Origin of the sequence: Bradyrhizobium viridifuturi (assembly GCF_001238275.1) — a bacterium.
GTDB classification, from domain to species: Bacteria; Pseudomonadota; Alphaproteobacteria; order Rhizobiales; family Xanthobacteraceae; genus Bradyrhizobium; species Bradyrhizobium viridifuturi.
This window is the reverse complement of sequence record NZ_LGTB01000002.1, coordinates 224,946-280,862: the sequence shown is the minus strand read 5'-3', so window position 1 is coordinate 280,862 and position 55,917 is coordinate 224,946. Positions and strand designations below refer to the sequence as shown.

51 protein-coding genes and 4 pseudogenes (2 of these 55 running past the window's edge) are annotated in these 55,917 nt (G+C 64.4%); 33 read left to right on the top strand and 22 right to left on the bottom strand.

The genetic code is table 11. The features are described from left to right. The 4 genes from ALC15_RS03390 to ALC15_RS03375 all read left to right on the top strand — a co-directional run. Positions 1–85 carry the end of a BON domain-containing protein gene (locus ALC15_RS03390; protein WP_050626050.1) on the top strand. The gene continues 566 nt to the left of window position 1, outside the view, so only the last 85 of its 651 coding nucleotides appear in the window; the start codon falls outside the window, past its left edge; it ends in the stop codon at positions 83–85. A gap of 196 nt (positions 86–281) precedes the next feature. Next, positions 282–875 (top strand): nitroreductase family protein, encoded by a 594-nt coding sequence (locus ALC15_RS03385; RefSeq protein ID WP_094193640.1) that lies wholly within the window; start codon positions 282–284, stop codon positions 873–875. 577 nt (positions 876–1,452) lie between these two features. Beyond that, positions 1,453–1,914 carry a CBS domain-containing protein gene (locus tag ALC15_RS03380; RefSeq protein ID WP_050626048.1) on the top strand — a complete coding sequence of 154 codons (462 nt, stop codon included), beginning with the start codon at positions 1,453–1,455 and terminating at the stop codon, positions 1,912–1,914. A gap of 116 nt (positions 1,915–2,030) precedes the next feature. Next, positions 2,031–2,816 (top strand): 3'(2'),5'-bisphosphate nucleotidase CysQ family protein, encoded by a 786-nt coding sequence (locus ALC15_RS03375; RefSeq protein WP_050626113.1) that lies wholly within the window; start codon positions 2,031–2,033, stop codon positions 2,814–2,816. Between the two features lie 288 nt (positions 2,817–3,104). Here ALC15_RS03375 and ALC15_RS03370 read toward each other — a convergent pair whose 3' ends face one another. Further along, positions 3,105–4,241, bottom strand: coding sequence for an MFS transporter (locus ALC15_RS03370; RefSeq protein WP_200914638.1), 1,137 nt, complete (start codon positions 4,239–4,241; stop codon positions 3,105–3,107). A gap of 400 nt (positions 4,242–4,641) precedes the next feature. Between ALC15_RS03370 and ALC15_RS03360 the strand changes: the two genes are divergently transcribed. The 3 genes from ALC15_RS03360 to ALC15_RS03350 are packed head-to-tail and all read left to right on the top strand — an operon-like array spanning position 4,642 to position 7,225. Then, positions 4,642–4,827, top strand: coding sequence for a hypothetical protein (locus tag ALC15_RS03360; protein ID WP_050626045.1), 186 nt, complete (start codon positions 4,642–4,644; stop codon positions 4,825–4,827). Further along, entirely contained in the window at positions 4,824–5,840 is a 1,017-nt protein-coding gene (locus ALC15_RS03355; protein ID WP_050626044.1) for an LOG family protein, read from the top strand. The genes ALC15_RS03360 and ALC15_RS03355 overlap by 4 nt, the downstream gene beginning before the upstream one ends. After that, entirely contained in the window at positions 5,753–7,225 is a 1,473-nt protein-coding gene (locus ALC15_RS03350; RefSeq protein WP_347336269.1) for an MBL fold metallo-hydrolase, read from the top strand. The genes ALC15_RS03355 and ALC15_RS03350 overlap by 88 nt, the downstream gene beginning before the upstream one ends. 62 nt (positions 7,226–7,287) lie before the next feature. Here ALC15_RS03350 and ALC15_RS03345 read toward each other — a convergent pair whose 3' ends face one another. Then, complete coding sequence (locus ALC15_RS03345; RefSeq protein WP_050626112.1) at positions 7,288–8,007, bottom strand: CBS domain-containing protein; 720 nt, start codon at positions 8,005–8,007, stop codon at positions 7,288–7,290. 183 nt (positions 8,008–8,190) lie between these two features. Here ALC15_RS03345 and ALC15_RS44005 point away from each other — a divergent pair, with 183 nt between their 5' ends. The 4 genes from ALC15_RS44005 (at position 8,191) to ftsH (ending at position 11,251) form a co-directional block, all read left to right on the top strand. Next, on the top strand, positions 8,191–8,682 hold the full coding sequence (locus tag ALC15_RS44005) for a hypothetical protein (protein WP_157860858.1): 492 nt from the start codon (positions 8,191–8,193) through the stop codon (positions 8,680–8,682). Next, the gene (locus tag ALC15_RS03340) at positions 8,658–8,957 is read left to right on the top strand and encodes a hypothetical protein (protein WP_128089427.1); all 300 of its coding nucleotides are present in this window, start codon (positions 8,658–8,660) and stop codon (positions 8,955–8,957) included. The genes ALC15_RS44005 and ALC15_RS03340 overlap by 25 nt, the downstream gene beginning before the upstream one ends. Positions 8,958–9,030: 73 nt before the next feature. Further along, positions 9,031–9,378, top strand: coding sequence for a c-type cytochrome (locus ALC15_RS03335; RefSeq protein WP_094193638.1), 348 nt, complete (start codon positions 9,031–9,033; stop codon positions 9,376–9,378). A gap of 31 nt (positions 9,379–9,409) precedes the next feature. Continuing rightward, complete coding sequence (gene ftsH, locus ALC15_RS03330; RefSeq protein WP_050626040.1) at positions 9,410–11,251, top strand: ATP-dependent zinc metalloprotease FtsH; 1,842 nt, start codon at positions 9,410–9,412, stop codon at positions 11,249–11,251. Between the two features lie 85 nt (positions 11,252–11,336). Here ftsH and ALC15_RS03325 read toward each other — a convergent pair whose 3' ends face one another. Beyond that, positions 11,337–12,071: a CBS domain-containing protein gene (locus ALC15_RS03325; RefSeq protein ID WP_050626039.1), complete on the bottom strand. Its 735-nt coding sequence runs from the start codon at positions 12,069–12,071 to the stop codon at positions 11,337–11,339. Positions 12,072–12,557: 486 nt separating this feature from the next. Between ALC15_RS03325 and ALC15_RS03320 the strand changes: the two genes are divergently transcribed. The 3 genes from ALC15_RS03320 to ALC15_RS03310 all read left to right on the top strand — a co-directional run bounded on the left by ALC15_RS03320 (position 12,558) and on the right by ALC15_RS03310 (position 14,124). Then, entirely contained in the window at positions 12,558–13,379 is an 822-nt protein-coding gene (locus ALC15_RS03320; RefSeq protein ID WP_050626038.1) for a universal stress protein, read from the top strand. 255 nt (positions 13,380–13,634) lie between these two features. Next, complete coding sequence (locus ALC15_RS03315) at positions 13,635–13,847, top strand: YgaP family membrane protein (protein WP_050626111.1); 213 nt, start codon at positions 13,635–13,637, stop codon at positions 13,845–13,847. Between the two features lie 16 nt (positions 13,848–13,863). Next, positions 13,864–14,124 carry a hypothetical protein gene (locus ALC15_RS03310; RefSeq protein WP_050626037.1) on the top strand — a complete coding sequence of 87 codons (261 nt, stop codon included), beginning with the start codon at positions 13,864–13,866 and terminating at the stop codon, positions 14,122–14,124. An 18-nt stretch (positions 14,125–14,142) separates the two neighbouring features. Here the strand turns inward: ALC15_RS03310 and ALC15_RS43080 are convergent, their stop codons facing one another. Beyond that, positions 14,143–14,373, bottom strand: a complete 231-nt coding sequence (locus tag ALC15_RS43080) for a hypothetical protein (RefSeq protein ID WP_128089426.1) — start codon at positions 14,371–14,373, stop codon at positions 14,143–14,145. Positions 14,374–14,476: 103 nt separating this feature from the next. Continuing rightward, positions 14,477–17,086 (bottom strand): magnesium-translocating P-type ATPase, encoded by a 2,610-nt coding sequence (gene mgtA / locus ALC15_RS03305; RefSeq protein WP_050626036.1) that lies wholly within the window; start codon positions 17,084–17,086, stop codon positions 14,477–14,479. A gap of 372 nt (positions 17,087–17,458) precedes the next feature. Between mgtA and ALC15_RS03300 the strand changes: the two are divergent. Further along, positions 17,459–19,220: pseudogene (locus tag ALC15_RS03300) on the top strand (adenylate/guanylate cyclase domain-containing protein). A 21-nt stretch (positions 19,221–19,241) separates the two neighbouring features. Here ALC15_RS03300 and ALC15_RS03295 read toward each other — a convergent pair. The 3 genes from ALC15_RS03295 to ALC15_RS03285 form a co-directional block, all read right to left on the bottom strand. Beyond that, positions 19,242–20,852, bottom strand: coding sequence for a peptidoglycan L,D-endopeptidase MepK (locus tag ALC15_RS03295; RefSeq protein WP_050626035.1), 1,611 nt, complete (start codon positions 20,850–20,852; stop codon positions 19,242–19,244). Between the two features lie 265 nt (positions 20,853–21,117). Next, positions 21,118–23,397, bottom strand: coding sequence for a L,D-transpeptidase scaffold domain-containing protein (locus ALC15_RS03290; RefSeq protein WP_050626034.1), 2,280 nt, complete (start codon positions 23,395–23,397; stop codon positions 21,118–21,120). Positions 23,398–23,704: 307 nt separating this feature from the next. After that, positions 23,705–25,195 (bottom strand): sigma-54-dependent transcriptional regulator, encoded by a 1,491-nt coding sequence (locus tag ALC15_RS03285; protein ID WP_050626033.1) that lies wholly within the window; start codon positions 25,193–25,195, stop codon positions 23,705–23,707. 142 nt (positions 25,196–25,337) lie between these two features. Here ALC15_RS03285 and ALC15_RS03280 point away from each other — a divergent pair, with 142 nt between their 5' ends. The 9 genes and pseudogenes from ALC15_RS03280 (at position 25,338) to ALC15_RS03240 (ending at position 34,421) form a co-directional block, all read left to right on the top strand. Further along, the gene (locus ALC15_RS03280; protein WP_050626032.1) at positions 25,338–27,254 is read left to right on the top strand and encodes a M3 family oligoendopeptidase; all 1,917 of its coding nucleotides are present in this window, start codon (positions 25,338–25,340) and stop codon (positions 27,252–27,254) included. Between the two features lie 250 nt (positions 27,255–27,504). Beyond that, positions 27,505–27,657: an aa3-type cytochrome c oxidase subunit IV gene (locus tag ALC15_RS03275; protein ID WP_050626031.1), complete on the top strand. Its 153-nt coding sequence runs from the start codon at positions 27,505–27,507 to the stop codon at positions 27,655–27,657. A gap of 142 nt (positions 27,658–27,799) precedes the next feature. Then, positions 27,800–28,923: pseudogene (locus ALC15_RS03270) on the top strand (Re/Si-specific NAD(P)(+) transhydrogenase subunit alpha). Between the two features lie 11 nt (positions 28,924–28,934). After that, on the top strand, positions 28,935–29,252 hold the full coding sequence (locus tag ALC15_RS03265) for a proton-translocating transhydrogenase family protein (protein WP_016841609.1): 318 nt from the start codon (positions 28,935–28,937) through the stop codon (positions 29,250–29,252). Between the two features lie 44 nt (positions 29,253–29,296). Further along, positions 29,297–30,694 (top strand): NAD(P)(+) transhydrogenase (Re/Si-specific) subunit beta, encoded by a 1,398-nt coding sequence (locus ALC15_RS03260; RefSeq protein ID WP_021078550.1) that lies wholly within the window; start codon positions 29,297–29,299, stop codon positions 30,692–30,694. Between the two features lie 309 nt (positions 30,695–31,003). Beyond that, entirely contained in the window at positions 31,004–31,810 is an 807-nt protein-coding gene (locus ALC15_RS03255) for an alpha/beta hydrolase (RefSeq protein WP_050626110.1), read from the top strand. A gap of 53 nt (positions 31,811–31,863) precedes the next feature. Then, positions 31,864–32,961, top strand: a complete 1,098-nt coding sequence (locus tag ALC15_RS03250; protein ID WP_050626030.1) for a calcium:cation antiporter — start codon at positions 31,864–31,866, stop codon at positions 32,959–32,961. A gap of 39 nt (positions 32,962–33,000) precedes the next feature. Then, positions 33,001–33,285, top strand: coding sequence for a cupin domain-containing protein (locus tag ALC15_RS03245; RefSeq protein WP_028340624.1), 285 nt, complete (start codon positions 33,001–33,003; stop codon positions 33,283–33,285). Positions 33,286–33,536: 251 nt separating this feature from the next. Then, positions 33,537–34,421, top strand: a complete 885-nt coding sequence (locus ALC15_RS03240; protein ID WP_050626029.1) for a hypothetical protein — start codon at positions 33,537–33,539, stop codon at positions 34,419–34,421. 27 nt (positions 34,422–34,448) lie between these two features. On the opposite strand, the gene ALC15_RS03235 is transcribed toward ALC15_RS03240, so the two are convergent. Beyond that, the gene (locus ALC15_RS03235; RefSeq protein WP_244485901.1) at positions 34,449–35,027 is read right to left on the bottom strand and encodes a tetratricopeptide repeat protein; all 579 of its coding nucleotides are present in this window, start codon (positions 35,025–35,027) and stop codon (positions 34,449–34,451) included. 191 nt (positions 35,028–35,218) lie between these two features. Then, positions 35,219–35,515: a 30S ribosomal protein S21 gene (gene rpsU, locus ALC15_RS03230; protein WP_021078544.1), complete on the bottom strand. Its 297-nt coding sequence runs from the start codon at positions 35,513–35,515 to the stop codon at positions 35,219–35,221. 264 nt (positions 35,516–35,779) lie between these two features. On the opposite strand from rpsU, the gene aqpZ reads away from it, so the two are divergent. Then, positions 35,780–36,502, top strand: coding sequence for an aquaporin Z (gene aqpZ, locus ALC15_RS03225; protein ID WP_050626027.1), 723 nt, complete (start codon positions 35,780–35,782; stop codon positions 36,500–36,502). A gap of 78 nt (positions 36,503–36,580) precedes the next feature. Here aqpZ and ALC15_RS03220 read toward each other — a convergent pair whose 3' ends face one another. Beyond that, positions 36,581–37,687, bottom strand: coding sequence for a 5-(carboxyamino)imidazole ribonucleotide synthase (locus tag ALC15_RS03220; protein ID WP_050626026.1), 1,107 nt, complete (start codon positions 37,685–37,687; stop codon positions 36,581–36,583). Next, positions 37,684–38,172, bottom strand: a complete 489-nt coding sequence (gene purE / locus ALC15_RS03215; RefSeq protein ID WP_050626025.1) for a 5-(carboxyamino)imidazole ribonucleotide mutase — start codon at positions 38,170–38,172, stop codon at positions 37,684–37,686. Before purE ends, ALC15_RS03220 begins: the two co-directional genes overlap by 4 nt. Before the next feature lie 145 nt (positions 38,173–38,317). Here purE and ALC15_RS03210 point away from each other — a divergent pair, with 145 nt between their 5' ends. After that, positions 38,318–39,034 carry a GGDEF domain-containing protein gene (locus tag ALC15_RS03210; RefSeq protein WP_050626024.1) on the top strand — a complete coding sequence of 239 codons (717 nt, stop codon included), beginning with the start codon at positions 38,318–38,320 and terminating at the stop codon, positions 39,032–39,034. Between the two features lie 120 nt (positions 39,035–39,154). Here the strand turns inward: ALC15_RS03210 and ALC15_RS03205 are convergent, their stop codons facing one another. From ALC15_RS03205 to ALC15_RS03195, 3 genes are all read right to left on the bottom strand, one after another. After that, complete coding sequence (locus tag ALC15_RS03205; protein ID WP_050626023.1) at positions 39,155–39,406, bottom strand: hypothetical protein; 252 nt, start codon at positions 39,404–39,406, stop codon at positions 39,155–39,157. An 18-nt stretch (positions 39,407–39,424) separates the two neighbouring features. Continuing rightward, positions 39,425–39,646: a hypothetical protein gene (locus tag ALC15_RS03200; protein WP_050626022.1), complete on the bottom strand. Its 222-nt coding sequence runs from the start codon at positions 39,644–39,646 to the stop codon at positions 39,425–39,427. Between the two features lie 186 nt (positions 39,647–39,832). Further along, a complete protein-coding gene (locus ALC15_RS03195) occupies positions 39,833–40,039 on the bottom strand; it encodes a YdcH family protein (RefSeq protein WP_024583705.1) in 207 nt (68 codons plus the stop codon). A 240-nt stretch (positions 40,040–40,279) separates the two neighbouring features. Between ALC15_RS03195 and ALC15_RS41430 the strand changes: the two genes are divergently transcribed. Next, positions 40,280–40,465: a YdcH family protein gene (locus ALC15_RS41430; protein WP_050422666.1), complete on the top strand. Its 186-nt coding sequence runs from the start codon at positions 40,280–40,282 to the stop codon at positions 40,463–40,465. Positions 40,466–40,557: 92 nt separating this feature from the next. Here ALC15_RS41430 and ALC15_RS03185 read toward each other — a convergent pair whose 3' ends face one another. Next, a complete protein-coding gene (locus ALC15_RS03185) occupies positions 40,558–41,742 on the bottom strand; it encodes an NAD(P)/FAD-dependent oxidoreductase (protein WP_283806231.1) in 1,185 nt (394 codons plus the stop codon). A 192-nt stretch (positions 41,743–41,934) separates the two neighbouring features. Between ALC15_RS03185 and ALC15_RS03180 the strand changes: the two are divergent. From ALC15_RS03180 to ALC15_RS03170, 3 genes and pseudogenes are all read left to right on the top strand, one after another. Then, positions 41,935–44,620: pseudogene (locus tag ALC15_RS03180) on the top strand (sensor domain-containing protein). Between the two features lie 298 nt (positions 44,621–44,918). Further along, a complete protein-coding gene (locus ALC15_RS03175) occupies positions 44,919–46,493 on the top strand; it encodes an ABC-F family ATP-binding cassette domain-containing protein (RefSeq protein WP_050626020.1) in 1,575 nt (524 codons plus the stop codon). Between the two features lie 163 nt (positions 46,494–46,656). Next, positions 46,657–48,123 carry a glycerol-3-phosphate dehydrogenase gene (locus ALC15_RS03170; protein WP_050626019.1) on the top strand — a complete coding sequence of 489 codons (1,467 nt, stop codon included), beginning with the start codon at positions 46,657–46,659 and terminating at the stop codon, positions 48,121–48,123. Between the two features lie 7 nt (positions 48,124–48,130). Here ALC15_RS03170 and ALC15_RS03165 read toward each other — a convergent pair whose 3' ends face one another. The 4 genes from ALC15_RS03165 to ALC15_RS03155 form a co-directional block, all read right to left on the bottom strand. Further along, positions 48,131–48,961, bottom strand: a complete 831-nt coding sequence (locus ALC15_RS03165; protein WP_347336268.1) for a tetratricopeptide repeat protein — start codon at positions 48,959–48,961, stop codon at positions 48,131–48,133. Further along, positions 48,874–49,251 (bottom strand): tetratricopeptide repeat protein, encoded by a 378-nt coding sequence (locus ALC15_RS47495; protein ID WP_347336267.1) that lies wholly within the window; start codon positions 49,249–49,251, stop codon positions 48,874–48,876. The genes ALC15_RS03165 and ALC15_RS47495 overlap by 88 nt, the downstream gene beginning before the upstream one ends. A gap of 406 nt (positions 49,252–49,657) precedes the next feature. Beyond that, complete coding sequence (locus ALC15_RS03160) at positions 49,658–50,629, bottom strand: MBL fold metallo-hydrolase (protein ID WP_063781775.1); 972 nt, start codon at positions 50,627–50,629, stop codon at positions 49,658–49,660. Between the two features lie 54 nt (positions 50,630–50,683). Then, positions 50,684–51,127 (bottom strand): nuclear transport factor 2 family protein, encoded by a 444-nt coding sequence (locus ALC15_RS03155; RefSeq protein WP_050626108.1) that lies wholly within the window; start codon positions 51,125–51,127, stop codon positions 50,684–50,686. A 435-nt stretch (positions 51,128–51,562) separates the two neighbouring features. Between ALC15_RS03155 and ALC15_RS03150 the strand changes: the two genes are divergently transcribed. The 3 genes and pseudogenes from ALC15_RS03150 (at position 51,563) to ALC15_RS03140 (ending at position 54,388) form a co-directional block, all read left to right on the top strand. Continuing rightward, positions 51,563–52,663 carry an ABC transporter ATP-binding protein gene (locus ALC15_RS03150; protein ID WP_244485911.1) on the top strand — a complete coding sequence of 367 codons (1,101 nt, stop codon included), beginning with the start codon at positions 51,563–51,565 and terminating at the stop codon, positions 52,661–52,663. Next, a pseudogene (locus ALC15_RS03145) lies at positions 52,660–53,573 on the top strand (ABC transporter permease). The gene ALC15_RS03150 and the pseudogene ALC15_RS03145 overlap by 4 nt, the downstream one beginning before the upstream one ends. Next, positions 53,573–54,388, top strand: a complete 816-nt coding sequence (locus ALC15_RS03140; protein WP_050626016.1) for an ABC transporter permease — start codon at positions 53,573–53,575, stop codon at positions 54,386–54,388. Before ALC15_RS03145 ends, ALC15_RS03140 begins: the two are co-directional and overlap by 1 nt. Before the next feature lie 67 nt (positions 54,389–54,455). On the opposite strand, the gene ALC15_RS03135 is transcribed toward ALC15_RS03140, so the two are convergent. Both ALC15_RS03135 and ALC15_RS03130 read right to left on the bottom strand, forming a co-directional pair. Then, positions 54,456–55,307, bottom strand: coding sequence for a carbohydrate ABC transporter permease (locus ALC15_RS03135; protein WP_050626015.1), 852 nt, complete (start codon positions 55,305–55,307; stop codon positions 54,456–54,458). After that, on the bottom strand, positions 55,304–55,917 hold the 3' portion of the coding sequence (locus ALC15_RS03130) for a carbohydrate ABC transporter permease (RefSeq protein WP_050422655.1). It continues 256 nt past the right edge of the window; the window shows 614 of its 870 coding nt (coding positions 257–870); the start codon falls outside the window, past its right edge; it ends in the stop codon at positions 55,304–55,306. Before ALC15_RS03130 ends, ALC15_RS03135 begins: the two co-directional genes overlap by 4 nt.

Below are 55,917 nucleotides of genomic sequence, written 5' to 3'. Positions count from 1 at the left end.
CTGGCGCGACCGGAGCGCAGCCGAACACGCAGCTTGGTCTGCTCCGGGCGTAATGTCGGTCGACGATCTGATTGTCGTTCGCTGACTGCCAGGGGGACCAAGAGCATCGCGTCAATAATGAGCGATCTCCTCCTGCCGTGCGGGGAGCGTTACGGACCGCTTGATCCGTGCCAGCCTGGCTCGTGCGTCACGGCCGATTGATCCGCAGGGTTGCGGTGGGTCAAGGCGCGTGGCCGTTCCGTCGAGCCATCATGGCATGGTCGTCAGAAAGGAGAAGGATCATGCTGACCTATTCGAAGCTCGACACCCTGACTGCCATCTATCAACGGCGTGCCGTGAGAAGTTACATTTCCGACAAGATCGAGCGTGGCACGATCGAACAGCTGCTGCATGCTGCGGTGCAGGCGCCTACGGCGCTTCATGCCGAGCCTTGGGCGTTCGTCGTCATCCAGGACAAGACGCGCTTGCGACAATATTCGAGCCGCGCCAAGGCGATGTTGCTTGGCCAGCAAGAGGCCACATTGCATTTCCAGAAATCAGAGCCCCGCGCGTTGGCGATGCTGTCCGATCCGGAGTTCAACATCTTCTATGATGCGGGCACGCTTGTCGTCGTCTGCTGCAAGGCGAAAGGTCCGTTCGTCGAAGCCGATTGCTGGCTCGCGGCTGAGAACCTCATGCTTGCGGCCACGGCACAAGGTCTCGGCACCTGCTGCATTGGCTTCGCTATTGGCATCCTGAACACCCCTGAGGTCAAGGCAGAGCTGAGGATTCCGGACGGCGGCGCGGCCGTTGCCCCGATCATCCTCGGCGTGCCGAGAGAGGCGCCATCTGCTGGAACGCGCAAGCCGCCCACGATATTGAAGTGGGTGCCGTAGCCAATGCCGGGAGACCGTTAAGCAAGAGCGCCGCTGCTGGTCGCAGAAGCACTGCCGGCAAAAAAGTACCCCGGATGCAGGAGCTAGCCGGGGCAGTCGGGGAGTTCTGGAAGATCTGCGGCGATCTATTTCTCTGGGCCACCTGCGTCGTCGTCACCTCAGTTCGGCGACGGCAACTGGCCGCAGATCATCGTGTTCGACAGGGAGGTGGATTCTGGCTCCAGAGCGTGAACCGTCGATTCCGGAGGCGCGATGAGTGTGTAACCCGATAACCGTCACCGCGATGCCGGCAATTAGAGCGAGCGCGACAATCCTGTGATGGGTCGCGCGGTTCGCTACGTGAAAGGTGTGGCTCATGGTCCGCTCCTGCACACAAAGCGTGCCTCAGAACCGCGTGCTTGGAAATTCGGGATTGTTCCCTACGGACATTTGCGGAGCTGACAGTTTGCCGGATGGCTTCGGAGCGCAGGACGGAGGCAAGGAGATGTATGGCGCGATTGATCCAGGTCAGCCCGGCCTCATCGCCTTTAGCGCATACTTGCTACGATCGGGTACGTGAAGCTTCACGGAGTATGCCATGTTGGCTTTGGAAGTCATGCGCACGTCGTTCGCGACGATCAAGCCGGGCGCGCCATTGCTCGACGCCGTTCGATTATTGCTGGAAACTGGCCAGCGCGGCTTGCCTGTGCTCGATGGCTCAGGCGCGCTGATCGGTGTTATCTCCGAGGGCGACTTCCTTCACCGTCGCGAACTCGGCGTACATTGGCCGGAGGGCTTCTGGTTCGAATGGCTGCTGAGCAGGGAGGAGGGACGGCTGGTCCGCGAGCGGACCCGGGCCCTGAGCGTCGACGCCGTGATGAGTCGCAAACCCGTTTGCGTCGGCGAACGCGCGACTGTGGACGAGATCGTTGCCGAAATGGACAAGCATCAGATATCCCAGGTCATCGTGCTCCGGGATACGCGGGTCGTTGGCATCGTTGGCCGCGTGCAGCTGATCACGGCACTTGAGCGAATACTCGCGCGATCCGAAGGCGACTGATGCGGAAGCTGCGGCGGGTAATTGTGCAGCGTGCGAGCGATCAGAGCGGGCTTCCGGCCGAGGGCGGCGACGACGAGAAGCAGCCGCGGCTTGACGCCCGCGCCGCAGTCGCGTTGATGGAACCTCTCACGGAACTGGTGATCCGCGCGGGTGCGCGTATCCTGGCGGTGGATCGGGCGGCCGCGCATGTGCAGGTCAAGCAGGATCGATCGCCGGTCACCGAGGCGGATCTTGCCGCGAACAGCATTCTGATCGACGGCCTGTCCCGGCTCGTTCCCAATGCGTTGGTGATCTCCGAGGAGTGCCCGCAAACGGTCGATCCCAGCCGTCATCAGAGTTTCTTTCTTGTCGATCCGCTTGATGGAACCAAGGAGTTCATTGCAGGACGCAAGGAGTATACGGTGAACGTCGCGCTGGTGACCGGGGGCGTCCCTCTGCTCGGCGTCATCGGCGCACCGGCGCTAGGCATGCTCTGGCGTGGAATTGTCGGGCGAGGCGCCGAACGATTGACGCTGCGCGACGGCCTCAGGCAAGCCCCGCAAGCAATCCGGAGCCGGCGTCATCCGCCCGGCAAGCCCAGCTTGGTGGCAGTAAGCCGATCACACAGCGACGAGAGAACGGCCGCGATGATCCGAGCGCGAGGCGATATAGTCCGGCGTCGGGTCGGATCGGCACTCAAGTTTGCCTGGGTCGCCGAGGGCAGGATAGATGCCTATCCAAGGCTGTCGCCGACCAGGGAATGGGATGTCGCCGCCGGCCATGCCATCGTAACCGCGGCAGGGGGTGCGGTCACGGACTCGAGCGGCGAGCCAATCAAGTTCGGGCAGATGCAAACAGGGTTTGTCGTTCCCGAATTCGTCGCTTGGGGTGATCCGGCCCCCATCCGCCGGAATCGTTCCTGAGCCGCACCCGACCCGAGGGATGCGCCAAGCCCGCGAAACATCCCAGGCCGGATTTGATTGAGATCAACGAAACGTTCCCCGTGAATCGATCTAATGCATTTGCGCAGGCGCTACTGCGCACCCCACCCGACGATGAAGCTGCCAGCTTCCCCCAAGCTGGCAGCTTTTTCGGGAATGGAGCGCAGGGGCCGGCTGGGGCATGATCCGGAAGAGCGTGAAACGGCTTTCCGCAAAAGCCATGCTCCAGAGCCAATGCGTGACGATAATTCAATACAATCGCATCGCAATCTAGCAGCGCCGCGGCGTCGACGGATGCGATGCAGCCTCTGACCCCGCGTGGAGCCATCGTCTGCCGAGGATCAATTGGACGGTCACGGCCATGATGCCATTGGCCAATAGCGCATAGCGCACGCCGACCAGATCGGCAGAAAGTCCGGTCAAGAGGCCGCCAAACGAAAGGCCCCCGCGCATGGCCAGCATGTACAGGCTTATCGTCCTGCCACGCAGGCGGGCCGGCGCTGCGGCGTTGAGGAGCGCGTTGGCCGCCGTATTGCTGATCGACATGCAAAAGCCGGCCACGACCAACAGAAGCGGAAGCACCGAAGTCCATGGGTTCACTGCCGCGATCGCGGTCATCGCGCCGTAAGCGGCGGCGAAAGCGGTGCTCAACTGGCGTTTGTCGCGGCCAGGTTCGACGCCGAGCATCACGACCGCTCCGAGCAGTCCTCCGATTCCGAACGCGCCGATGGCGAGGCTGAACTGGGTGGAATCGCCGTGCAAGATCTCCTTCACCAGGACCGGGCAGAAGACGATCAGTGGCCCGCACAAGGTGCTCGTGACCAGAACGGTGGTCAATGCGCCACGCATGTAGTCCGAGGCAACGATTCTGCGCAAGCCGAGAAGGAGCTGGTGACGGTCGAGTGAGCGGTCAGGGTCGGGGTTGGCCGAACCGGGCGGCAGAATCCAGATCGCGACTGCGATGAAGGGCAAATATGACGCGGCATTTGCAACGAAACAGCTGATCGCGCCGACGCTTGCGATCAACAACCCGCCGAGCGCCGGGCCCAGGATCCGCGAAAGGTTGAACTGTGTCGCGTTCAAGGCAATGGCGCTTCCAATCTGGTCCTGGCGGACGAGTGACGGCGCGATGGTCTGAAAGGAGGGCATCGACAAGGCGTCGGTGATGCCGACGATGAGTGAAAGGACGATCACCATCCATGGCTCGATGAGATGTGTCAGCATCAGGACCACCAGGGCGACTGGACATAGCATCTGGATGGCCTGAAACTTCGCGACGACCCAGCGACGATCGGCGTTGTCTGCGAGCATGCCGCCCGCCAGGATCAGCAGGAAGCTGGCGCCGACTGCACGAAGGTGTCCAATCCGATCACGAATGAGGAAGCGCCCAGGCTGAGCAGCAGCCATGGCTCAGCAACCTGCTGCGACCACATTCCGATATTGGACAGCAACGTGGCGGAAAAGTAGGTGCCGAATCGAGGCGCCCGCAGAAGCCGAAGCGATTGCCTGAACGTTTCGACATGTTTGGGCACGGCGAGCTGAAGTGACATGCTCTTCCACGCAAGAGATAGCCATGTTGGCTTCGGTGACCGATTGACGTAGTCCGATGCCCGGCCTGTGCCTCTCCGGAATCAAGGAAACGAGTAGACCCGTCGCTGGGCATGAACGTTGATCTGGCTCAATGCCGTGTCTGGTCGTCAAGGAGAACCATCGCCCGTCACACGGCTGAATTGACTTTGCTCAAGGCGTGCGCGCAAGCGGTCGCGGATGCTAGCTAACACCTATCGAATGTTGGCGAGGCCCTGCCATGATTGACCAAGTAAAGCCGCCTGCCGTCGAACAGCCCGCGAAGTACGGCACGGGTGTCGGTTGCGAAAAGCCGGGCGACCGCCACCGGCTTCTCGATCTGCTGGAGGACGACGAAGTTCGTGAGGCCCACAAGCACGACCCGGCGCTTGCTGTCTCCAAAACAGAGGGAAGGCCGGCGCCATGACTGACGAAGGGGGTCTGCGATCGGCCCGCCCGAGTTCGGTGCCGAAGCCGCTCCGTGCTGACAGGGGCGCGGCACTCCCGGGAGAGCAGCCCCAGGACGCCGAAGCGGACATTCGTGCGCCCGGCGCTCTGCGAAGCATCCTGCAATCGTCAAGCTATCAAGAGGCGGATCGGGACGAAAATTTTTTGCAGAGCGAAGCCACACGCGGCATTCGCCTCCAACTCGATTTTCTCAAGGCGGAGACCCTGCTCCGGGAACATCAGATCGCTCATACGATCGTCGTCTTCGGCAGCACGCGCATCTGCGAAGCGCAGGCGGCGCGCCGGGCCGTCGCCTCGATAGCTGATACGTTGGCATTGAATCCCGACGATGACGGCTTACAGCGCCGTCTCAAGTCGGCACGGCATATTGCGGCGAACAGCAAGTATTACAGAATCGCGCGCGAGTTCGGACGGATCGTCGGTGCCGCGAGCGAAAAGGCCATCGGCGGCCGCCTGATGATCATGACCGGTGGCGGCCCGGGCATCATGGAAGCAGCCAACCGGGGTGCGCACGACGTCGGGGCCCAGTCAATCGGACTGAACATTACGCTTCCGAAGGAGCAGGACCCGAACCCGTACGTCACGCCCGATCTCTGCTTCAGGTTTCACTACTTCGCGATGCGAAAGCTGCATCTCCTGATGCGCGCGCGGGCGCTGGTGGCATTCCCTGGCGGGTTTGGCACGATGGACGAACTGTTCGAAGTGCTGTCATTGGCGCAGACCCGAAAGATTGCGCCGGTGCCGGTCGTGCTGGTCGGCGAGTCGTATTGGCGTCGCGCATTTGATCCGGACTTCCTCGTCGAGGAAGGTGTCATCGATCCGGAAGACAGGGACCTGTTTTGGTTTGCGGAGTCCGCCGAGGAAGCTTGGCAAGGCATTCTGCGGTGGTACGAGGCGTCCGGCCGGCCGCTTCTTCCGGTCGGAGAGGTCGCCTCACGAGGCAAGACGATCAGTCAAGAGGTCGGATCGTGAAGTTATCCTTTCATGGCGCCGATCGAGCCGTGACCGGGTCCTGTCACCTGGTGGAATGCCTGAATCGACGCATTCTGATCGACTGCGGTCTTTTTCAAGGAAGCCGCGACCTGGTGGAAGAGAACAGCGCCGCCTTCGGGTTCGATCCCGCGACCATCGACTATGTTCTGCTGACCCATGCCCACCTGGATCACTGCGGCAGGATTCCATTGCTCGCCAAGCGAGGGTTCAGGGGTGAGGTGATCGCGACTGCGGCCAGTCGCGAGCTGGCTCGCCTCGTCCTGGTCGATGCCGCGCATCTCCAGGAAGAAGATGCACAGCGGAGATCCCGCCAATGGCGCAGGCGAGGGGAAGAGGAAGCGTTGCAGCCGCTCTTTAGCGTCGTCGATGCGCTCGATTGCTTCGATCGGTTTGGAAGGACGGCTGAATACGGGAAACCATTGCAGCTCGCAGAAGGACTTCGCGCGACCTTCTTCGATGCGGGCCATATCTTGGGCTCAGCGAGCATCCTGATCGAGGCCGCCGAGCACGGCCGCACGCGTTCGGTGCTGTTCTCGGGGGATATCGGCAACGCGGGTCGCCCGCTGCTGCGGCTGCCGAGCCCTCCGGCTCGCGCCGACATTATCGTCATGGAATCGACGTATGGTGACAGGCGCCATCGGTCGCTGCAAGACTCCGTCGAAGAGCTCTACGGCGCGATCGGCAGCACACTGGCGCGCGGCGGCAACGTCATCATCCCGACCTTCGCGCTCGAGCGCGCCCAGGAGCTTCTCTATGCCTTGCGCGAGGGGGTGGAGTGCAGCCGGCTGCCGCCGGCCATGCAGATCTTCCTGGACTCGCCGATGGCGATCTCGGCGACCGAGATATTCAAGCGGCATCCCGAATGTCTCAGCTCCGAGGCCGCTTCCATGTTTCGTGAAGGCCGGGATCCGCTGCAGCCGGCAAATTTGCGTCTCGTCCGCGAGAGTGCCGATTCGGTCGCCATCAACAGGATAACAGGCGGTGCCGTCATCATGGCCGGGTCCGGGATGTGCACGGGTGGGAGAATTCGCCATCATCTCCGGCACAATATCTGGCGCAAGGAATCGGCGGTCGTATTCGTCGGATACGCCGCTTCGGGAACGATTGCGCGGCAGATCATCGATGGGGCCAGGTCCGTGCGGATGTTCGGCGAGGACATTGCGGTTCGCAGCACCATCTACACGATCAACGGATTCTCAGCCCACGCCGATCAGCCGGAGCTGCTCGCATGGCGACGTGCGATCGGGGGATGCGAGGCAACATTCCTGGTCCATGGCGAAGAGCCCGCGATGCACGCACTCGCGGCGCGTCTGGAGGGACAGCGGGTCGAACTGCCGCGTCTGGGGGACGTATTTGATCTATAGGCGGTTCGCTATCGCGAGCCGCACCAATTCCGGCCAGGCAATCATCGTGAGCTGTTGCCGTTTCAGCTCGCAGCCTTCATGTCCTCGGGAGACTCGACGTAGAAGCCGGTATAAGTATCCACGAAGCAGAGGTGATCATGCACCTTCCTGACGCCGGCGGTGTTCTCCGCGGCCACGATGGTTGCTTCGCGCGCATGGTCACTGGTGACGATGCCGTGCAGATGGACAACGCCGTTGCGGACGGTCACCTCGAACCCGATCGGGCGCCAGCTCACGGCGTCGATCTGCCGGAGGATGCGATCACGGATATGATCGTCGTCTGCCGTCGGATCCGGAACCTCGTGCGCCAGGCTGGCCACGGCCTGGAGCAGATTTGATCGGGTCACGATGCCGACAAGGTCCTTGCCGCGCATCACGGGTAGTCGCTTGATGGCCTTTTTCTCCATCAGGTGCACCAACTCCTCGAGCGGCGTTTGTTCTTCGACCGTGACCGGATCCGGCGTCATCACATCCTCGATCCTGCGACCGCGCTCGTGGACGAAGTCCTCGGCTGCGCGGCCGGGTCCGAACAGGAACTGGAGGATCGCGGAGCGCTTGCGTCCGGTTCCGAGCTCGCCGCGGCGCAAGAAGTCGCTTTCCGACACGATTCCTACCAACTTGCCGCCGTCGACGACCGGCAGGCCGCTGATGTGGTTTCGCAGCATGACGTTGGCGGCGTCTTCGATCGAGGTCCGGGACGTAACGGTGACGACATTCCTCGTCATGATCTGGTGCGCGCGCATCGATGCCTCCAATGAGCCTATTTTTGTCAGAATAGGAGCTGCCACGCTCCCTGCCTTGACCTGGCTCAACCGGCTCCGTTCGCCACGCCTTGACCCTCGTCAAGCCGCTGATGATGCCTGGATAGGGTGTGTGGACAGGGGAAAACGGCGCGCCCGTGACGTCGGCTATCGGAGGGAAAGCCGATGCCACAGCAGCCGCGCGCTTCGACAATTCGAGATTACAAGGCCGGTCAAATTGCTCCGCGAGAGGCGGCGCCTGGGATCACCAAACGGTCGATGCGTTTGCATCGAGCGCCGTCCTATCGATGTCGAGCGCGGCGTCGTGCCCGCAGTGCCGCTACCCTCAGCCGCTTCGTCGCACTGCTCTCTGAAACGTGGAGAGCAATTGCAATTGATCCGAAGAGGATAATCATCAAAAGGGCCTTGACCGTTTCACTCGTCATCGCAGAGCCTCCGGATGCACCGTTGTTTGAAGTTGAGCGCAATAGCAGCGGCGTGTTGTTGCTCTGGATCAACAAGCTGACGATCGATGCGTTGAAGGCCCGCGAGCCTTGCAGCGCTGAGGCCGGACGTCTTCTTGATATCGATCAATCCCGGACAAGTGAGGCGGTGGCAAAAAGGGAACCGATGAAACCGCTTGGAAGAACGCGATGTTCCTGCACTTGCCGATTGTAATGCTGGCTACGTTGCCGCCGACGGCTGCAGCGAACGCCATGCCCAAATTCGATATCGTGCGTGAATGCAAGTCGGAAAGCGGGCCGGACGTATCCTTGGAGCGATGCACGCAGGACGAAGAGCAGGCACGCTCGCAGCTGCAGCCCTTGTGGACGCAATTTGCCGCCGCCGACAGGCTGACCTGCACGCGCGCGACAATCGCCGATGGTAGCGGCAGCTATGTCGAGCTGCTGATATGCTTGGAGATGGCACGTGACGCCAAGGCCCGCCGCTAGTGCGCCGTTCGGCCGTGCTGATGATCCAGCTCGCACCGTATCTGGCGGCGATTGAATCGAGATTGGATGTGCAATGCGGCAGTGGTTGTGTCGGGCCTTGGTCGTGATCGGCGCGTGCTGCGGTGGATCCCTGCACGCACAGTCCGACCTGGTGTCCCGCGGCCGCGATTTCGCGGATCTCGTATGCAGCGCATGTCACGTCGTGTCCGAACGAAAGCAAACCCCGATCCTGCGCGACCCGGGGCCGGCCTTCGTGCAGATCGCCAGGCGCGCATCCACGACCGACGGCGGTCTGCGTGCTTATCTCGATACGAAGCACCCGGATATGGGGCCGTCCGGGCGCATGCCGAATCCACGGCTGGCGGATTATCAGATCGATGAGGTCGTCGCCTACATGCTGAGCTTGCGCGATCATCCCTGATCATGGCGCAGCGATCGGAGGGCCATAGGAGATGAGCGAAAAGTCACCGACGCGGAGGCAGGTCTCGTGGCTTGCGATACTGGCATTCGGCTGGTTCGGCATGTTCCTGATGCAGTGGTACCTGACCACGGGTAGCACGGTCGAAACCATTCCTTACAGCAGGTTCGAGGAACTCGTCGCACAGGGCGCTGTTACCGACGTCGTGGTCGGGAAAGAGACGATCGAGGGGAAGCTCAAGGACAAGCTTGCCAATGGAAAGTCGGCCTTCGTTACGGCGCGGGTGGATTTGCCGCTGGCGGAGAAACTCGCTTCCAAGGGGATTTCCGTCACGGGAGCACCGTCAGATGGCTGGCTGGGAAATGTCGTTTCGTGGGTCGTGCCGCTCATCGTGCTTTATGGATTCTGGTTCTTCATGGCCGGCCGTTTCGGTGACCGGCAGGGCGTGAGCGGCGTCATGGGAATCGGAAAGTCTCGCGCCAAAGTCTATGTCGAGAAGGACATCAAAGTGACGTTCGCGGACGTTGCAGGTGTCGACGAGGCGAAGTTCGAACTGCAGGAGGTCGTCTCGTTTCTTAGAGCGCCCGAGAGCTATGGTCGGCTGGGCGCGCATGTTCCCAAGGGAATATTGCTGGTAGGCCCGCCGGGAACGGGCAAGACGTTGCTTGCGCGTGCCGTTGCCGGCGAGGCGGGCGTGCCCTTCTTCTCGATCTCTGGATCGGAGTTCGTCGAGCTGTTCGTCGGCGTTGGTGCAGCCCGGGTGCGGGATTTGTTCGAACAGGCAAGGAAGGCGGCCCCCTGCATCATTTTTATCGACGAGCTTGACGCCCTTGGCCGTAGCCGGATGCCCAGTGCGCTCGGCGGCTATGACGAGAAGGAGCAGACGCTCAATCAGCTGCTGGCCGAGCTCGATGGATTTGATCCGAGCGCCGGCGTCATTCTCCTGGCTGCGACCAATCGACCGGAGATTCTCGACCCTGCGCTGCTGCGGGCGGGCCGCTTCGATCGTCAGGTACTGGTGGATCGTCCGGACAGGTCTGGACGCGTTGCCATCCTCAAGGTCCATATCAAGAAGATCAAGATCGGTCCCGATGTCGATATCGACCTGATCGCAGGAATGACGGCCGGCTTTACCGGCGCCGATCTTGCCAATCTGATCAACGAAGCTGCCATCGCAGCGACGCGACGGAACGCCGGCGAGGTCGCTTCCGTCGACTTCACGGCAGCGATCGAGCGGATCGTCGCCGGCATCGAGAAGAAGAGCAGGACGCTCAGCCCGAGCGAGCGCAGGCGGACCGCCTATCACGAGATGGGCCACGCCCTGGTCGCCGCCAGCCTTCCGGGCGTGGACCCCGTGCAAAAGGTGTCGATCATTCCGCGGGGTGTCGGCGCACTCGGGTACACGATGCAGCGTCCTACGGAGGACAGGTTTCTTCTCACAATCAGCGAGCTAAAGAACCGGATTGCGGTTTTGATGGGTGGTCGAGCGGCCGAACGTCTGATCTTCGATGGTGACGTATCGACCGGAGCTGCGGACGACCTCCAGCGCGCCACCGAGATTGCGATTGAAATGGTCACGAAGCACGGAATGGATGCGGGCGTCGGTCAACGAACCTACGCTCCCAAGCCGCAGGCGTTCATGCCTGCCATGCAGGACATCGTCGTCAGTGCCGCTCAGGAGACGAGCCGCGAGATCGATCTTGCCGTTCGACAGCTGGTCGAGGTCGGTGAAGCCTGTGCGCAGGATATCCTGCGCAGTCGGCGAAGCGACCTGGAAGCCGGGGTAGAGCTCTTGATCAAGCAAGAAACGTTGACAGCTGAGCAATTTGCCCCGCTGTCCTCGGAGAGGTCGAAGGACATACGAGTTGTCGCATAGATTGCCGGTCGATCTCATCGGCAACGTTGCGCCCGGAAGGGAATAGGGCCTGAAGCCTACCTGTCGCGCCGGTGGCGAGCCACTTTCAGTGAGCCTGCTTCTCCAGCAGTTCCTGGTCTTCGGAAGATTTGAGGTAGAAGCCCGAGAAGCTATCACCCCAGCAGAGGTGATCATGCACCTCGACGACGCCGGGAACGTTCTCGGCCGCGACGATCGCGGCCTTGCGAAACCTGCTCTCGGTAATCACGCCGCTCAGATGGACGACGCCGTCTCGGACGATGACGCTGAGTCCCAGCGGGCACCAGGCTTTCGGTTCGATCTCGTCCAGAATGCGCCGCCGGATCTGGTCGTCGTTCTCGGTCGGAGCGGGCAGCTCGCGTGCAAGGCTCGCCACCGTTCGCAGCAAGCTGCTGCGGGTGATGATACCGACAAGCTTGCCGCCGCGCACCACCGGCAGCCGTTTGACGTTGTTCTTCTCCATCTGCTCGACCACAGTCGACAGCGGTGCATCTTCGGTCACGGTGACCGGCATGCGTGTCATGATCTCCGAGACCTTGCGTCCATGCTCGAATACGTAATCCTCGGCCCATTGTCCCGGTCCGAGGATGAAGGTCGCCAGCCAGTTGCGCTTCCTTTCGGTGCCGATCTCGCTGCGATGAAGGAAATCGCCTTCGGTGACGATGCCGACGAGCGTGCCGTCGAGATCGACCACTGGAAGCCCGCTGACGCGGTGCCGAAGCATGATGTTTGCCGCGTCGAGGATGGTGCTGTCGGGTGTCGTCGAAAGCACCTTACGGGTCATGATCTGGTGCGCGTACATCCGAACTTCTCCCATCATACTGGAACGTAGAATCAGCCTAGTTCCTGATGCATTGGGCACATTGATCTGACGCAAGCGGTAAACTGCGCGCGGTTTGATCTGGCGCAATGTCGCGCGGGCTCGCCGCGGTATGAAATGCGGGTCCTTGCAGGCCCAACACGCACGTCCTTCACAGAGGCCAGATCGTGTTTCCGGGCTGCGTTGGATGAAGGGCGGCGCTCGCCGTTGCATCCCCAGCGGCGGAGCCGCCCTTCCCCTGGATAGCTCCGGCGTCGCCGCGGGATCAGGCGACACGCGATCACTTCATGAAGGTCGCGGCCGATATGGGGCGCTCGCCCGCTCGGCCCGCAGCGTCAAAGCGGGATTCAGATCAGGCAGGCGCCGGACGGAGAGCTCAGGGGATCGAGGCACGCTTGACCTGGCTCAATGTCGGCAGAGCCGCCATGCGCAACAATGAATGATATTTCAGCGCGGTGGAGCAGGCACATGAATTTGGCCAATGTCATGGTTTACGTCGACCCTCAGCAGCAGGACGAGGGACAGATTCGCATCGCCGAGGGCATTGCGGACAAGTTTCATGCATCGATGATCGGCGTTTCAGCGTCCGCCATCGATCCGCCCGTTGTCGCCGAAGGGGTGATCATCGAGCAGACCACTGAAGACGACATCAAGCGGATGCGGGCCGATCTCGCGGCCAAGGGCGAGTGGTTCAGGAAGATCGTCGGACGGGACCGCCATCAGGTGGAATGGCGATGGGCACTGGAATCCCCGACTGCGTTCCTGGCGGAACAGGCCAGGGCGGCAGATCTGGTTGTCTTCAAGCGCCGGAAAGCCCAGTCCGATAATTTCCATTACCTCGACTCGGCCGAGGCGATCCTGCGGATGGGGCGTCCCACCCTGTCGGTGCCGGAAGGCGTGACCGGCCTGTCGGCCGACCGCATCGTAGTCGGCTGGAAAGACACCCGCGAGGCACGTCTGGCGATCCGGGACGCCTTGCCCTTCCTGATCAGGGCTTCGAGGGTCACCGTCGCCGAGATCTGCTCGTCGGACGAGCAGGACGCGGCGACCCGCCGCTTGCGTGACGTTGCGAGCTATCTCGAAAGGCACAGCGTCAATTGCCAGTTCGATGTACGCGTCCACACCGCCGAGCCAGATGCGGGGTACCTGATCAGACTGGCAAGGAACGAAGACGCCGACCTCATCGTCACCGGAGGCTATGGGCACAGCCGGCTCGGAGAATGGATGTTCGGCGGCATGACGCGCAGCTTGCTGCAGCAAGCTCCGATCTGCCTGCTGATGTCGCACTAGATCGGACGTCGCCCGAGGGAGCAGTGACGGTGGCCTCCGTGGACGTCGGTCTTGCGATCGCCATGGCCGTGAGCGCCGCCCGGCGCGCGGTCGGAGCAGCCGTCGGAGCGTCCTTGGTCATCCGAGGTCTGACAAATCGACAATCGGAGTGAAGTCCCGCTGGCTGATGACCCGCGTCGCATGAATTGATCACGATCAAGGGCTGTGGACTGGAGAGCGTTCAATATGGATTTGGATCAAAGGAGGTTCATTGCCATGACGCGCAACGTCGGACTTATTGATCAGTACGCCCGGATCATCATCGGTCTGGCTCTGATTGCATATACGTTGAAAGACGGCTCGCTTGGAGCAGGCTGGTTGGTCGCCGGTACTCTCGGAATCATCCTGATCGCGACAGCGTTCTTCTCGTACTGCCCGCTCTACACGTTGCTGGGAATCAATACCCGGCGCAGGTCCAGCTCGGTCTAGAGATCTGGCAACAGAAATGCATAGAAACCTGATTCTTGCCGAGTTGCGATCGCGACTCGATCGTCTCGGCGGCGGCGCTGTCTTGGCAATCTCCGATCATGATTACGAGCGGTTGTTTGGGATCAACGAGGTTGCTGCGGCCAAGGCCGCACAGTTTGCCAGCAAGCATCATTGCGTGAGCATTCCGGGAGAGGATGCGGTGTACTTCCGGAAATTGAACTCCGACGCGTATGGCTCGGCCGGGTTGGTTCAGGACGCGGCCGCAATGTCTCGCTGAACCGCAATCTGCGAAGCTTCAGTCGAGCGTGATGACGGTCAGAAGCAGCCGGAATATCTCCCAGCCGGCCGCCACCAGCAATGTTCCGACAATCAGCAGGCGGCCGTACCATGAAACGGTCGGACCGCTGCGAATACGCCGGCGTCGAACCGGTTGGCCGGCTATTGGCGTCGGCGCTGAAGCTGCGATGGCACGAGCATCGCTGTCGCGCACATCGTCAAGTTTCTGCTGGTTTCGTGATCGATCCATTTGTCGTCAAGCCGCACATTGTCTCGGTGCAGGATCGCATTCGGAGGAAAAGCAGCCTTGATGCGGATCAACGCTGGTCCCGCTAATGGCTAGCGTTCGTGAATCATCCGTTCAGCGTGGCGTCACTGGCGGGATAGCGTCGCTCCAACGCGGCGCGATTTGGCACATGTGCAGCGGCCGGGAGCGCAAGACGCTTTCCGGCCTCGGCCACGGCGAGGTAGCTGATCGTTATCAAAGTTATCGCACCCAGCAGCACCGGCGGCAGGGCCGCGAAACCGAACAGCGAATGGGCTGGTCCCAGTGCCAGGAAGATCCCCGAAGCAAGCGCGCCCAGCGAGCCGAATGCCAGGATGCGGTGCGGTCGGCTGGCGCGCCATGGCGGACGCCGCGAGCGGATCAGGAAGATCACGAGGATCTGGGTCGCGATCGATTCCAGGAACCAGCCGGTTTGGAATGCGGCCGCCTCAGCATGGAAGACCTTCAGGAGAATGACGAAAGTCGCAACGTCGAACAGCGACGAAATCGAGCCCATGACGAAGGTGAACCGCAGGATATCCGCCATGTTCCATGATTGGGGGCTCTCGGCATCTTCCTCGTCGATCTCGTCGAATGGAATGCCGGTCTCGGAGAGATCGTAGAGCAGATTGTTCAGGAGGATCTGCAGCGGCAACAGCGGCAGGAACGGCAGGGCAAGTGATGCCAGCGCCATCGATAGCATGTTGCCGAAATTCGAGCTGGTGCCCATGCGGACATATTTCAGGATGTTTGCGAACGTGCGCCGTCCCTCGATCACGCCCGCGCCCAGCACCGAGAGGTCCGGAGCCAGCAGGATCATGTCCGCAGCGGCTCGCGCCACTTCGGTCGCGCCGGCGACGGAGATGCCGACATGGGCGGCATGAATCGCCGGAGCGTCGTTGACGCCGTCACCCATGAAGCCGACGACGTGACCGCGCCGGCGCAAGGCGCGAATGATCCGTCTCTTCTGCTCCGGATCGATCCTGGCGAACAGGTCGACGTGCTCGATCTGGGTGGCGAGCGCCTGATCGGTCAAGCCGGCAATCTCGCCTCCGGTCAGGATGCGTCCCGAAGGCAGGCCGACGGCGTCGGCGACATGCGCGACGACCGCTGCGTGATCTCCGGAAAGCACCTTGATGCCGACGCCGCGTGCCGTCAGATCCCGAACCGAGTCGGCCGCATCGCGCTTCGGAGGGTCCGCGAAGGCGCAGAATCCGACCACCGTAAGGACGGCCTCGTCCTCGGTCGTGACGTCGACTCGGTCCGGCGCCATGGTTCGGATCGCGACGCCGAGCAGTCGAAAGCCTTGCCGCGCTTGGTCGTCCTGCAGGCGAACGAGCTGGGCACGGTGGCTATCATCCAGCGGTCGGGCCAAGCCGTCGACCTCGACCGCGACCGCACGGGCCATGATCGCTTCCGGCGCGCCCTTGACGATCAGGAAGCGGTCATTGTCTCGCGCCGCAAGGACCGACAGGCAGCGCCGCTCAAAGTCAAACGGGATCTCGGCGAGCCGGGTCCAGGCGCCGCTACCCGCCGGGCTTTCCGTGGCAAGCAGCGCCTCATCCAGCGGGCTGTGGATGCCGGTCTGGAAAGCGCTGTTCAATCGAGCCAGCTCGAGCACCCGATCACTGGAGTGCCCCGCGGGATCAAGATGTGCCGCGAGCGTGATCTTGGCTTCGGTCAGCGTGCCTGTCTTGTCGACGCATAGCGTGTCCATCGCGCCGAGATCGTGGATGGCAGACAGCCTTTTGACGATCACCTGCCGCTCCGCCATCCGCTGCGCTCCCCGCGCCAATGTCACCGTCATCACCATCGGCAGGAGCTCGGGGGTCAGGCCGACGGCGAGCGCGACGGCGAACAGGAATGATTCCATGGCCGGCCGATGTGCCACGAGATGGGCGAGCAGCACGAACAGCGTCAAAAACAGCGTCAGTTTGAGAATGAGCAGACCAAGCTTCTGGACGCCTTGCTCGAGCGCGCTTGGAGGATCGTTCGCCAACAGCTCGGCGCTGATCATGCCGAAGCGCGTACGACGCCCGGTCTCGACGACAAGCATTACCCCGCTGCCGCCGACGACGCTGGTGCCGGCGAACAGGGCATTGCTCGCTTCCGCAGGCAGGCTGGTGGCGCATGGCTCCGTGGTCTTGGCGGCGGGAAACGGTTCACCGGTCATGAGGGCTTCGTTCAGCTGGAAATCGCGTGCCACAAGCGCGACCCCATCGGCCGGCACGAGGTCGCCGGTCCGCAGCTCCACGACGTCTCCGGGGACGAGCTCGCTGACCGGCAGCGCGACGATCGCGCCATCGCGAATGACGTCAGCTTGGATGGCAACCGAGCGCCGCAACGCATCGGCGGCAACCTCCGCGCGGTGCTCCTGCACGATATCCAGCGTCAGCGACAGACCCACCACGAGCGTGATGATTGCAAAGCTCGCGAGGTCGCCGCTGAACCCCGACACGGCCGCCGCCGCGATCAGGATGGCAATCAGCGGATTGAGCAGTCGATGTACGGCCTTCTGCAGGATCGATCGCGTCGGCGACGGCTCGGCGAGGTTCGGGCCGACCTGGGCGAGCCGCTTCCTGGCCTCCTGTTGGCGCAGGCCGCGCCGTTGTGTGTTGAGACTCTGCAAGAGTGAATCGGTTGGCTCCCGCCAGAATGCTTCAACGGCTGGTCCATACGCGGACGGCTTGAGCGGCATGGGAATCCCGTGATGCTGGAAGGGCTCACAGAAATTGTAGTTCGGCCGTGCGGATTCGAGGTTGATGTGGCTCAAGCTGCCCGCGCTAGGGCAAGAGCCTTTGGCGGTAACCAATTGATCGGGAGTTCGAATCGCAATTCCGAACTGGCCCCGCGCGCAGCTCCGGCTGGCGCAGTCGGACGGCTCGTTTTCACGCAATGAGGGGGATCAGGCCGCGGTGGCGTGACTTTGTCGCCGACCCGTTTCCAACCGCAGCGAATTGGCCGCCCGCCCAGGGTACTCCCGATGGCTCCTGCCGGGCCTCTGTCGAGGCTTGGGTGACATCCCGGGATTTGCTACACTTGACGCGAGGTAACCGGGCAGATCGTTCAGATGGACGTGCCAGGACCAGAGCGCCGGCTCGCTGCGGTCCTCGCCGCCGACATGGTCGGCTTTAGCCGCCTGATGGAGGCTGACGAGACGGGCACCCTTGCGCGCCTCAAGACCCATCGGATCGAGCTGATCGATCCGGCGATAGCCAAGAATCGCGGCCGCATCATCAAGACCACCGGCGACGGCATGCTGGTCGAGTTTCACAGCGTCGTCGATGCGGTGCTGTGCGCGGCCGAGGTCCAGAGCCGGATGGCCAAGCGCAACACCGACGTTGCGCCGGCGCGGTGGATGCAGTTTCGCATCGGCATCAATCTCGGCGATGTGATCGTCGACGGCGCCGACATCTTCGGCGACGGCGTCAATGTCGCGTCTCGCCTGGAGACGCTGGCTGAACCCGGCGGCATCTGCATTTCCGGCGCGGTCCGCGACCAGGTCGGCGATCGCCTGGAAGACCTGAGCTTCGAGGATCTCGGTGACCAGGCCGTCAAGAACATCGCGCGTCCGATCCGGGTTTTCCGCGTCCATTTCGAATCGGGCGCCAAACCCGCGGCCGAGCAGCCGAGTGTTGTGGCCCGTCCCGTCGTCGCCAAGAAGCCCTCCATAGCGGTGCTGCCGCTCGTCAACATGAGCGGCGATCCGGAGCAGGAATTCTTCGCCGACGGGCTCACCGAGGACATCATCACCGAGCTATCGCGCTTCCACGATCTGCTGGTGATCTCACGCAATTCGACCTTCGTGTACAAGGGCAAGGCCGTGAAGGTGCAGGACGTCGCGAAGGAGTTCGCGGTCGACTACGTGCTGGAGGGCAGCGTGCGCAAGGCGGGCGGCCGGATCCGCGTCACGGTACAGCTGATCGACGCCGAGGCCGACCGGCACGTCTGGGCCGAACGCTACGATCGCGAGCTCGCCGACATCTTCGCCATCCAGGACGAGATGACGCGCGCGATCGTATCGACTGCCGGGACGCGTCGAGGCGGCGGCGCATGATCGCGTCAAGCGCAAGCCGACTGACAACATGGCGGCCTATGAGTGCGTGCTGGCCGCCAAGGTGCTGCATCATCGCTCGGCACGGGATGACAATGCGGAAGCGCAGCGCCTGCTCGAGCGGGCGATCGTGCTCGATCCCAACTACGCCCATGCGCACGCCTGGCGAGCCTGCGTGCTCGGCCAGACCTGGGTCTACAGCTGGTGCGACGACCGCGACGCGACCTTTGCGCAGGTGGCCGCCGAGCTCGAGATCGCGCTGAAGCTCGACGACAACGACAGCGACGTGCATCGGATCCTCGCCGCGCTGAACCTCAACCGCGACGACCACGACAAGGCAACCTTCCACCAGGAGCGCGCGCTGACGCTCAACCCGAACTATGACCTCGTCGTCGTGCAGCAGGGCGAGCTGCTGACCTGGCTCGGGCGGCCGGAGGAGGGCATCGACTGGATCAAGCGCGCGATGCGCCTCAATCCGTTCCATCCGGAGCGCTTCTGGAGCCACCTCGGCCGGGCCTGCTACTGCGCCGAGAAATACGCCGACGCGGCGGAGGCGTTCTCGCGGATCACGCGGCCCGACCATACCCATCACGCCTTCCTCGCCGCGACCCTGGCGCAGATGGGCAACGCGGTGGCGGCCACGGCCCATGCCGCCGAGGTGCTGAAGCGCGAGCCGGCCTTCTCGGTCTCCGCCCACCTGGCAACCCAGCACTACAAGCGCGAGCCCGACCGCGCGCGCTACGAGGCCGGCCTGCTCAAGGCGGGACTGCCGGCTTGATCAAACGGCTTTGGGGATGAGCTAGCGCAGCGAGGCGGTGCGCAGCACGAAGGACTGGGTGGTCAGGGGAGCGGTCGCCGAGCCCGAGAAGTGATCGCAGGTCATGCCCATCATCGGATCTTCCGAGAAGGTCATGGCGACGGCGGCCTGCGGCTTTACGAAGTGAGCCCGCATCATGCTCATGTCGGTGTCGCCAAGCACCGTGGTCAGCATGGCATTGCTCGCGCTCGGCGCCAGCATCACGACGCGCATCCAGACGTCGTTGCCCTTGGCGGCCGAAATCCGCGCCGACGTGGTGATCACGCCCTGGCTAGGCGCGCCCTTCGCGACGATGGTGTTGATTTCGGTAGCCGGCGCTGCCGCACTGCGCGCCGGGCGCACATTGCGCGGGATCGGTGCGGTTGCTGCGACGATGTTGGCGCGATCGACCGGCGATGACGTCGCGGGCGCATAAGCGAGCGCCTTGTTGAAGTTCTCGGTCGCGCTGGCGGTGGTCTGCGGATCGGCGCCGCCGACCGCCTCACGGGCCTTCAGCGCGGCGATCTGCGCGGCCGATGCCTGCTTCGGTGCGGCCGACTCGTCGCCCCAGAAGCCGCGGGCATTGATGATGTCGGCGGGCGATTGCGGCGCGGTGTTCTCGGCGGTCTGCACCACCTGCATCGCCGGCTTGGCCTTTGGCGTCGGAACGAGCTGGGCGTCGGCGGCGGCGAGCTGGATCGCGGCGGCGAATTGCGGCTTGGCGCGCGGCAGCGGAACCGGATCGGCGGATTTGGTATCCGCAGGCTTGGCGGGAGCTGCGGCCGCAACCACCGTGTTCGCGGCGGGCTTGTCGTTCACGCTGGCCGCGCCTTCGTCTTCATCGTCGCTCGACTTGCCGCCACCGAACAGTTTCGCGAACAGGGTCGGCTTGCTGATGATGGCGGCATCGTCGCCATTGCCACGGCGTTCGATGTCGGCCTTGGCGAGCTCATAGCCCTTCAGCGGCGTACCATCGCTCGGGACATGGACGGTGCGGCCGTCGGGGAACACCCGGACCAGCTGCTCGCGGGTCATCCGCGGCCAGTGGCGGATGCCACCGGTGTCGAGATGCACGAACGGCGAGCCGGAGGTCGGATAGAAGCCGACGCCGCCGCGCTGCAGGCGCAGGCCGGCGAAGCGAATCTGCTCCAGCGGCACGCCCGGAATGAAGAAGTCCATCGCATGCCCCAGCATGTGCTGGCTGTGGCGCGCGACGCCCGAGGAGCGGCGGCGCAGCATGGCGTTGGTGGCAGGGGCGCGATAGGCGGAGATGATCTGGATCGGCTGCTTGCCGCCGACGTCGCTGTAGACTTCCCAGAGGATGTCGAACAGATGACGGTCCATAACCGTCTCATCCTGGGAGCGCCAGTCGCGCAGGAAATGATTGATCTGCTTCAGCGCGGCTTCGTCGTAGCGGCCATCGCGCTTGAAGGTGACGGTGAGGTCTTCGCCGGAATGGGTGTGGTGGAACGAGAGCGTGCGGGTCTGGTTCAGCGCCGTCGCGTCGTGCACCGATCCCGCGCCGGCCAAAAGCAACAGCGCAGTCAGGCCGACTTGGTACCCGGCCTTAGGCAACGACAGCGGATTGTAGCGGCGTGCGAAGACAGCCAGCACTCTGAGCCCACCCAGTCGACGAGCGTTCGGTCGGCATCTTTCGCAGACCCCCTGCGGAAGACGGTGAACGCTTTCTTAAAGCGGGAGGGTTAACCGAGGTTTACCGACCCGCCCCCAAGTTAGGCTTAACTAACTGGGCGAGTGTGGCAAAAGATAGCCCAGTTCCCCGGCCGACAATGGAAATGGTTAACGTAAACGATCTCGCCTTCTGAGCGAGATCGTTGATTTTGCTTCAAAATTTATCGCAATCGGGCCGCGAAACAGACTAGCGGGTAATCACCCGGCGCTGCTGCTGGGCCTGGCCACGGCGGACCGGCTGCGGCTCCGGCTGGCCGAATCCTCCGAACAGACGCTCGAAGAAGTTCGGTCCGGAGGACCCGAAGCCGCTGTTGTCGCCGGCAACGTTGACGCCAGGAGGCAGGCTGCTGCTCGGCGGACGTGAATAGCTCGGCTGGGCGTGCGCCACCACCGTTTCGAGATCCTTGCCGCGGCTGTTCTTGAGCAGCGACAGCATGGTGGCGTCGCGGCCGTAGACGTCCCTGCGGATCTGCAGCTTGCCGGCGTCATCCACGAACGCGGTCTGGTAGGTGATGTTGACCGGGATCGGCGTCGGGAATTTCAGATCGACTTCGCTCGAGCCGTACATGCTGCGGATACGCTCTGGCGTGTAGTGCTGGTTCGGCTCGGTGATGTTGAGCAGCACGGATGCGTACTGATCCGGGTTCTGTACCCGCATGCAGCCATGGCTGAAGGCGCGCTCATCCTTGGCGAACAGGTACTTGTCCGGCGTGTCGTGCTGATAGACCAGGAACTTGTTCGGGAAGTTGAAGCGGATGCGGCCGAGCGCGTTGGCTTCACCGGGTGGCTGCGAGATGTGGATCGAGCCGTCGCGGTTGCGCTCGAGCTTCAGGCCCATGCGCTGCAATACCGTCGGATCCTGCTGCAAGGCCGGCAGATACTCGTTGTAGATGATCGACGGCGGCACGTTCCAGGTCGGGTTGACCGTGATGTACTTCATCGTCTCGGTCAGGAGCGGCGTGGCGTGCTGGCCGGGCTTGCCGGTGACGACGCGCGTGGTCCAGACCTGCGCGCCGTTCTGCATCACCTTCAGCGTGTAGTCAGGGATGTTGAGGATCACATAGGCGTTGCCGACATTGGCGGCGCCGAGCTGGCGCGGCAGCCAGCGCCAGCGCTCCATGTTGACGATCACGGTGTCGATCTGGCGGTCGCGCTTCGGACTGTTCAGCGCCTTCACCGTGCGCTCGTCGAGCACGCCCGTCGGCTTGAGGTCGGCGCTGCTCTGGAATCTCTCCACTGCCCGCGCGACGGTCGCATCATATTTCGTGCTGTCGGCATTCTCGCTGATGCCGAGCTTGCCCCGCAGCTCCGGTACGCGGGGGTCGTCCATCTCGACCGCGGCCTGCTTCTTGCGCGCCGGCACATATTTCAGCGCCGGGCCGTCCGCGATCGTGATGACAGGGCCGTCGCCCTGGCCACGCAGCTCGGCGAGCTTCTTCTTCAGCTCCTTGTAGAGCTTCTGCGGCGGGTTGTAGCCGTCGAGCGCGGCCGAGGCGTCCTTGGCAGAGGTCACATTGGTGAACACTTCCGCCGGATCGATCGGGTGCTCCGGATAGAGGATGTCAGCCGACACCTGCGACCAGTGCATGCGGCCGCTCTGGGCCTGGCGCGCGTAGTCCAGCATGCTGGCGGCGAGCTTCAGCTCGGCGTCGGCCAGCGCGTCGGGCGAGGTCGCCGCGGCGAAATCCGGCACCGGATAGTCTGCTGCATCGAGGCCGTCGGCGGCGGCGTCCTTCAGTCGTGCGATGACGCCCTTGCCGGCGTCGGTCAGCTTGCCGGCCTTGGTGAAGACAGGCGCGTATTCGCGGGCCGAATAGAATTTCTCGGCAGCCGCGCGCTCGTTCTTGCGATCGAAGGTGCGCAGCGACTTGCTGGCAAGCAGTTCGCGCAGCTTGTCGGCGACCGGCTGATCCTCGGCGGCAACATTGCTCGCGGCCTTCGCGGGTTCAGTCGCAGGGGCTGCGGCGGTCGCGGGAGCCGGAGCTGCGGCGGGCGCCGTTGCGGTGGCAGGCGCGGGTGCTGCCGCAGGCGGCGCAACCGCGGTATCGGTCTTCGGTGCATCGGCCTTCGGCGCATCAGCGGGCTTCGTCGCCGGCGCGGTGGCGACATCGGCGGGCTTCGGCTCGACGGCTTTTGCCGTTGCGCTCGGCTCTGCCGGCTTTGCATCGGCAGGCTTTGCGTCAGTGGGCTTGGCCTCGGTGGCCTGCACGTCGGCGGGCTTCACGTCGGCCGGTTTGGCTGCGTCGGGCAGCGCGGCGGTGGTGTCGGCCTTGAAATCGCTCGCGGTGGGCGGCGGCACGTTGGCCGGTTCGGGGCGCGGGATCGCAGCGTCGATCGCAAGTTCCGAGGCGCTGGAGCGAGGCGTGTCCTGCGCGAAGGCCGAGCTCGCGGACACCGTGAGGAAGGTCGCCGCGACGGCCATCAAGACGCGGTCAAATCCTCGACGGTTGTTCGAACAGTCACGCATTTTCTCACCCCCTGGGTGGAACTGCCCCCTTAGATTTTGGAACAGTTCAAATCGGTATTCGGTTTCATAGCTTGCGCGAAAGCGCCGGCTTCTCGATCGACTCGCACGCCTGCACGCAACTAACGCAGACGATACATTTGCCCCTCTTATGCAGCCAGCACCATGCGGGGCAACTCACGACAAACTGACCTCGAAGCGGCTGATTTCGCTCGGGCTGTGCGTTTTTGCCACGCGGCACAGCCTTTGTCTGTCACCGGCACGACACGGTTCAAAAGGTTCCCTGGTATGGCCTCGGCGGCCTCAGGGTTTAACCGGCATCGCTGGTGCGCGCGCCGGCCGCAGCCTCGTCGAGCTTGCGATAGAGCGTCGAGCGGCCGATCTTGAGACGGCGCGCGACCTCCGACATCTGTCCGCGATAATGCGAAATCGCAAAGCGGATGATCTCGTTCTCGAGATCTTCCAGCGGGCGCATCTCGCCCGCGGCATTGAGCATCGAGAGGCCGCCGGCGGTCGGGAGAGCGGTTGCGACCGGTATTTCATTACCAGGGATCATGGCAGGTGCCGTGGACGGCGACACCACGAGCGGCTCGCCCTGCAGGGATTTGCCCTCCGGCACCGGATGCGCCGAGCCTTGCGGGAAGTCCGCGAGCCCAAGCTGGTCGCCGTCGCTCATGACCACGGCGCGATACACCGTATTCTCGAGCTGACGGATGTTGCCCGGCCAATCGAGCTGCGCCAGGTGCGCCATCGCATCGCCGCTGATGCCGGTGATGTTGCGGTTCTCCTCGGCGCAGAACCGCGCCAGGAAGTGCCGCAGCAGGTGCGGAATGTCCTCGCGCCGCTGCCGCAGCGCCGGAATCGTCAGCGGCAAGACATGCAGGCGATAGAACAGGTCCTCGCGGAACTGGCCGGCTTTCACGAGATCGAGCAGCTTGCGGTTGGTCGCCGAGATGATGCGGACATCGACCTTGACCGGCTTGCGTCCGCCGACCGCCTCGACGGTGCCTTCCTGCAGCGCGCGCAGCAGTTTCACCTGCGTCGCCAGCGGCAATTCGCCGACCTCGTCGAGGAACAGGGTGCCGCCATGGGCTTCGACGAACTTGCCCTGGTGGCGCTCGGTGGCGCCGGTGAAGGCGCCCTTCTCGTGGCCGAACAGGATCGATTCGACGAGATTGTCCGGGATCGCGCCGCAGTTCACCGCGACGAACGGCTTGGCCTTGCGCTCGCTGCTACCGTGGATGGCGCGCGCGAACAGTTCCTTGCCGACGCCAGACTCGCCCTCGATCAGCACGGGAATCGTCGAGGATGCCGCTTTCTGCGCCGTGCGCAGCACCCCGGCCATCGCCTCGCTGCGGGTGATGATGTCGGAGAAGGTCAGCCGGCCCTCGCGGCTGTGGCGGATGCGCTGCAATTCGCCCTTCAGCGCCGAGGCGTTGAGGGCGTTGCGCAGGGAGACCTGCAACCGCTCGAAGCCGACCGGCTTGACGACGAAGTCCTGGGCACCGGCCCGCATCGCCGACACCACATTGTCGATCCCGCCATGCGCGGTCTGCACGATGACCGGGACGGTCAAACCAGCTTCACGAATCTTTGCGAGGACTCCGAGACCGTCGAGGCCCGGCATCACGAGGTCGAGCACGACGGCATCGATCGCCTGCGTCTCGGATGCGGTCAGGGCCGCTATCGCCGCGTCGCCACTGTCCACGACGAGGGGCTCATAGCCGCACTTCTGCACCATGTTTTCAACCAAACGACGCTGTACTGCGTCGTCATCGGCGATCAAAATGGTGGCAGCCATGGTTTTCCCCGCACGCTACGATTATTTGTCTCGAATCGGGGCACTGTCGCCGATGCCGATTAACGCACTCTTAAACGTTGCAAACCCGCCCTTATTCCGCCTCCGCCGACATCTTTCCGACTGAACTAAGGTTACGAACAAGATGACCTCGCGCTCAAAAACTGCTCCGAACAAGTCTGCTCTCAGCAAGGCCGCTCTCCGCAAGGAAGCCGCGTTGCGCAAGACGGGCGCCCAACGCAAACCTGCCACGGGCGGCCCGGCAGCAAAAACGGCAGCCAGCAAGGCCGGCAAGCTTCCGGAATGGAATCTGGCAGATCTCTACTCCGGTATCGACGCGCCGGAAGTGGCGCGCGACCTGCAGAAAATGGATGCAGATTGCGTCGCGTTTGAGACCGACTACAAGGGCAAGCTTGCTGAAAATACCGCCCGCGAAGGCGGCGGAAAGTGGCTCGCCGAGGCTATCAGCCGCTACGAGGCGATCGACGACCTGGCCGGTCGTCTCGGCTCCTATGCCGGCCTGGTCCATGCCGGCGACAGCGTCGACCCGGCGATCTCCAAATTCTACGGCGACGTCTCCGAGCGGTTGACGGCGGCGTCGGTGCACCTCTTGTTCTTCTCGCTCGAGCTCAATCGCGTTGACGATGATGTGATCGAGCGCGCGATGGCCGAGCCGGCGCTCGGCCACTACCGGCCGTGGATCGCGGATCTGCGCAAGGACAAGCCGTACCAGCTCGAGGATCGCGTCGAACAGCTCTTCCACGAAAAGGCGCAGAGCGGCTACGCGGCCTGGAACCGGCTGTTCGACCAGACCATCTCCGGCCTGCGCTTCAAGGTTTCGGGCAAGGAGCTCGCGATCGAGCCGACGCTGAACCTGTTGCAGGACAAGGCGGGCGACAAGCGCAAGGCGGCGGCGCAGGCGCTGGCCAAGACCTTCAAGGACAATGAGCGCACCTTCGCGCTGATCACCAACACGCTCGCCAAGGACAAGGAAATCTCCGACCGCTGGCGCGGCTTCCAGGACGTCGCCGATTCCCGCCATCTCAACAACCGCGTCGAGCGAGAGGTGGTCGATGCGCTGGTCGCCTCGGTGCGCGCGGCCTATCCGAAGCTGTCGCATCGCTACTACGCGCTGAAGGCCGGCTGGTTCAAAAAGAAGAAGCTGCCGCACTGGGACCGCAACGCGCCGCTGCCGTTCGCGGCGACCGGCACCATCGCCTGGCCCGAGGCGCGCAACATGGTGCTGTCGGCCTATAACGGCTTCTCGCCGAGGATGGCCGAGATCGCGGAGCGCTTCTTCGACGACCGCTGGATCGATGCGCCGGTCCGTCCCGGCAAGGCGCCCGGTGCGTTCTCGCATCCGACCACGCCGTCGGCGCATCCCTACGTGCTGATGAATTATCAGGGCAAGCCGCGCGACGTGATGACGCTGGCGCATGAGCTCGGCCACGGCGTGCACCAGGTGCTGGCGGCGAAGAACGGTGCGCTGATGGCGCCGACGCCGCTGACGCTGGCGGAAACCGCGAGCGTGTTCGGCGAGATGCTGACCTTCAAGCGGCTGCTGTCGCAGACCAAGAACGCCAAGCAGCGCCAGGCGCTGCTCGCGGGCAAGGTCGAGGACATGATCAACACCGTGGTGCGGCAGATCGCGTTCTACTCATTCGAGCGCGCGGTTCATACCGAGCGCAAGAATGGCGAGCTCACCGCCGAGCGGATCGCCCAGCTCTGGCTCAGCGTGCAGGGCGAGAGCCTCGGGCCGGCGATCGAGATCAAGCCGGGCTACGAGACGTTCTGGATGTACATCCCGCATTTCATCCACTCGCCGTTCTATGTCTACGCCTACGCGTTCGGCGATTGCCTGGTGAACTCGCTCTATGCGGTCTACGAGCATGCGTCCGAGGGGTTCGCCGAGCGCTATCTCGACATGCTCGCCGCCGGCGGCACCAAGCATTACTCCGAACTGCTGCGGCCGTTCGGCCTCGACGCCAAGGACCCGAAATTCTGGGACGGCGGCCTGTCCGTGATCGCCGGCATGATCGACGAGCTGGAGGCGATGGGCTGAGGCCCATCGGCCTTCCGGCCCGCTCGGGCGAGATTCATTCGGCGCTTTTTGCGCCTCGCGGCATGATCATCCCATGATGTCTGCGTTTGGGAGATCAATCCTGCCCGAGCGGCGGCCGCAGGGCCGTCGCTCAAGGGGTGAATCGGGGACGATTTGCGCTCCAAATCACCCGATAGGGACCGCGCCGTTGCCCTGCCAATCCGTTTGCGGTAATGGCTCGCAGAACGCGAATTTCTGACTGGGGACAGCGATGGCAGACCATAGCGAAGTGGCCTATACGACCGCCGACGGCAATGATTACGTGGCGCATGAGCAGACCTATGAAGGGTTTCTCATGCTGGTCAAATGGGGCACGATCAGCGTCGCCATCCTCCTCATCCTGATGGCCTATTTCCTGGTCTGATCCTTGATCGGCTAGCGGCGCCGCCGTCCCGCGGCGGTGCCGGAATTCCTGTTGAACCCGGCTGTAAAAACCGGGGTATCCAATCTGGCGAAAATAACGCTAGTTTGAAGACGCGTGCGCCGCTCGCGCCGCCGGAGGGCCCATGAAGATCGCCGTTGCCAAGGAAATCGATCCGTCCGAGCCGCGGGTTGCGGTTTCGCCGGACACCATCAAGAAGTTCAAGGCGCTCGGCGCCGAGGTCGCGGTCGAGCCCGGCGCGGGCATCAAGTCGGGCCTGCCTGATTCGGAGCTCACGGCTGCGGGCGCCACGGTGAGCGCCGATGCGCTCAAGGACGCCGACATCATCATCAAGGTGAAGCGGCCCGAGGCCTCCGAACTCTCCAAGTACAAGCGCGGTGCGCTGGTCATCGCGATCATGGATCCCTACGGCAACGAGGCCGCGCTGAAGACGATGGCCGATGCCGGTGTGTCCGCCTTCGCGATGGAGTTGATGCCGCGCATCACCCGCGCGCAGGTGATGGACGTTCTGTCCTCGCAGGCTAACCTCGCCGGCTACCGCGCGGTGATCGAGGGTGCCGAAGCCTTCGGCCGCGCCTTCCCGATGATGATGACCGCCGCCGGCACCGTTCCGGCCGCCAAGGTGTTCGTGATGGGTGTCGGCGTCGCCGGCCTGCAGGCGATCGCGACCGCTCGGCGGCTCGGGGCCGTGGTCACCGCGACCGACGTGCGGCCCGCCACCAAGGAGCAGGTGGAATCGCTCGGCGCAAAATTCCTCGCCGTCGAGGACGAGGAGTTCAAGAACGCGCAGACTGCCGGCGCTACGCCAAGGAGATGTCCAAGGAGTACCAGGCCAAGCAGGCCGCGCTGACCGCCGAGCACATCAAGAAGCAGGACATCGTCATCACCACCGCGCTGATCCCGGGTCGTCCGGCGCCGAAACTGGTGTCGGGCGAGATGGTGAAATCGATGAAGCCCGGTTCGGTGCTGGTCGATCTCGCGGTCGAGCGCGGCGGCAATGTCGAGGGCGCCAAGCCCGGCGAGGTGGTCGAGACCGACGGCATCAAGATCGTCGGCTACACCAATGTCGCCGGCCGCGTCGCCGCTTCGGCCTCGAGCCTGTATGCGCGCAATTTGTTCTCGTTCATCGAGACGATGGTCGACAAGGCCAGCAAGGCGCTCGCGGTCAATTGGGACGACGAGCTGGTGAAGGCCACCGCGCTGACCAAGGACGGCGCCGTCATCCATCCCAACTTCCAGCCGAAGTAAGGAGAGAAGCCATGGAGCATCTCGCGCAGGCCGTTGATCCGTTCGTGTTCCGGCTGTCGATTTTCGTTCTCGCCGTGTTCGTCGGCTATTTCGTGGTGTGGTCGGTGACCCCCGCGCTGCACACGCCGCTGATGAGCGTGACCAACGCGATCTCGTCGGTGATCGTGGTCGGCGCGCTGCTAGCGGTCGGCGTCGGCATGGTGTCGAGCGGCTCGGGCTGGGCCCGCGGCTTCGGCTTCGTCGCGCTGATCTTCGCCTGCGTGAACATCTTCGGCGGCTTCCTCGTCACCCAGCGCATGCTGGCGATGTACAAGAAGAAAGCCAAGTAACGGCAACCACCTCGGGGTGATGTAAGAATTTGGGGGGACCTGAGATGAGCGCCAATCTCTCTGCACTGTTGTATCTCGTGGCGGGGGTGCTGTTCATCCTGTCGCTGCGCGGCCTGTCGAGCCCGGCGTCGTCGCGCCAGGGCAACATGTTCGGCATGATCGGCATGGCGATCGCCGTCGCCACCACGCTGGCCAGCCATCCGCCGGCCGACGGCGTGGCCTGGCTGCTGGTGATTGTCGCGGTCGCGATCGGCGGCGGCATCGGCGCCGTGATCGCGCGCCGGGTGCCGATGACCTCGATGCCGGAACTGGTCGCCGCGTTCCACTCGCTGGTCGGCATGGCCGCGGTGCTGGTCGCCGCCGGCGCGTTCTACGCGCCCGAGGCGTTCGACATCGGCACGCCCGGCAACATCCATCCGCAGAGCCTGGTCGAGATGTCGCTCGGCGTCGCGATCGGCGCGCTGACCTTCACCGGCTCGGTGATCGCGTTCCTGAAGCTCTCCGCACGGATGAGCGGCGCGCCGATCATCCTGCCGTTCCGCCACGTCATCAACATCGTGCTGGCGCTGGCGCTGGTGTTCTTCATCGTCGGCCTCGTGCTGTCCGGCAGTGCGTTCGACTTCTGGATGATCACGATCCTGGCGCTGGCGCTCGGCGTGCTGATGATCATCCCAATCGGCGGCGCCGACATGCCGGTCGTGATCTCGATGCTGAACTCCTACTCCGGCTGGGCCGCGGCCGGCATCGGCTTCACGCTCGGCAACTCGGCGCTGATCATCACCGGCGCGCTGGTCGGCTCGTCGGGCGCGATCCTGTCCTACATCATGTGCCACGCGATGAACCGCTCGTTCATCTCCGTGATCCTCGGCGGCTTCGGCGGCGAGACCGCGGCGGCCGGCGGCGGCAGTGGCGAGCAGAAGCCCGCCAAGCTCGGCTCCGCGGATGATGCGGCCTTCATCATGAAGAACGCTTCCAAGGTCATCATCGTGCCCGGCTACGGCATGGCGGTGGCGCAGGCCCAGCACGCGCTGCGCGAGATGGCCGACCTGCTGAAGAAGGAAGGCGTCGAGGTGAAGTACGCCATTCACCCGGTGGCGGGCCGCATGCCCGGCCACATGAACGTGCTGCTGGCGGAAGCCAACGTGCCCTATGACGAGGTGTTCGAGCTCGAGGACATCAACTCGGAGTTCGCCCAGGCCGACATCGCCTTCGTGATCGGCGCCAACGACGTCACCAACCCGGCGGCGGAAGAGGACAAGACCTCGCCGATCTACGGCATGCCGGTGCTGCAGGTCTGGAAGGCCGGTACCGTGATGTTCATCAAGCGCTCGCTGGCCTCGGGTTATGCCGGCATCGACAATCCGCTGTTCTACCGCGACAACACCATGATGTTGCTCGGCGACGCCAAGAAGGTCACCGAGAACATCGTCAAGGCGATGTAGGGCAAGCGGCGAATGGCGCTGAACCGGGAGTGGCATCGAGAACATCGCATGCCGCTCCCCGCCACGCACGAGCAGCGCATCAGGCGGCATGTGACGCTTGCGAATGTTTGCGCTTGCCGGCCTGTTCCCGACAGCATCAGGCTCGAGGTCGAAAAGCTGCTCAATTCCAGGCGCAGGCCAATCCCGGCGGCCGCTGAAGACCAAGGCCGGGACCAAAAACCGCAAAACAACCCCATGCAAAGTAGCAATGGGGTCTCACATCACCCTACACACCAAACCTAGAGCTGCAGGCGAGATTTGCGCGTGGTTCTGACGATCCTGAAATGGCTGCTGATCGTCGCGGTGGTCGTGTATCTCGGTGGCCTTGCGGTGCTCTACGTCAAGCAGCGCGAGCTGCTGTTTCCGGCTCCGCCAGTCGGGCGCACGGCGCCGGCAGCCGCCGGCCTTCCCGAAGCGGAGGAGCATGTCCTGACCACCGCCGACGGCGAGAAGGTCATCGTCTGGCACGTGCCGGCCAAGCCGGGCCGGCCGGTCGTGCTGTTCTTTCCGGGCAATGGCGATTTCCTCGCCGGCCGCGTGGGGCGCTTCAAGGGCATCATCGCCGACGGGACCGGACTGGTGGCGCTGTCCTACCGCGGCTACGCCGGCTCGAGCGGATCTCCGAGCGAGCAGGGGCTGCTGCAGGACGCCGCAGCGGCCTACGCGTTTACCACCGCGCGGTACCGCGCCGAGCAGATCGTGGTCTGGGGCTTCTCGCTCGGAACCGGTGTTGCGGTCGCGCTCGCCGCCGAGCATCCGGTCGGCAGGCTGATCCTGGAAGCGCCCTATACCTCGACGGCCGACGTCGGCGGCGCACACTTCTGGTTTGTGCCGGTCAGCCTGCTGATGCGCGATCAATTCCACTCCGACCGGCGAATCACAGGCGTGACGGTGCCGCTCCTGATCATGCATGGCTCCGACGATCCGGTGATCCCGATCGCCTTCGGCGAGCGCCTGTTTGGCCTCGCCCATGAGCCGAAGCAGTTCGTGCGTCTGCCCGGCGGCGGGCACGACAATCTCGACGATTTCGGTGCGATGGAGACCGCGAGGCGGTTCATCAACGCCGCAAGAGGCTGACGGCGCCGATTGTCTATCGCATAATCGGGTCCAGCGAAGTGAGGGGACCCACGATGAGCGCACACGGACCGATGCCGCGGTCGGCCTGGCTGTATCCTGTTCTGGCGGTGCTGTTGTTTGCCGCGGTCTCGGCCTCCGGCTACGGCTTCGCGCCATCGGCCGGGGGGTGGGGGTTCGCGGTCGTGCTGCTGGTGATTCTGTTCGGCACCGTGTTTGCGGCGGTCCACCATGCCGAGATGATTGCCGAGCGGATCGGCGAACCGTTCGGCACGCTGCTGCTGACGCTGGCCGTGACCATCATCGAGGTGGCGCTGATCTCGACCATCATGCTGGGCGATACGCCGGCGCCGACGCTGGCGCGCGACACCGTGTTTGCGGTGGTGATGATCGTCTGCAACGGCCTGGTCGGGCTCTGCATCTTCATCGGCGGCATCCGCTACCGTGAGCAGGATTTCCAGATCACCGGCGCCAACCTTTACCTCAGCGTGCTGTTCGTGCTCGCGACCATCACGCTGGACATGCCGAATTTCACGCTGACCGCGCCCGGCCCGATCTACTCCACAGCCCAACTCGCCGTGATCAGTGTCGTGACCCTGCTGCTCTATGCGGTGTTCCTCTACACCCAGACCATCCGCCACCGCGATTACTTCGTTAGCGGCGCCAACGAGGCGGCGGCGCATGGCGAGGTGATGTCGGACCGTGAGACCGCGATCAGCGTCGTCCTGCTGCTGGTGTCGCTGCTCGCGGTGGTGCTGCTGGCCAAGAAATTCTCGCTGGTGGTCGATGTCGTCACCGTCAAGATCGGTGCGCCGCCGGCCTTTGCCGGCCTGGTGGTGGCCGCCCTGATCCTGCTGCCGGAGAGCGTTGCGGCCGTGGCGGCGGCGCGCAAGAACGACCTGCAGAAGAGCATCAACCTCGCCCTCGGCTCCTCGATCGCGACCATCGGGCTCACGGTTCCCGCGGTCGCCATTGCCGCCTCGGTGCTCGACAAGCAGCTGGTGCTCGGGCTCAGCAACCAGCATATGTTGATCCTGCTGCTGACCTTTATGGTCAGCATGCTGACCTTCGGAACCGGCCGTACCAACATCCTGTTCGGACTCGTTCACATGGTGGTGTTCGCGGTGTTCGTGTTCATGGTTTTCGTGCCGTAGGGCATGATCCGCTCAAGCAAGAAACTCGGAGAAAAGACGATGCTCAGCGCAAAATCGGATGTGCAGGTGGATACGGCGGAGGTTCGCGTCACCGAATGGCGGCTCGCGCCGGGCAGCGCCACCGGCCACCACACCCATGAGATGGATTACGTCATCGTCCCGATCACGGCCGGGGAGATGACCATCGTGGCGCCGAACGGCGAGCGCTCGAAGGCGCAACTTGGGGCCGGCAAGTCCTATTTCCGCAAGGCCGGAGTCCAGCACGACGTGCTCAACGAGACCGCCAGCGAAATCGTGTTCCTGGAGGTCGAACTCAAGCCCTGACGCCGTGCTTAACCCTGCGCGCGTCGAATGGCAGGTGCGAGCCGTCGCGGCTGTGGAAATTCATAACCCGTTAACGGCTGCACGATGAATTAAGAGGTGGATGCGGCCTACGCAGGGGGCGCCTCCGGCTGAAACCAAAGTGACACCAAAGGTGACGTCGGAACGGGGGTTTGCCACCGATCCGTCGCAGTTGATCCCTGAATGTGCCTCAAAGTTCCAGCATGAAATAACGGGGCGGGGAGTGGCAGGTCATGCTGAGTTACCTGAAGAAATTTGTGATGGACATCTTACCCTCGGTGGCAGCGACCATCATCGGGGCGTACATCGTCAATCACTACATCGTGGCCAAGCCGGAAGCGCCGGCCACCGCAGCCTTGACCGCCGCCGTTGACCCCAAAGCCGCCGCCAAGCCCGCCACCGTGGTCAGCAGCCTCCCGGAAGCCGGCGTGAAGGCCAAGGGCATGTCCGAGCGTACGCTGATCGAGCGGTCGGCGTCGGAGAAGGCGACCGTCACCGAGAAGCCTGCCGAGAAATCCGCCGACCAGAAGTCTGACACCCCGGCCGATACCGCCAGCATCCCCGCCGACGCCCGTCATCATCCGGCGGCGCCGAAGGCGGTCGCGAAGGTGACGCCCGCCGCGCCGCAGCCGGCCGCGCCCGCCACGTCAGCCGCACCGGCCGAGGCCGCTGCCACGCCGGAGGAGAACCGCGACGCCAATGATCTGGCGCGCGCTGCCATCGAGCGGCTGCGCAAGGAGCGCCCGCAGGAAGCGGCGCGTTCCCAGGATGCTGCGCGCTCCCAGGATGCGCAGCGCACCGATCTTGCCCGCCTGCCTGACGCGCAGCGCCCCACTGCTTCGTCGGCGATCCGGCCGTTGCCGCCGCCGATCATGGTGTCGAACCCGTCCAGCGACAATGCCGAACAATCCTCGCAGCCGCGTCCGCCCTACGCCGCCAACGCGCAGGATTCGAACCGGCTGACCCCGCCGGCCGACATTCCTGTCCCGGTGATCCAGGCGCCGCTCGACCTGCGCGCCGAGGCGGTCATGCCGGCGCCGAAGAATGAGCGCAGCTCGGTGACCGACGACATGTTCTCCGGCATGAAGTCGATGTTCCACGCCGTCCTGCCGAAGTAAGCGTCCTGCCGAAGCCAGCCTGAGCGACTATCCGCCGGTGCGCGCCAGCCCGCTGCGCGCATTGCCGTCATTCGGCCGCAGCGCCAGCACGCGATTGTAGGACGCCGCCGCCTTGGCCTTGTCGCCGAGCCGCTCATAGGCCTGGCCCCGGGCGCTCCACGCCGCAACATTGTTGGGATCGGCCTGCACCGCCTCATCGAGGTCGGTGGCAGCCTGCTTGGCCTTGTCGAGCGCGAGGTAGCTGGTGGCGCGGCCGACCAGCGGCTCGGCCTTCTGCGGCGACAGCCCGCTGGCCGCCGTGAAATCGTCGATCGCCTGCTGATGTTGCCCGCGGCCCTGATAGATCAGGCCACGGCCGTACAGCGCCTGGATGTTGTAGGGGTCGGAGGTCAGCGCCTGCTCGAACTCCGCCTGCGCCTCGTCGACCTTGCCGGAATGCGCCAGCACCTGGCCGCGCGTGGCGTGATCCCTGGCGCTGTTGATGTCCTGCGGGGTGATGGTGTCGGCAGCCGGCTTGTCGGCGGTGGCGGCCGGTTTCGGCTTGTCGTCCGAACCCCATGACCCGAGGTCGAAGGAGCAGCCCGCAAGCGGCAGGCCGAGAATCACTGCGATGATGAGTTGCGCCGCGGGACGGCGTCGCGTTGGTGCCGGAAGGAGGAGGCGGGGTGCCGGAGCATCCGTCATGCAAAATGCTCTTGCCGGTAATCTTGCATGGGTGCCCCGGAACGCGGCCTGCTTCAAAACGACAACGCGGGCCTGTGGCCCGCGCTGTTAGACTTCCAGATCGGCAAAACGGTTCAGCGGGGGCCGCGACCAGCGCCAGCACCACCGGGACGGCCGCCGCGGTCGCCACCGGGACCAGCGCCGAACACCGGCTTCGGCTTCATCGGCAGCAGGCCTTCACGCTGCAGCTTCTTGCGCGCCAACTTGCGAGCGCGGCGCACGGCTTCAGCCTTTTCGCGAGCCTTCTTCTCAGAGGGCTTTTCGTAGTGACCGCGGAGCTTCATCTCGCGGAAAATGCCCTCGCGCTGCATCTTCTTCTTCAGCGCCTTCAGGGCTTGGTCGACATTGTTATCGCGGACGAGAACCTGCACGCGGCATCCTCTTTTGAATTGATCGGTTCGGAATTCTGGCGAGGTAAAGGGGCGGCAAAAGGCCTGCCTCTTAACCCTAGGCGCGCGCATGTATCAGACAAACGCGCAGATGTCCACCGGTCGAGTGACTTTCGGGCCTAGTAAAGCCACGAAATGGGGCGAAAATGCCATCGTGCGGCCCTGATTTGGGTGATTTGGCGCCCGGTTGAGGGCCGCTCCCGGCGTTTTGGATAACCCGGGCATTGGAAATAGGGGAGATGGCACATGGATATGAAGAAGTATGCAGCCGAGCTGATCGGTACGTTCTGGCTCACATTCGCGGGTTGCGGCAGCGCGGTCATCGCGGCCGGCTTTCCGCAGGTCGGAATCGGCCTGGTCGGCGTATCATTGGCGTTCGGGCTCAGCGTGGTGACCATGGCCTACGCGATCGGCCATATCTCGGGCTGCCACCTCAACCCAGCGGTGACGGTCGGGCTCGCTGCGGGCGGGCGTTTCCCGGGCGGCCAGGTGCTGCCCTACATCATCGCGCAGGTTGTGGGCGCGATCGTCGCGGCCTGGCTGCTCTATGTGATCGCGAGCGGCGCGCCCGGCTTCGATGTCAGCAAGGGCTTCGCCTCCAACGGCTATGACGCGCATTCACCGGGCCAGTACAGCATGGTGGTGTGCTTCATCATGGAGGTCGTGATGACCATGATGTTCCTGTTCGTCATCATGGGATCGACCCACGGCAAGGCGCCGGCCGGCTTCGCGCCGCTCGCCATCGGCCTCGCGCTGGTGATGATCCATCTCGTCAGCATTCCCGTCACCAACACTTCGGTGAACCCGGCGCGCAGCACCGGGCCGGCGTTGTTCGTCGGCGGCTGGGCGCTGGCGCAGCTCTGGATGTTCTGGGTCGCGCCCTTGATCGGCGGTGCGCTCGGCGGCGTGATCTATCGCTGGCTCAGCGACGAGCCGACCGGCGTCGTCGCCGGCGTCAAGACTGCGTGATCTGCGAGCGGGATCGTGGCTGCCACGATCCCGACGACGCTAGAGCGCAGTGAAGATCTCATCGCGCTCTAGCAGAGTTCACGGCTTGCGCGGCGGCGTCACTTCGGTGACGTGCCCCATCTTGCGGCCGGGACGCGGCGTGCCCTTGCCGTACAGATGGACGGTGGCGCCGGGGACGGTGAGCCACTGCTCGTAGCTCAGGATGTCGTCGCCGATCAGGTTGGTCATGGTGACCTCGCCATGGCGCACCGGCTTGCCCAGCGGCCAGCCGGCGATCGCGCGGATGTGCTGCTCGAACTGCGAGATCGAGGCGCCGTCGAGCGTCCAGTGACCGGAATTGTGCACGCGCGGTGCGATCTCGTTGACCAGCACCGTCGCCGCCTTGCCGTTGCCGGGCACCACGAACAATTCCACCGCGAGCACGCCGACATAGTCGAGCGCCGACGCGATCCTTTCCGCGATCGCGCGCGCCTGCGCGGCAAGCTCCGCGGGAATCGCGGCCGGCGCGCGGGATATCTTCAAAATGTGGTCGCGATGCTCGTTCTCGGTGACGTCGAAGCACTCGACCTCGCCGGACGCGGAGCGGGCTGCGATCACCGAGATCTCGCGCTCGAACGGCACGAAGGCCTCGAGGATCGCCGACTTGGTGCCGAGATCGTCCCAGACCTGCTCGAGGTCATCGCCCGCGCGGATGATGGCCTGACCCTTGCCGTCATAGCCGAAGCGGCGGGTCTTGATCACGGCAGGCAGCCCGATCCGCTCGATCGCGCTGCGCAGCGTGGCGACCGAGGAGACGTCGGCATAATCGGCCGTGCCGATGCCGAGCTTGCTGATGAAATCCTTCTCGATCAGCCGGTCCTGCGTGGTCTCGAGGATCTTGTACGCCGGCAGCACCGGGCGGCGCGCGGCGAGCACCATCGCGGTCGCGGCCGGGACGTTCTCGAATTCATAGGTGACGACGTCGACGTCGTTGGCGAACAGTTCGAGCGCCTCGACGTCGGCATATTCCGCGCAGGTCGCGTGCTGCACCACGTCGAACGCCGGCGAATCCGGATCCGGCGAGAACACCTGGCAGCGCAGCCCGAGGCGCGCTGCGGACATCGCCAGCATCCGGCCCAATTGTCCGCCGCCGAGGATTCCAATGGTGTCGCCCGGCTTCAGCTTCACGAGGTTTGAAGCCGTCACGCCGAGCCCTCCGGATGTTCGTTGACCGCATCGGTCTGCTGCTTGCGCCAGGCCGCAAGGCGAGCCGACAAAGCAGGATCGTTGAGCGCGAGCACGCTCGCCGCGAGCAGCGCGGCATTGATCGCGCCGGCCTTGCCGATGGCCAGCGTCCCGACCGGGATGCCGGCCGGCATCTGCACGATCGAGTACAGCGAATCGACGCCGGACAGCGCCTTCGACTCGACGGGAACTCCGAACACCGGAAGCTCCGTCAACGCGGCCGTCATGCCCGGCAGATGCGCGGCGCCGCCGGCGCCGGCAATGATCACCTTGTGCCCCGCAGCCTTGGCGCCCTTGGCAAAGGCATAGAGGCGATCCGGGGTGCGGTGCGCCGAAACGATGCGCGTTTCGCAGGCAACACCCAGTGCGGCCAGGGTCTCGGCGGCATGGCGCATGGTTTCCCAGTCGGACTGGCTTCCCATGATGATGGCGATCGGAGCGGTCATCTCTTCAATTCTGTGCAGGAATCCAAAAGCATAGGCCGATTATAGGGACGGCCCGGTTCTCATCCAAGGCGTGGCAAGGGAGTCAGAATGGACTATCCTGTCTTGGTGAATCCCGGCAAGCCTTCATAAGCAGGCCTCAACAAGGATGCGCATGAAGAAAAAGACGACGGCGGCCGCCTCAGGGGCCGCAAAACGACGGAAAGGCGCGCCCGCCGCGCGCAAACCGGGGCCGGGCAGAACTGGAACCAAGGGGACTGGCGAAAAAGCGGTTGGAACCGAAGCGCCCACGCGGGGCGCGGTCGCATCCGGCGACAAATCCACCATCCGCAGATTGCGGGCGCAACTGGCGCGGGCCCAGGCCCGGATCGAGGAGCTGCAGGCCTCGGCCGAGACCGACTTCCTGCTCGACATCTTCAATCGCCGCGGCTTCGAGCGCGAGCTCGCCCGATCGCTCTCCTTCATCAAGCGCTATCAGGCCTCCGGCGCGCTGATCGTGCTCGACGTCGACCGCCTCAAGCCGATCAACGATGCCTTCGGGCACGCGGCCGGCGACGAGGTGCTGAAGAGGATCGTTGCCGCGATATCCGACCAGGTGCGCGCCTCCGACGTGGTCGGTCGTCTCGGTGGCGACGAGTTCGCGGTGCTGCTGTGGAATCTCAGCGAGACCGATGCCCACGCCAAGGCAGCTGCGCTGGAAGATGCGATCGACCGCCTGACCTTCGTGTTCCGCGACAGCCAGGTCTCCGCAGGCGCCTCCGCAGGCGTTGCGATCCTCACCGCACATTCGGATCTCGATCGCGTTCTCGATGAGGCCGACCGCGCGATGTATGTGCGCAAGGCGCAGCGGCGCCACGAATCCTAGCGGTAATCCTAGCGGTAATCCCAGGGGTTTTCCGTTCCGATCAATCGCCACGGCCTGGATTTCCTGACGCGTTTTCTTCACGCGAACCGGCCGCCGCTTCGCGCGAAAACGCCCTGGGATCTACAGCGCGCTGAGATCCTCGGGCACATTGCCGTAGGCCCGCAGCAGCTTGGCATCGCCGAATTCGCCGATCGCCGGATCGCCGGATCGGCTGAACGCGACGGCGCCGATGCTGCCGGGCATCCGCGACATCGTCTCCGCGCGGCGCAGCGCGATCGCCGAGCTCTGGCACTCCTCGGCGTTGCCGGCGACCGGCGTGCCGTCGTCGTCCTGCATGAAGGGCAGCGCCACGTAGTAGGTCACGTCAGCCATTGCTGTGCTCCTCGATGGTCAGGCGGCATCGCTCGCCACGTCGCTCGCCGACTGGGTCCGCGCCGGCACGCAGCCGGCGGTGATCGCGGCCTGCAATTCCTCGAGCTCGGCTTCCAGATATTCGTTGGCCATGATCAGCGCCTTGATGGTGCTGCGCAGGTTGCCGTCGCACATCGCGATCGCCTGATCGCAGGCCTTCTCGTAGTGGGTGTGCTCGGGCAGGGACGGGGGTGCGGACATGGCGAAACTCCCTCTGATGGCTTGCGGCTGGGCCGGCATGTTCTTATTTTGTTCTTTTGGAGTCAAGCGCCGAAAGCCTTGTGCGGGTTCGTTGCCGCGAACGTGAAGCCAGCGAGGCGCTGTGGATGACGGGGAAAACCTGCCGCCGGGCCTGAACCAGCCGGCCGCCGAAGCGAAGGGGCGCACTCAGGCGATGATGTCGGGCGTGATCTGATCTTCGATGAAGGCGATGCGGTCGCGCAGTTGCAGCTTCCGCTTCTTCAAGCGCTGCAACATCAGGAGATCCGGCGCTGGCGACTGATGCAACGCGTCGATCGCGGCATCGAGGTCGCGGTGCTCTTGTTGCAGACGCGCAAGCTCGGCGAGGAGTTCGCGCTCATCCTGATCGTTCATGGTTGTGTATTAACTGGTAAGCACGACGAGGTTGTCGCGGCCGAAGCAGCCGCTTACCGGAATATCCTCCCTGCGCGCGCGCCGCGCAAGCTGAACCGGTTCCATAGTCACGATTGGTTACAGATAAACCGAAATGCGTGTCTGCGGCATTTCGCGTCCCCTATCGACAGTGCCGCCCACTTGTGTACACTTGGGAGTCCGGATCGAACCTGAGGTTTAACGCACCGAGGAGAGTTCGCAATGGCAATCCAGGCCCATCTCGTTGAGCTGGAGCGTAAACACAAAATACTCGAGAACGAACTGCACGAAGCGCTCGTTCACCCCTCTGTAGACGACCTGCACATTTGCGAGCTGAAGCGCCGCAAGCTGATGGTCAAGGATCAAATCGAGCGGTTGCGACTTTCCGCCGACGACACGGTCCACTAAGCCAAGTCCCCGCAAATCAGCGAATAATCTGGCCTTTCACCGAGGGATCAACGCCCGACCGCGTTTCCCTCGGGAGGCTTCGCTGCGTTTGCTCAGAGTTCCGCGAGCGCGCCGACATGGTCGGCCAGCGCGAGCGATGACGTCAACCCGGGCGATTCAATCCCAAACAGGTTGATCAGACCGGCGACGCCGTGTTCGGCTGGCCCCTGGATCAGGAAATCCTGCGTCGCCACCGCCGGCGGCACGATCTTGGGCCGGATTCCCGAATAGCTCGGCATCAGCGCGCCATCCGGCAGGGTCGGCCAGTACTTCCGGATCGCCGGATAGAACCGTTGCGCCCGATCAGGATCGACGGCGTAATCGATGCGATCGATCCACTCGACGTCGGGGCCGAACCTTGCCTGTCCAGCCATGTCGAGCGTCAGGTGCACGCCGAGCCCGCCGGGCTCCGGCACCGGATAGATCAGGTGCGAGAACGGCGCCTTGGCGCTGCAGCTGAAGTAGTTGCCCTTGGCCAAATAGGCGGTTGGAATCAACGCGATGGGCATGCCCTCGACGCTGCGCGCGACCGCCGTCGCGCCGAGGCCGGCGGCATTGACCAGAAGATCGCAGGCCAGCGTCATGGGAGCCGCGCCGCCGGCTTCGATCTCGAACCCGTTAGCCGTTGCCCTGGCGTGGAGCAGCGGCGTATGGAAAGCGAACGCCGCCCCGGCCGCCTCGGCGTCGCCGAGCAGCGCCAGCATGTAAGCATGGCTGTCGATAATCCCGGTCGAGGGCGACAGCAGCGCCGCATCGCAGTTCAGCGCCGGTTCCAGCGCCCGCGCCGCCTCGCCGGACAACAGCTGCATGTCGTCGACGCCGTTGGCCGCGGCATGGGCCCGGATCGACTGCAGTTTCTCGGTCTCCGCCGGTGTGGTGGCGACGATCAGCTTGCCGCAATTCTTGTGCGGGATGCCGTGCTCGGCGCAGTAGCGGTACAGCGCCCGCTTGCCGCTGACGCACATCCGCGCCATCAGGCTGCCGGCCTTGTAGTAGATGCCGGCGTGGATCACCTCGCTGTTTCGCGACGAGGTCACCGTGCCGATCCCTTCGGCCTCCTCGATCACAATCACCTCGCGGCCGGCCTGTGCCAGCCGGCGCGCCACGGCGAGGCCGATCACCCCCGCACCGACGATCACGCAATCAACCCTGTCCATCTTGTCCTTCAGGTCCGAACATTTCCGCGCAGCCACGCCTTGGCCGTTGCCGCCAACATCGTTCTGCCGATCCGATCGCATTCGGCAAGTGCTTATTAGACAAGTACTTGGGCCATCTCAATTAGTTGGGGAGCCATGCCCTGTTAGTGGAGCATTAATCATGTCAGGGCAATTGCCGCATATTAAGTGGCATATTCCAGTTGCATCCGTACGCGTTTACCCGATCCAAACCGCCGGAGCCGGACACTCGCCCCGGAAATCCGCGGGTGATTAATGGCTGGCAGGAAGTGGCAGGCGGGCGGGAAGAATTCGATTCCGGCAAGGGCCCTCCTTTGCCTGATCGCCGCCGTCGTGCCGTTCAGCGTAGCCCGGGCCGCCACCGCCGCCTTCGCGCCGTCGACCTATCTGGGTGACCTCGATCCGGGTGTGGTCTGGGAGCTCCTGATCGGCAGCGTGGTGGTCGCATCCTTCCTCGGTGCGATCGGGCTCTGGGTGCTCTCGGCCCTGCGCAAGGCCAAGCGCGCGCAACTGCGACGCAACGCCTTCGTGTCGTCGGCGCTCAACCATCTGAACCAGGGCGTGGTGATGACCGATGCGCAGGAGCGCATCGTGTTCTGCAACGACCGCTATCTCGACATCTACGGCCTGTCGCGCGCCGACATCCGGCGCCACATGACCGGCACCGAACTGCTGGAGCTGCGCCGCGACCGCGGCGTGCTCGACGTCAGCGCCGCGGATTTCTTCGCCAGGGCCGCAGCGCCCGAAGGGCTGGTCACCGAACTGCCCGGCGGCAGGTCGGTGCTGGTGAGATATTTTCCGCTGCCGAACGGCGGCTCGGTGGCGACCCATCTCGATTGCACCGACCAGCGCCAGCTGTCGCGCAAGCTGGCCTCGACCACGCAGTTCCTCGAATCCGTGCTCGACAACGTCCCGGTCTGCGTCGCGGCCAAGAACATCGAGGACGGCCGCTACATCTTCGCCAACCGCGCGTTCGAGCGCTTCTCGCGGTTCTCGCGCGATCACATCGTCGGCAAGCGCGCCGACGAGATCTTCCGCCCCGAGACCGCGCTCAGCATCGATGCTGCCGACCGCGCGGCGCTGGATGCGCCGGAGGGCTATCACCGCAGCGAGTTCTTCGTCGAACGCGGTGCGGAGAAGCGCATCCTGGCGTCGAACCGGGTGATCGCCCGCAACGAGGCCGGCGAGCCGGAATTCCTGATCGCGTTGTTCGAGGACGTCACCGACCGCCGCTCGCTGTCGCGCGAGCTCGAGAACAACAAGAAATTCCTCGAGCTCGTGGTCGACAACATCCCGGTCTCGCTGATCGTGCAGCGCGTCAGCGACGGTCGCTATCTGCTGGCCAACCGCAGCGCCGAGACGATCCTCAACCGCCGCCGCGAGGATGCCGCCGGCCTCACCGCGTCCGACATCTTCACGCGCGCGAAGCCAAGCTGATCGTCGCCCGTGACGAGGCCGCGATCAGGAAGCGCAGCATGATCGCCGAGGAGCATCCGATCTCGACCAAGGACGGCCTGCGGCTGTTCCTGACCCGCCGCATGACCGTGCTAGACGATGCCGGCGAGCCGCAATATCTGATCAAGACCCATGAGGACGTCACCGACCGGCGCCAGACCGAGTCACGGATGGCGCACATGGCCTATCACGACGGTCTGACCGATCTGCCGAACCGCGCCGCCTTCCTGCAGGCGCTGACCCAGATGATCGAGGCCTGCGACGGCACCGACGAGGAATTCGCCGTGCTCTGCGTCGACCTCGACGGGCTGAAGGAGATCAACGACGTCTACGGCCATGCGATGGGCGACAAGGTGCTGATCGAGGTCGCGCAGCGCTTGCAGAACGTGGCGCGCGGCGGCGTGGTCGCACGGCTGTCCGGCGACGAATTCGGCCTCATCATCGACGGCCAGCAGCCCGTCGCGGGCATCGCGCTGGCGGAGCAGGCCGCCGAGGCGCTCGGGCAGGATTTCCTGATCGACGGCAAGTCGGTGCGGACCGGGCTCACCGCCGGGATCGCCGTGTTCCCGCACAATGGGTCCGACGCGGCCTCGCTGCTGGCCAATTCGGGCGCGGCGCTGTTCCGCGCCAAGGCGAAGTCGCGCGGCACGATCTCGATCTTCGAGCCCGAGATGGACCAGCAGATCCGCGATCGCCGCGTGCTGCATCAGGAACTGTCGGTCGCGATCAAGAACGGCGAATTGTCGCTCTACTACCAGCCGCAGGCGGCTGCGGGCCCGAGCGTCGCGGGCAGCCAGATCATCGGCTTCGAGGCGCTGGCGCGCTGGCACCATCCGGTGCGCGGCTTCGTGCCGCCCAGCGACTTCATCCCGCTCGCGGAAGAAAGCGGCCTGATCGTCGAGATGGGCGAATGGATCCTGCGCGAAGCCTGCCGCGAGGCGGCCTCGTGGGCGGTGCCGATGCAGGTCGCCGTCAACCTGTCGCCGGCGCAATTCACCCATGGCGACCTCGTCGGCCTCGTCCATTCGATCCTGCTCGAGACCGGGCTGACGCCCGACCGCCTCGAGCTCGAAATCACCGAGGGCGTGCTGATCGAGGATTTCGACCGCGGCCTGTCGCTGCTGCGGCGGCTGAAGGCGCTCGGCGTGCGCATCTCGATGGACGATTTCGGCAGCGGCTATTCCTCGCTGAGCTACCTGCAGGCGTTTCCGTTCGACAAGATCAAGATCGACCGCGCCTTCGTCATCAATCTCGGCCGCAACCCGCAATCGGCCGCGATCGTGCGCGCGGTGATCGATCTCGGCCACGGTCTTGAAATGTCGATCGTCGCCGAAGGCGTCGAGACCGAGGCGCAGCTCGGCTCCTTTCGGAAGAGGGCTGCGACGCGGTGCAGGGCTATTTGATCGGTCGGCCGGCCCCGATCAGTCAATTTGCCGCGCTGGTCGGCGGCGACCGGTTGGCCGAAACCGTGCGCAAGGCCGGGTAAACCGGCCTGAAGCGTCAGGTCGGCCCCGCCGGCTGCGCTTGCCATCGGTTGCGCGTCCAGCTAAATCTCGGCGCACCACAACTTTTTGGCCGAGAAAGGAGGGCTGCTTCGTGGCGAGATCTAGCGATCCCCACCTCAAGCGTGGCCCCGTCAACGCCCTGCAAATGCGTTTGCAGGGCTGACCGGAAACTCGTCTAAAATCTCTTCCTGGTCTGCCCTTCGTGGCCGTGCGGCATCGAACGTTTGAGCGTTCGCGCCCGCACTCGAATCCCTCGCCGCGCTTCGACACGCACATCCGATGGCTGGATGCCCGGATGTCGTGATCGCCGGCAAGACCAGAGAATTGATCGTGTCCCTCATCAATGTACGCAATCTCGGCGTGACGCTGAACGCGCCGCTGTTTTCCGAACTGAATTTCGTCGTCAATGCCGGCGACCGGATCGGCCTCGTGGCCGCCAACGGCCGCGGCAAATCCACGCTGCTGCGCTGTATCGCCGGCGCGATGGAGGCCAATGAAGGCGACATCACCCGCGCGCGCGGCCTGACCGTCGGCCATGTCGAGCAGGATGCGCCGCCAAGTCTGCTCGACACGGCGTTTCATGCCGCCGTCCTCGACGCGCTGCCCGCCGAGCAACGCGCCAGCGAGGGCTGGCGGGTCGACGTCGCCCTGCAATCGCTCGAGGTGCCCGAGGAGCTGTGGGTGCGGCCGCTCAAGCAATTGAGCGGCGGCTGGCTGCGGCTTGCGCTGCTCGCCCGCGTGCTGGTCACCGAGCCCGACGTGCTGCTGCTCGACGAACCGACCAACCATCTCGACCTCGCCAAGATCGGCCGGCTCGAGGCCTGGCTGAATGCGCTGCCGCGCGAGATGCCGGTGGTGATCGCAAGTCACGATCGTGCCTTCCTCGACGCCGTCACCAACCGGACGCTGTTCCTGCGCCCGGAGCGCTCGCAGCTGTTCGCATTGCCCTACACCGCGGCGCGCGCGGCGGTCGACGAGTTCGATGCCTCCGACGAGCGGCGCTATCAGCGCGACATGAAGGCGGTCCGGCAGCTTCGCCAGCAGGCCGCGAAGCTCAACAATCTCGGCATCAATTCGGGCAGCGACCTCTTGCTGTCGAAGACCAAGCAGTTGAAGCAGCGCGCCGAGAGGCTGGAGGAGACGGCGAAGCCTGCGCATATGGAGCGATCCGCCGGAACGATCCGGCTCGCCAATCGCGACACCCATGCCAAGGTCCTGGTCAGGCTGAACAACGCCGTGATCGCCACCCCGGACGGCCGGCCGCTGTTCAGGACCGGCCAGCAGTTCATCTGCAAGGGCGACCGGATTGCACTGCTCGGGCCGAACGGCGTGGGCAAGACCCGGTTCGTCGCCGCGCTGCGGCTGGCAATCGAGACCCCCGAGGCGGCGGCCGCCGAGATCCGGGCCACCGAGTCCCTGGTGCTCGGCTATTGCGACCAGGCGCTGGCCGATCTCAGGGATGGCGACACGCCGATGCGCATGCTGACGCGGCGCTTCGAGGTCGGCGATCAGCGCGCCCGCGGCCTGCTCGCCGGCGCCGGTCTTTCGATCGAGATGCAGGGCCGTCCGATCGGACGGCTGTCGGGCGGGCAGAAGGCCCGTCTCGGCATGCTGGTGCTGCGGCTGACCCAGCCGAATTTCTACCTGCTCGACGAGCCGACCAACCACCTCGACATCGAGGGCCAGGAAACCCTGGAGGAGGAACTGATGGAGCAGCAGGCCAGCTGCCTGTTGGTGTCGCACGACCGCCAATTCGTGCGGACGGTGGCCAACCGGTTCTGGGTGATCGAAGGCAAGAAGCTGATCGAGGTCGATGGACCTGAACACTTCTTCGCCTCCGCTGGCGCGGGCTAAAGCGTTTTCGAGCGAAGTGGGTACCGGTTCGCGTGAAGAAAACGCGCCAAACTGGAATCCAGCGTCGCGTTCCGATTTCATCGGAACGCGCGCTCGACACACCTGACGCATTTTTTCTGCGAGCACGTATTTCGTTCGCATTGAAATGCGATAGGCGTCGTGCATGGCGGACTATGACGTCGCGATCATCGGCGGTGGCCTGAACGGCACGAGCGTGGCTCGTGATGCGGCCGGCCGCGGCCTGCGCGTGATCCTGCTGGAGCAGGGCGATCTCGGCTCCGGCGCGTCGCAGGCCTCGCCGCGGCTGGTGCACGGCGACCTGGCCGGCCTGGAACGGCGCGAGTTCTTCCGCGTTCGCAGGGCGCTCAGGGAACGTGACGTCTGGCTGCGCATTGCGCCGCATCTGGTGCGGCCGGCGCGCTTCGTGATCCCGGCGCATGCCGACGAGCGGCCGCCGTGGCAGCTGCGGTCGTTGCTGCTGCTCTACGAGCGGCTGGCCTCGCGCAGCGGCCTGCCGCGCTCTGCGACGCTCGACGTCACCCATCATCCGGTCGGCAATGCACTGAAGCGGCCGTTCGGCACCGCGTTCGAATATTCCGACTGCGTCGTCGACGATTCCCGGCTGGTCGTGCTTACCGCGGTCGACGCCGCCGCGCGCGGCGCCGAGATCCGCACCGGCGCGCGGGTGACCCGGGCCGAGCGCGGCGAGACCTGGCGGCTGGTCGCGATCGACCGCGGCTACCGGCGGGTGATCACGGCGCGGGCGCTGGTCAACGCGACCGGCGCGTGGACCGCCTCCGTCGGCGATACCGTGCTGCGCGTGCCGGCGCCGCCGCTTGTGACCGTCCAGATCAGCCAGATCGTGGTGCGCCGCCTATTCGATTGCGACAACGTCTATGTGTTCCAGAACGCCGACGGGCAGCTGATTTTCGGCAGTCCCTATGAGCGCGACTTCACCCTGATCGGAAGCGTCAGCCATGGCTTCAAGGGTGATCCGGCCATCGTCGCGATGGGCGTGCGGGAAGTGGCCTATCTCTGCGACGCAGCCAATCGCTATTTTCGCGAGCAGATCACCCCGGCCGATGTGCTGCGGACGATCTCCGGCGCCAATTCCGTCATCGCACCCGTGCGCCGGCACAGAAGCGATGGCGCTGCGTCGCTCGATTACAGGCGCGGCAAGGCGCCGCTGCTCACGATTGTCGGCGGCGACGTGACCACCGCGCGGTGGCGTGCCGAGCGGGCAGTGTCGGAGTTCACGCGGTTCTATCCGATGGCGCCGCGCTGGACCGCAACGGCGCCACTGCCGGGCGGCGAATTCGCCTGGCAGCGCTTCGAGACCGAGGTCGATATCGCGCGCGACCGCTGGCGCATCCTCAGCGAGGCGCAGGCGCGGCGTCTGGTGGCCGCCTATGGTCTGAACGTCAGGGACATTCTGGGAGAGGCCCGGGAGAAGGCCGATCTTGGTCCCGCTTTTGGTGCTGAACTGACGGGCGCCGAGGTGCGTTACCTCATGCGCAAGGAATGGGCGCGCTTTCCCGACGATGTGCTGTGGCGCCGCTCGAAGCTCGGGTTGGCCATGCCGCAAGCCGATCGCGATGCGCTCGCGGCGTTCATGGCGAAGCCCGATTGAGGGTCGGCTATTGCCGCGCCGCCTCCTGCGACCAGGCGACGTCGCGCCGCGACGGACGCCGATGCAGCCGCTCCGAGATCAGGTTCGTTGCCTGCCGGCCCTGGCCGGCGCGCAGGCACGCGACGATGAAGGTGTCCTCCCACAACTCGCGCTGCGCATGGCTGCCGCCGATCCGCACCAGCTCGGGCATCAGCGGCGCCAGGATGCGCACGGCGTCGTCATGGTCGCCGGCCGCGAAGGCCGCAATGCCGCGGCCGAGCCCGATCGCGGCCGGGCCGGGCGCCAGTTTGCCGTCGGCATCGCGTGCCGCCATCTCGACGAGCCGCGCCTTGAGCGCATCGTTGTTGGTCGTGGCCGCGACCAGCGCGTGATGCACATCGGCGAAATGCGCGCCGGCCTTCGGGAAATAGCCGTCGCCATAGGCGGCGACATCCTTCCAGTGCTGATCGAGACCGGTCTTGCCGGCGACCATGAGCCGCCACAGCAGCGAGGCGGTGTCGGTGTAGATATTGAGCGGCGGATAGGGCCGGCCCGCCGGCTTGATGTGCTGCTCGTAGATGGCGAGCGCGCCGTCGGGGTCGCCTTCCTCGATCGCGATCAGGGCGAGGTGCCAGGCGAGATGTCCCTGCAGGAAGCTGGTGCGATCGTTCGCCGGCAGCCAGGCGGAGAGGAAGCTACGGCCTTCCGCCGCGTCGCCCTGCTCGAACAGCGCATGCGCCAGCGCGTGCGCGGCGCCGGCGTTTTCCGGCTTCAGCGCATAGCCCCGCTCGGTAATGGCGCGACCCGAGACGAGGTCGCCGGCCTCGGTCTTCGACCAGCGAGATAGGTCAGGAACCACCAGTCGTCGCCATAGTCGCTGGCGTAGCGTTCGGAGATCGCGAGCCGCGCTGCGTCATGGTCGGACCGGCCGGAGAAGGCGTAGAGGCCGAAGGCCCCGAGCAACAGCGAGAGTATCTGCGCATCGCGCGGATATTCGGAAAGATGCTGTTCGGCCGCGGTCATCGCCTTCTTGCCCTGGCCCTCGATCGCCGATGCGATGATCTCGATGTGCTGGCGCTCGCGCGGGGTCGCGGCCGCCGCGAGCTGCCGCGCATCGCCGGCCTTGGCGCGGGCCGCGGCGCCTTCCATGTTGAGCTGATGGACGCGGGCGCGGCGAGGTGGGCCAGCGCGAAATCCGGGTCCTCGGCGATTGCCGCCTCGAACGCTGCGTCGGCGCCGTGCAATGCCGCCAGCATCCGATCGACGCCGTCGACATAATAGGCGGCGGCACGGTCCGAATCGGTGGTCAGCGGCAGGCCGTAGCGGTCGCAAATCATCGGTTGTCCTCCCGAGTTCGACTGCGAAGTCTAGGGCATGTACTCATAAAGGCAACGAGCCCCTTCGGGGCCTACGTCTGCTTAGTCCGCAACAGCATCGCAAGAGCAGACGTCGCCGGAGGTCCGAGTTGGGCCAAGAGCTGACTCAGATGCCAACCGATTCTCCGCTACGAGCAGCAGTCGTGTTCCAATTGCCAACAGATAGAGTCGCGGGAATATTACCCCTCGGCTACGAATACGTACCTGCTGCCATCCTTGGCCAGCGTGCCGACGTTCGGCATCAACCAGTGAGTCCCCGAAATGGTGAGCTTGTCGGCGACTGCGCGATCGAAGATCTTCCTTCGCGTTTCGACAGCCATTTGCGGATCCTGGTCGATAGCGAGCTGCCACTCGGGATTTGTTGAAATGTGTGGCGCAAGATTGACCACGTCAGCGCTGATCAGGAACTGCTCGCCGCCGGAGGTGACCAGATGCGCGACCATTCCCGGGCTATGGCCGGGTGCCTGAACGGCGTGCACACCGGGCAGGAGTTCTGGTTCTCCCTCAAAGGTCCTGACGTTTTTCCAAGTCGCCACCGTGGCCTGAATTCGTTGGGCTAGGCCTTTGCGCGTCGGTCCGAGATCGATCGATTCGACCCCCGGGCGCGTCCACCATTTCAATTCCGCGGCGGGCACCACGATGTCGGCATCCGGAAAGACCTGCGCATCGCTCTCATTGTTCATGAGGCCATAAATGTGGTCGCCGTGGAGATGGGAGATGAGAATCGTCTTGACTGCCTTGGGGTCAAGGCCCGCGGCGGCCATGCTCTCGAATAACCGGCCGTTCCCCTCACCATAAATCGGATGACCGCCCGTACCCGAGTCGATGAGGACCACTTGATCGCGCAGCTTGAGCGCCATGACGATAAACCGCAGAGGCGCCTGATTGTCGGGAAAACCGGCAGCACGCAACACGGTCTTGACCTGTTCGACGCTGACATTCCTGACCATCCCCTCCCGCAGCGGAACGTCACGCATGCCATCGATCAGAGAGAAGATTTCAATGTCGCCAACCTTGTATTTGCGGAAAGGTTGAGTGACGGGCAGTTGAGCGTGAGCCGCGCCGACAAACGTGATCGGCTTGTCGAGTCCAAACGCGGCATAAGCACCGGCTGCGCCAAGTGTCACGTCCCGACGCGAGATATTGGACATCGTTCGGCACTCCCCGCTGACATTACCGCTGTGGACTTCGAAGAGTCGGTTCCTTCAAGTCGAGTCCGTCTTAGCTACCTGGGAATGCCACCAGATCCGAAAATGGCGGCACAAATCGTCCGGTCCGAGTTCGACGACCGCGATGCCTTCGAGCCTCAAGCGCGGTAGCGGGTCACCTGGCCGGCGGTTGATCATACCAGTTCCAGCGGACTTGGCCCACATCTCGAACATCTTTTCCGAGGTAACTTTGTATGTGACGCTCCATGTGGCAACGCCGCCATTGGCTGTCTCGGCGACGATTTGATAGTCGAGGCGAATGTCGTCTTGGAGCTTCACGCGGTCCCAGTACCTCGCAATCTCCAGGCGCCCAATCTGGGCATCAAACGGCGTGTTGTGATAGACGCCATCTGGGGCGAACAGTGCGCAGAGCAAGCTATCATCCCGCCCTTCCCAGGCTCGCTTGTATCCTTCCATAAATTTTTCGATCCGCGTATTCATTGAGCCCTCCACTGTAGCTGTTTTCATCCTCGTCGGTCGGGAGAGAAGGTCAAACGGACATCTCGGAGTATGTCAGCGCGGGCATATCGGCGGAAGAGTCCAAGTTCGTTCTGCGGCGCGTTCGATGGGATGCCGCCCGAGCTGCAAGTGCTCAGGACCGCTCCGGGTCAAAAGCGGCAAGCTTCAGACTGAACAAATGTCTCCCGGTTTGTACCTCAAAGCCGATGCAAGGCGTTGAAGAATACACGACCTGGCAGGGGCGCGGACGCCGACAATATCGCGGGAGATGTCCGTGAGGCGGTTGAGCCGGTGGCGATCCGCCGCTAGCTTGCGGCCAGGATTGGACCTTGCGGGGAATCGGGGCTTCTTGACGTGACATCGGGCGAAGCGAGTGCGGAGGCGGCAAGGCCGTTGCCTGAACCGGCCGTCCCGGACATGCCGCTGCTGCGGATCGAGGGCGTCGCCAAGTCGTTCGGAAATTTCCGCGCGGTCGACAAGCTCTCGCTCGATATCCGCGCCGGTGAGTTCTTTGCGCTGCTCGGCCCGAGTGGTTGCGGCAAGACCACGCTGCTCCGGATGCTCGCCGGCTTCGAGACGCCGGACGAGGGCCGCATCCTGCTCGGCGGCAGCGACATCGCCCAGGTGCTGCCGCACGAGCGGCCCGTCAACATGATGTTCCAGAACTACGCGCTGTTTCCGCACCTGTCGGTGCGCGACAACATCGCATTCGGACTGAAGCGCGCCGGCATGGCGCGCAGGGATATCGCGACCCGCGTCGCGGAGATGGTGGCGCTGGTCAAGCTCGAGGGGCTCGAGAAGCGCAAGCCGGACCAGCTTTCCGGCGGACAGCGGCAGCGCGTGGCGCTGGCGCGCTCGCTGGCGCGCCGGCCGCAGGTGTTGCTGCTCGACGAGCCGCTCGCCGCGCTCGACAAGAAGCTGCGCGAGAGCACGCAGGGCGAGCTGATGGAGCTGCAACGCCGGCTCGGCATGACCTTCATCATCGTCACCCACGACCAGGAGGAGGCGATGACGATGGCCGGCCGGATCGGCGTGATGGATGCCGGCCGGCTGGTCCAGGTCGCAACCCCGCGCAATCTCTACGAGGCGCCGGCCTCGCGCTGGATCGCCGAGTTCGTCGGCGACATCAATCTGTTCCACGGCCAGGTCGCCGCCCGCGCGAACGGCCGCCTGACGGTCGCGACCGCAGAGGCCGGCACGCTCGCGGTGAGCGAACTGTGGCCGCCGGTGACCAAGGACGTCGTCAGCGTCGCGATCCGCCCCGAGAAGGTGAAGCTGTCGCGCCGCGCGCCTGCCACGGACGAGGGCGGCACGCATGCGATCAACCGGCTGGAGGGCGTCGTCGCCGACGTCAACTATCTTGGCGGCGTGACGAGCTACCGGGTGAAGCTGGAGACCGGCGCGGTGCTGCGCGCGTCGATGGCCAATACCGCGCGGCTCGACGTCGATGCCTATCTGGCCGGCCAGCGCGTGGTGGCGTGGTTCACCGCCGACGATTGCCTGGTGCTGGAGCAATGAGTGCGCGCCGCATCTTCGCGCGGCCGGCGCGGCTCGCCGCGATCGCGCCATACCTCTGGATGGTGCTGTTCTTCCTGGTGCCGTTCGGCTTCGTGCTTAAGATCAGCCTGTCGCAGACCGCGATCGCGCAGCCGCCCTACACGCCGGTGTTCGACTTCACCGCGGGCCGCGCGGCATTGGCCGCGGCATTCGCGCAGTTGTCGCTCGACAATTTCCGGCTGCTGATTCAGGACAATCTCTACATCCTGTCCTATCTGCGCAGCCTCGTCGTGGCGGTGAGCTCGACGCTGATCCTGCTGCTGATCGGCTATCCGATCGCCTATGGCATGGCGCGGCTGCCGCAGCGCTGGCAGGGCATCGCGATGATGCTGGTGATCGTGCCGTTCTGGACCTCGTTCCTGATCCGCATCTATGCCTGGATCAACATTTTGCAGCATGACGGCCTGCTCAACCAGGTTCTGCTGGCGCTGCATATCGTATCCGCGCCGGTGATCTGGTTGTCGACCGATAGCGCGATGTATCTCGGCATCGTCTATTCCTATCTGCCGTTCATGATCCTGCCGCTCTATGCGACGCTCTCGAAGCTGGATGCCTCGATGCTGGAGGCGCCGGCGATCTCGGCGCCTCGCCGCGACAGGCGTTCTGGCTGGTGACGTTCCCGCTGTCGCTGCCCGGCGTCGGCGCCGGTGCGCTGCTTTGCTTCATCCCCATCGTCGGCGAGTTCGTGATCCCCGATCTGCTGGCCGGCTCCAACGCGCTGATGATCGGGCAGACGCTGTGGCTCGAGTTCTTCACCAACAAGGACTGGCCGGTGGCGTCCGCAGCCGCGGTTGCGCTGCTGCTCCTGCTGGTGCCGCCGCTCGTGCTCTACGACCGCCTGCAACGGCGTCAGCTTGAGGCAAACCGTTGATGGCGCGCACCGTCACCAGATTGACGCGCTTCAACATGACCTCGCTGGCGGCGGGGCTGGCTTTCCTCTATTTGCCGATCGTCATCCTCGTAATCTATTCCTTCAACGCGTCGCGGCTGGTGACGGTGTGGGGCGGCTGGTCGCTGCGCTGGTACCATGAGTTCTTCAACGACCGCGCCATGCTGGAGGCGGCGTGGATGAGCCTGTCGGTCGCTGCGGTGTCGGCGACGCTGGCGACCCTGCTGGGCACGCTGGCGGCAGTCGGACTGGCGCGGGGCGAGCGGTTCCGCGGGCGGGCGCTGTTCTCCGGCATGCTGTATTCGCCGCTGGTCATGCCCGAGGTGATCTCCGGCCTGTCGCTGCTCCTGCTGTTCGTGGCGCTGAACGCCGAGCGCGGCTTCTGGACGGTGACGATCGCCCACACCACGCTGACGATGTGCTTCGTCACCGTCGTGGTGCAGTCGCGCCTGTCCGCGCTCGACCGCAGCCTGGAGGAGGCCGCGATGGATCTCGGCTGCGATCCGGTGCGCGCGTTCCTTTTGGTGACGCTGCCGCTGATCGTGCCGGCGATCGTGGCGGGGTGGATGCTCGCCTTTACGCTGTCGCTCGATGACGTCGTGATCGCAAGCTTCACCACCGGTCCCGGCTCGGCGACGCTGCCGATCCGGATCTATTCGGAAGTGCGGCTCGGCGTGAAGCCCGAGATCAATGCGATCTGCACGCTGGCGATCGCGCTGATCGCCGTCATCATCGTGGTGGCGTCTTTCGCCTCGAAGCTGTCGAACGCGCGCGGCGAGAGCGCCGCGCCGCTCTAGATTCTTGTTTGATGCGTTTTCTTCACGCGAACCGGTGTCCACTTCGCTCGAAAACGCTTTGGAGCCATCACGACTTGACGGCGCCGGCGGTCAGCCCGCCGACCATGTAGCGCTTGAAGGCGTAATAGACCGCGGCCGGCGGCAGCGCGTAGATGAAGCCGGTGGTCATCAACAGCTCCCACGGCGAATCGTCGGCGGCGAGGAAGTTGCCGAGCGCGACCGGCAGCGTGATGTCGGTGTCCTTCGACAGCAGCAGGAAGGCGTAGAGATATTCGTTCCAGGCAAGCAGGATCGCGTAGGTACCGACCGCGACCAGCGAGGGCATCATCAGCGGCACATAGACCAGGCGGAACAGCTGCAGCGTGGTGGCGCCGTCCATCGTCGCGGCTTCATCGAGCTCGACCGGCAGCTTGTCGGAGGCCTGCTTCAGCACCCAGATCGCGTAGGGGGCGGCGATCGTCACCATCGCGAGAATCAGCGACCAGTGATTGTTCAAGAGGCCATAGGTGCCCATGGTGCGGTACATCGGCACGGCGAGGAACGCCGCCGGGATGAAGTAGGTGAACAGCGCCATGTTCATCACAGCGCGACCGCCCGGCACCCGCAGTCGCGAGATCGAGAACGCGGCGGCGGTGGCAACGAACAGCGTCAGCGCGCCGACGGCGAGCGCGATCACGGTCGAATTCCAGAACTGGATCCAGAAGTCGCGCAGGAAGTAATGCTGCTGGTGGAACACGATCGAGAAATTGTGGAACGTCGGATGCGTCGGCCACAGCTTGCCCGAGAACGCGTCCTCCTTCGGCGAGATCGCGAACACGAACATGTGGTAGATCGGAATCATGGTCCAGATGAAGACCGGGATGCCGATCAACAGCAGCTTGGCTTCGGTGCCGACTTCGCGGAGGGTGGGCAGCTTCATCGCGACAACCGTTTCATCATGAAATAGACCAGCGGCAGCACGAACGGCATCGCGCAGACGATCGAAGCCATCGCCAGCGACAGCTGGTCGAGCCTGAGATAGCGGATGCCCAGCGTCGAGAGCACGTGGGTGAGGTCGGCGGGTCCGCCGCCGGTGAGCAGATAGACGCTGTTGAAGTCGCCGAGCGTCCAGATCATCGAGAGCAGCGTGCAGGTGATGTAGAGCGTCTGCATCGACGGCCAGGTGATGTAGCGGAATTTCTGCCACCAATTGGCGCCGTCGACGTCGGAGGCCTCGTACAGGTCGTGCGAGATCGCGAGCCGCCCGGTCAGCAGGATCAGCGTCCAGAACGGCAGCGACTTCCAGATGTGGACGCCGATCGCCATCGCGAGCGCCACCGCCGGATCGTTCAGCCAGTTCGGGCCGTCGTCGCCGGTGAACTTGAAGATCAACTGGTTGACCACGCCCCATTCGGGATTGAGCATGAAGCGCACCGACAGGATGGTCGGAATCGACGGCACCGCCCAGGGCAGGATGAAGATGACGGATAGCCACCTGATCCAGGGCCGCTGCTGGGCGAAGAAGCCGGACAGGAACAGCGCGATCAGCA

What these genes read in the sequence shown, in the direction of transcription:
- aqpZ (WP_050626027.1), top strand. Translation starts at nt 35,780, where the DNA reads ATGGATATGAAGAAGTATGCAGCCGAGCTGATCGGTACGTTCTGGCTC.
- ALC15_RS03275 (WP_050626031.1), top strand. Translation starts at nt 27,505, where the DNA reads ATGGCAGACCATAGCGAAGTGGCCTATACGACCGCCGACGGCAATGAT.
- ALC15_RS03135 (WP_050626015.1), bottom strand. Translation starts at nt 55,307, where the DNA reads ATGAAGCTGCCCACCCTCCGCGAAGTCGGCACCGAAGCCAAGCTGCTG.
- ALC15_RS44005 (WP_157860858.1), top strand. Translation starts at nt 8,191, where the DNA reads ATGCCACAGCAGCCGCGCGCTTCGACAATTCGAGATTACAAGGCCGGT.
- ALC15_RS03345 (WP_050626112.1), bottom strand. Translation starts at nt 8,007, where the DNA reads ATGCGCGCGCACCAGATCATGACGAGGAATGTCGTCACCGTTACGTCC.
- ALC15_RS03340 (WP_128089427.1), top strand. Translation starts at nt 8,658, where the DNA reads ATGTTCCTGCACTTGCCGATTGTAATGCTGGCTACGTTGCCGCCGACG.
- mgtA (WP_050626036.1), bottom strand. Translation starts at nt 17,086, where the DNA reads ATGCCGCTCAAGCCGTCCGCGTATGGACCAGCCGTTGAAGCATTCTGG.
- ALC15_RS03160 (WP_063781775.1), bottom strand. Translation starts at nt 50,629, where the DNA reads ATGTCCAATATCTCGCGTCGGGACGTGACACTTGGCGCAGCCGGTGCT.
- ALC15_RS47495 (WP_347336267.1), bottom strand. Translation starts at nt 49,251, where the DNA reads ATGGAAGGCGCCGCGGCCCGCGCCAAGGCCGGCGATGCGCGGCAGCTC.
- ALC15_RS03325 (WP_050626039.1), bottom strand. Translation starts at nt 12,071, where the DNA reads ATGTACGCGCACCAGATCATGACCCGTAAGGTGCTTTCGACGACACCC.
- ALC15_RS03150 (WP_244485911.1), top strand. Translation starts at nt 51,563, where the DNA reads ATGCCGCTGCTGCGGATCGAGGGCGTCGCCAAGTCGTTCGGAAATTTC.
- ALC15_RS03380 (WP_050626048.1), top strand. Translation starts at nt 1,453, where the DNA reads ATGTTGGCTTTGGAAGTCATGCGCACGTCGTTCGCGACGATCAAGCCG.
- purE (WP_050626025.1), bottom strand. Translation starts at nt 38,172, where the DNA reads ATGACCGCTCCGATCGCCATCATCATGGGAAGCCAGTCCGACTGGGAA.
- ALC15_RS03200 (WP_050626022.1), bottom strand. Translation starts at nt 39,646, where the DNA reads ATGTCCGCACCCCCGTCCCTGCCCGAGCACACCCACTACGAGAAGGCC.
- ALC15_RS03210 (WP_050626024.1), top strand. Translation starts at nt 38,318, where the DNA reads ATGCGCATGAAGAAAAAGACGACGGCGGCCGCCTCAGGGGCCGCAAAA.
- ALC15_RS03260 (WP_021078550.1), top strand. Translation starts at nt 29,297, where the DNA reads ATGAGCGCCAATCTCTCTGCACTGTTGTATCTCGTGGCGGGGGTGCTG.
- ALC15_RS03265 (WP_016841609.1), top strand. Translation starts at nt 28,935, where the DNA reads ATGGAGCATCTCGCGCAGGCCGTTGATCCGTTCGTGTTCCGGCTGTCG.
- ALC15_RS43080 (WP_128089426.1), bottom strand. Translation starts at nt 14,373, where the DNA reads ATGGATCGATCACGAAACCAGCAGAAACTTGACGATGTGCGCGACAGC.
- ALC15_RS03385 (WP_094193640.1), top strand. Translation starts at nt 282, where the DNA reads ATGCTGACCTATTCGAAGCTCGACACCCTGACTGCCATCTATCAACGG.
- ALC15_RS03175 (WP_050626020.1), top strand. Translation starts at nt 44,919, where the DNA reads ATGGCTGGATGCCCGGATGTCGTGATCGCCGGCAAGACCAGAGAATTG.
- ALC15_RS03370 (WP_200914638.1), bottom strand. Translation starts at nt 4,241, where the DNA reads ATGGCTGCTGCTCAGCCTGGGCGCTTCCTCATTCGTGATCGGATTGGA.
- ALC15_RS03170 (WP_050626019.1), top strand. Translation starts at nt 46,657, where the DNA reads ATGGCGGACTATGACGTCGCGATCATCGGCGGTGGCCTGAACGGCACG.
- ALC15_RS03185 (WP_283806231.1), bottom strand. Translation starts at nt 41,742, where the DNA reads ATGCGATCGGATCGGCAGAACGATGTTGGCGGCAACGGCCAAGGCGTG.
- ALC15_RS03360 (WP_050626045.1), top strand. Translation starts at nt 4,642, where the DNA reads ATGATTGACCAAGTAAAGCCGCCTGCCGTCGAACAGCCCGCGAAGTAC.
- ALC15_RS03280 (WP_050626032.1), top strand. Translation starts at nt 25,338, where the DNA reads ATGACCTCGCGCTCAAAAACTGCTCCGAACAAGTCTGCTCTCAGCAAG.
- ALC15_RS03285 (WP_050626033.1), bottom strand. Translation starts at nt 25,195, where the DNA reads ATGGCTGCCACCATTTTGATCGCCGATGACGACGCAGTACAGCGTCGT.
- ALC15_RS03245 (WP_028340624.1), top strand. Translation starts at nt 33,001, where the DNA reads ATGCTCAGCGCAAAATCGGATGTGCAGGTGGATACGGCGGAGGTTCGC.
- ALC15_RS03310 (WP_050626037.1), top strand. Translation starts at nt 13,864, where the DNA reads ATGCATAGAAACCTGATTCTTGCCGAGTTGCGATCGCGACTCGATCGT.
- ALC15_RS03290 (WP_050626034.1), bottom strand. Translation starts at nt 23,397, where the DNA reads ATGCGTGACTGTTCGAACAACCGTCGAGGATTTGACCGCGTCTTGATG.
- ftsH (WP_050626040.1), top strand. Translation starts at nt 9,410, where the DNA reads ATGAGCGAAAAGTCACCGACGCGGAGGCAGGTCTCGTGGCTTGCGATA.
- ALC15_RS41430 (WP_050422666.1), top strand. Translation starts at nt 40,280, where the DNA reads ATGGCAATCCAGGCCCATCTCGTTGAGCTGGAGCGTAAACACAAAATA.
- ALC15_RS03195 (WP_024583705.1), bottom strand. Translation starts at nt 40,039, where the DNA reads ATGAACGATCAGGATGAGCGCGAACTCCTCGCCGAGCTTGCGCGTCTG.
- ALC15_RS03375 (WP_050626113.1), top strand. Translation starts at nt 2,031, where the DNA reads ATGGAACCTCTCACGGAACTGGTGATCCGCGCGGGTGCGCGTATCCTG.
- ALC15_RS03250 (WP_050626030.1), top strand. Translation starts at nt 31,864, where the DNA reads ATGAGCGCACACGGACCGATGCCGCGGTCGGCCTGGCTGTATCCTGTT.
- ALC15_RS03320 (WP_050626038.1), top strand. Translation starts at nt 12,558, where the DNA reads ATGAATTTGGCCAATGTCATGGTTTACGTCGACCCTCAGCAGCAGGAC.
- ALC15_RS03140 (WP_050626016.1), top strand. Translation starts at nt 53,573, where the DNA reads ATGGCGCGCACCGTCACCAGATTGACGCGCTTCAACATGACCTCGCTG.
- ALC15_RS03240 (WP_050626029.1), top strand. Translation starts at nt 33,537, where the DNA reads ATGCTGAGTTACCTGAAGAAATTTGTGATGGACATCTTACCCTCGGTG.
- ALC15_RS03155 (WP_050626108.1), bottom strand. Translation starts at nt 51,127, where the DNA reads ATGAATACGCGGATCGAAAAATTTATGGAAGGATACAAGCGAGCCTGG.
- ALC15_RS03205 (WP_050626023.1), bottom strand. Translation starts at nt 39,406, where the DNA reads ATGGCTGACGTGACCTACTACGTGGCGCTGCCCTTCATGCAGGACGAC.
- ALC15_RS03355 (WP_050626044.1), top strand. Translation starts at nt 4,824, where the DNA reads ATGACTGACGAAGGGGGTCTGCGATCGGCCCGCCCGAGTTCGGTGCCG.
- ALC15_RS03335 (WP_094193638.1), top strand. Translation starts at nt 9,031, where the DNA reads ATGCGGCAGTGGTTGTGTCGGGCCTTGGTCGTGATCGGCGCGTGCTGC.
- ALC15_RS03315 (WP_050626111.1), top strand. Translation starts at nt 13,635, where the DNA reads ATGACGCGCAACGTCGGACTTATTGATCAGTACGCCCGGATCATCATC.